Here is a 51,060-nt window from a genome sequence, read left to right on the forward strand (position 1 = left end):
CGCTCCTTCTCGCCGACGAAGCTGTTCGCCGCCGTCATCATGGAATTGAGGCACGGAATGAGCAGAAACAGAGAGCCGAGCATGTAGTTCACCAATACATAAATCATTTGCTTGCTGCCGGACCAGCTCCGCATATCCTGCGCCATGTCGGCCGGCAAGGCCTGCAGCACAGCCTGGATCATATCCTTCATATCCTTTGTGTCTGTCGGCGCCAGCTTGGCCGCCAGAATGATTCCACCTGGCATCAGCACACAGAGGATGAGCGGCAGCACCACCATGCCGCCCCAAATTTGATTGTTGGTCGTAATGGCGCGCATATCCTTTTGGGCGATGGCCCAGATGACCGACTTATTCATGCGACTTCCCCCTAATCCGGAAATAGAGCGACTCCAGATCCCGCTCCTCAATCTCCGCCCCGTGCACCCATGTTTCCTGGGTCAGCTGCTGCAGGAGCGGTGTAATTGCTTCCTTGCCGGGCAGATAGAAGCGGACCGTCGCAGCATCCAGCCGTTCCAGACAATATCCGGCATATGTATCCTGTGCCGCCAGCCCGGTCTCGACCCGCAGCTTCACCGCTGTGGTGTACCGCTCCTCGAGCTCCACCTTCGTGCCGGATTCCAGAATGCGGCCTTGCTCCAAGAACAGATACGAGTCACAGACCGGCTCCAGCTGATGCAGAATGTGCGAGCAAAGCAGGATGGTTGTGCCCTCCGTCTTCAGCTTTCTAATGTAGCTCAGCACAAGCTGAATGCCTTCGGGATCCAAGCCGTTTGTCGGCTCATCCAAGAACAGGAGAGACGGCTGATGCAGCAGCGCCTTAATCATCCCGAGCCGGCGCTTCATCCCGGTGCTGTAGGTGCCGGCCTTTTTATGCTGATGCTCACCCAGCTGAAATTCCTCCAGCAGCTGCTGAATCCGTGTTTCATCATAGGCCCGGTACAGCTTGGCGAAAAAACGGAGATTCTCCAGCCCCGTCATCTCAAAATACAACCCGGCGCCTTCCGTCAGCACGCCGCTGTGCGCCCGAATCTCATCCCCGTGCCGGATCGGATCCCAATCCCCGACGAGCATGCTGCCGCCATCAGGCCGGATCACCCCGTTCAGCAGCCGTACAATCGTTGTTTTGCCTGAACCATTCGGGCCGAGCAGGCCGACTGTGCTGCCGGCAGGCACAGAAAAGCTGACATCCTCCAGCACAGCCTGTGTGCCGAATTGCTTCTTCAATCCCTTCGCTTCAATAAACATATAACACCCCCTTTTTCCAGTATACAAGTTTTTCCATGAAGGCGGCAGGGGGAGAAGAAACAAACTGTAACTAGGATAAACTTGAGAAGCGAACGTATTTTTGCTAAAATAATGCAAAGAGAGAGGAGTGCAGGAGATGCCAAAAGGTCACGGCAAGACAGTTGCCCAGAATAAGAAAGCATATCATGATTATTTCATTGAAGAGACATACGAGGCCGGCATGGTGCTCCAAGGCACGGAGATCAAGTCCATCCGCGCGGGCAAGGTGAACCTGAAGGATGCCTACGCGCGCGTGCAAAACGGCGAGGTGTGGATTTTCGGGATGCACGTCAGTCCCTACGAGCAGGGAAACCGCTTCAACCACGATCCGCTCCGGACACGGAAGCTGCTCTTGCATGCGAAGGAAATTTCCAAGCTCATCGGCTATCTGAAGGAGACAGGCTATACGCTTGTACCGCTGAAGCTATACTTAAAGAACGGCTTTGCAAAAATGGAGCTTGGCGTGGCGAAGGGTAAGAAGAACTACGATAAGCGCGAGGATCTCAAGAAGAAGGAAGCAAAGCGTGAAATCGAGCGTGCGTTCCGCGACCGCCAAAAGCAGTAAAAACTTACAGTTGTATTACTGTATCTCTATGCTATAATAAGAAATGTAATCGCAAGTTGCACTTTGAAAAACAGCTTGATTAAGCTATCACCATATTCCCGTAAAGGGTCTTCTTATAATGGGGACGTTACGGATTCGACAGGGGTAGTTCGAGCTTAAGTTGCGAGTCGAGGGGATCGGCCTCGTTAAAACGTCAACGCCTATAACTGGCAACCAAAAATTAGCTTTAGCTGCTTAATTAAAGTAGCTGCTCCTCCCTCCGTTGTCTGTGCGGTAGGGTAAGGGGCCCACTCTTAGCAGACTACGCCGGCGTCCACCGTCTGAGGACAAAGGAAGAGAACAACCAGACTAGCCGCCCGGGCGCCTGTCGATAGGCAGATGGGTCGGCGAAACGCGAATATGTCGACTACACTCGTAGAAGCTTAAGTGCCGATATTTCTGGACGCGGGTTCGACTCCCGCCGTCTCCACCAAATACATATTTGGTGGTTTTTTATTTTATACGATTAACCATGATGTGGCCTTTCGGCTATGTTATGGTTTTTTTGCTTTCACGGCTAGGGAGCCTGTATGCCAACCTGGCTCCCCTGTCGTATAATAGACATAGGGAGTCAGCCTCTTTTCTGTACGACGACAGAACTCAGGGAGGCACTCTTTTTGTGCGGAAACTGGGTTCAGGTGAACCATGCATGGATAGAATCGGGAGGCGGCTGTATGCTGGATTGGGAAGAAAAGAAGCGGTTGACTGAAATCGCTCATTTGTATTATCTGGAGGATTGTACGCAGGAGCAGATCTCACAGAAGGTTGGGGTGTCCAGAAGCCTCATTTCCAAGCTGCTGCAAAAGGCGAGAGATCTGGGCTTGGTGGAGATTTATATTAAGGATGAAGATTTCCGCATTGTCCAGCTGGAGTATCAGCTGGAGCAAAAGTACGGCCTGCAGGATGTGGTTGTGGTGGCTGCGTCCGGCATGACCTCGGAGGCGAAGAAGAGGGAAATTGGACGGGCCGGCGGCTACTACCTTTCGAAGAATCTGAAGGGGGCAGCCAGCATTGGGATTTCCTGGGGTTCTACGTTACTGGAGCTGGTCAAGGAGTATCCGGTGGAGCAGAGGGGAGAGGTAAAAGTCATCCCTCTCGTAGGTGGGCTTGGCACGCACTACGTGGAAATCCATGCAAACCAGCTGGCGTATGAGCTGGCAAAGAAGATGAACAGCAGCTGCTCTTACCTGTATGCGCCGGCCATTGTGGAATCAAAGGAGCGGCGGGACAGGCTCGTTGCGATGAAGGATATTTACTCCGTGCTCGAAGAGGGAGAAGACGTGGATGTGGCGCTGATCAGTGTGGGGAATCCCTATCATGAGCAGTCGACCCTGAAGGTATTGGAATACATACAAGACAAGGATCTGGAGCAGCTCCGCGAGCAGGGGGCAGTCGCTGACATTGCTTCCCGCTTCGTCGACCGGTCCGGGAATGAAGTGAACCATCCCGTGAATGACAGGGTAATCGGTTTGCCGTTGGAGAAGCTGAAGAGAATTAAAAAAGTCATTGGTGTCGTGGATGGGACGCATAAGCTGGAAGGTGTATTGGCTGCCCTGCAGGGAGGCTACATAGACGCGCTGATCATAGATGACCAAACAGCCCTGACGCTGACAAACGAAGGGTAAACAAATAGTCCGTGCCCCTTGTCGAAGGAGCACGGACTATCTGTTTGGCAGCTTATTTTACACTGCCTGCAAGCTCGAACTGGTTGATGCTTGTATTTTCCCACATCCATTGGTGAAACTGGGGATATGCTTTGCGGTACTGTTCTGCATACAGCTGGTATCTTTCGTGATTTTCCTGATTCGGCTCCACGACCTGCTGCTTAAACCGCACCATGTTGGCGACAGCTGCTTCAATGCTTGGATATGCCCCTGCAGCCACGCTGGCCAAAATGGCGGATCCAAGGCAGGCAACTTGATTGTCTTCTGGAACGTGGATGGTGATGTTGCTTACATCTGCATGGATTTGTAAGAAGAGCGGACTGTTTGTGGCGCCTCCTGCTGCATATACCTCTTGAGCCGCAATGCCGTTGCTTCTGAAGTTTCTGATATTGTAGTCCGTTCCATAGGCAATTCCTTCAATGATGGCACGGTAGATATGCTCCCGGCTGTGCTTGAGGGACAGCCCTGAAATGAGTCCTCTTACATTCGGGTCTACATGAGGAGAGCGGTTTCCTTGCCAGTAATCCAGCACAATGAGCCCTTCGGAGCCCGGTGGAATTTTGGCGGCTTCCTCATTCAATAAATCGTATACGTTTACATTTTTCTGTTGTGCAATATACTCCAGGTCCTTGCAGAAGTTTGTGCGGAACCATTTGATGGTGGACCCGGAAGAGGATTGGCCGGCTTCGACCAGCTGTAAGCCCGGCATGACCGCATTCGGGAATGCGCCCATAATTTCCTTGGCATGAATTCGTTTGTCTGTCAGGCTGTAGATGTTATGGGATGAACCGGTAATGAGAGCCACTTTTCCCTTATGCACAACGCCAAGTCCAATCATGCCATTCAGCGCATCCACACCGCCCCGTCCTACAGGAGTTCCGGCGCACAAGCCGAGCTCATCTGCCGCTGCCTGTGTAAGAGGGCCCACAAGCTTTCCTAAGCTGCAGATATCAGCAGGGAGCTTTTCGAATACATCACCCAATCCGACGTCTTCATAAAATCCTCTTGGAAATCCGCCTTCTTCTTCATTGTAATACCATCTATAGGTGGTTGTGCTGATGCTTCCTGTATGTCTGCCGGTCAGCTTATACGTATACCAGTCAGAGAAATCCAAGATTTTGTCTGCCTCTTCATACAGCGCAGGCTCATTCCGTTTCAGCCACAGTACCTTGCAGGGCATCCATTCCGGGGAAACCTTGCCATAGCCGTTATATTTTAACGCGTCATGCCCAGAGCGGGAAATGAGCTCTGCTTCTTCATGGGCGCGCAAATCCATCCACATCAGAGCGGGGCGTAAAGGTGTTCCGTCCTCTTTGCATAACACCATAGTTGGGCAGGTAGTGTCCAGGCTTAAGCCGATAATTTGCTCTTTTGCAACGCCAGCCTGCTTCATGGCTTGCTGTACACTATTGACCAAAGCCGACCACCATTCAGCCGGGTCCTGCTCTGCCCAGCCTGTGTGAGGATGATAGGTTTTGTAGCCTGTGATCCCCATGCCCGCTTGCTGTCCATATAAATCATATATGCCTACCCTTACACCTTCTGTGCCACCATCAATTCCAATCACGAACTCTTTTGGCATATATACAATCTCCCCTTTCTTTTAAATAAATTATATAGTTTTACAAAATCATATGGCTATAAAAATTTTAAAACTTCTGACTATATAAATGCTGGTATTTATAAAAAAGAGGACATCAGCAGCCCATATGTGCGGGTCTAAAAGGAATAATGTGCTGTGAGTCCTCCTATCAAGAGAGCATTACGTTTTCTATTGTTTATACGTGAACGATGGACTTCACAGCGGCAGGCGCCTCGGCCATGCTTTGCTGCTGCAGGGAGCGCAGCTTCCAAATGGTGGATTCCTGCTCCTGTTCAATGTCATCAAAGGTAATGATTTCGCCTTTTTTCACCGGGCGTTTCATGACAACATTGGAATCGACCAGACCGATTGGCAATGCCTTTGCGCGGGAAGCATCTGCCTGGGACAGGAGTCTGCCGTACACTGTGTAGCCGCCGATGCCATCAAGCCGGAAGCCAGGCTCCAGGTCAACCTTAGCAACGGCGACCGTTTCAGCCTGCAGGCCTTTCCATGGAGCGATTGTGGCCGCGTTATGGAAGTAGGCGCGTGCCACAGAAAGAGGTGTTTCCAGGCTTGTTAAGTGATAAGGGCGGTACAATACGTAATTTGGACCGGAGCCCATTTTCAGATAGTTCATTTCATGGTGGACTTCGGGTTTATCAGAAGAAACAATGGCAAATACGCCTGGCGCTACTCCGTTGACAAAGTCCACAACCTTCTTGTTGTTGAGAATGCCGCCATGCTCCTTCAGTTGGAACAGTTCGGGAAGCTCGTGAACCGTTGCAGAAGGGCCATGCATGCCTGCGACATCCGGAAGAAATCCTGTGGCATTTGCAACCGCATTCATTTCCACCATGGTTTTCGTCCCGTCCTGGAAGGAGGCGATCATTTTCGGGCTGGCACCCTTTGCCTTCGCCTCTTCAGCTGCGGAGGTAGGGTTTGCTGCATAGTTCAATGTGTTGTTCTTTCCTTTTCCAAGGGCCACAATTTCAAAGCCGATGGCATCCGCAAAATCGTACAACTCCATGATGGCGCCTGGCTCATCACCGGCAGAGCCTGTATACACGACTCCGCTTGCGTCTGCCATTCTCTTCAGCAGCGGGCCTACTGTTACATCAGCCTCCACATTCAGCATGACGATATGCTTCTTGTTCAAGATGGTCTTCCAAGCAATTTCCGCACCGATATTCGGGATTCCCGTCGCATCTACAACGACATCCACATTCGGGAGACTGACGACCAAGTCAGTGGAAGTAGTCCCGACTACCTTTCCTTGCTCGATGGCTTTCTCTGCTTGTTCCAGCTCATTCGTCAGCAGAATGGACGATGCGGGAATGCCCGCTCGCAGATAGGCTTGCTGAATGACTTCCGGATACAGGTCGGCAGTTGCAACAACGCGCATCCCTTTCATGCTTTCAATCTGGGAAATCATTCCTCTCCCCATTTGGCCGCAGCCGATTAAGCCAACGCGGATGTTACTGCCCAACTTCTCCAATTCTCTTAGCTTGTAATTAAGTCCAAGCATACAATGAACCTCCCCAAGTTATGTTTTGTAAAGCGTTACCCCTGAAAAAAATGTGTTGTAGAAGCGATTTTAACAAAATTTACTTGTTGTTACTTTTGTCAAGATTATAGATTGTGAGAGTTTGGATTGTCAATATATAATTTTCCAGCTGCTTTGGGCTGGAAGCGGGAGACGTGCCTGGAAACAAAAATAAAAGCCGCATTCAGTGATCATACGATCATTGAATGCGGCTTTTATTTCATCAGCGCGGAAGCGGTTGGCTCGTCTAGAATGAGCACATCAATGTAAGATCCCCGTAAAGCGGCGGCTAAGCTTTCTGCCTTGTGTACTCCTTCTACAACTGCAATGACCTGCTTAATTTGCTTTAAGTACGCAAGCGGCAAGCCGATGGTCCGATCGTTTAAGGGATGGTCGACGGGATTCCCTGACTTGTCAAAGAAACGGGATGCGATGTCGCCAATGATGCCGAGGCTGCGAAACCCATCCAAGTCATGCGCCTGCAAATAGCCCAAGTCTCTCAATGTCGAACCCATATATGGATTCCCTATACTGATCAGGGCCGTGTCCACATGCTTTCCCTCCTCCAGAACCATTTGAATTTCCGGCGCCTCAAGCAGGTAGTCCTTCAGCTCTTCTGTTTCTACGATAGCCGGAGCATATAAGTAGGAGCTTGTTCCATTCATTTTCTTTGCCAGCTCATGGGCCAATTGATTTGCATGCAGTTCAACATGCTGTGTGCCGATCCCTCCAACAAGAGGGACTACATTGATGCCCTTCCTTTGTTCAAATGGATATTCCTTTACAACTTCCCATAAGGTCCGCCCCCACGAAATACCGAGCTGCCGGATGTCCCCAAAGTGCTTGGAGAGATAATAGGCCCCGGCCTGTCCAACAGCCTTTCTGCTCATTTCAGGATTCAGCCCGTGGGTGGATACCACTACCACATCTGTCAGGGAGTATGTATCTTTAATGAACTGCTCCAGTTCTGCAGCATGTCGGCTTTCATCTCTTATATACACATCGACAATTCCGCTGTCTCTCGCCTTCTGCAGCAATCTGCAAATAAAGGGACGTGATACACCAAGCTTCTTTGCTATTTTTCCCTGCGTCCAGCCCTCCAGGTAATACAGGTTGGCGATCCGCACCAGTTGACGCTTTTCCTCTGAGCCTAACATGATTTTCCCCTCTTTATAGCTATGGATAATTATATTGTACCAAGAAATGGATTTTGAAAATAGAAAATCCTTGCTCTTATCGTATTGCAAGGCAGCCGGGAAAGCAATTTTTTTGAGAGGACAATCTCTTACTCTTATGCTTTCTTCAGCCACAGCTCCAGTAATTACAAGAGGATTTTTATATTTTTTTAATTTTTGAAAAAGCGTTGACAATTGATGGACAAAAAAATTATAATTTTATCAAAATTAACCCATTGTAAAAAATGTTAACGCGATAGTGGCCACTAGAAAATATGTACGTTTATGCAGCTGTTTAAGTAGTCCACTATTTTTGGTCATTGCAATTGTAAGCGCTTCATAGGGGGTTCACTAAAGGGGGAATGCGAATTCAATATAAGCAAGCTTTGAAGGGACAGGAGAACGCAGAGAGGCTCCTGCAGCTTTGGTCCATGCAGCAAGAAGGGGAGCAGTACAAAGGGGAAAAATAACAATAAAATACAAGGGGTTGTATTATGAAAACAAATCGTTTGAAGACTTCCGTCATATCTGCTGTAACAATCAGCATGCTCTCAGTATCTTTATATGGGTGCAGCGTGGGCCAATCAGCCAAGACTGAGGCTACTGCCGAAAAAGGCGGAGCAGCTTCCAATATTTCATCCAAGATCAAGCAGCCGTTATGGTATAAAGCTCCTGCTGATAAGACACTGGAGCTCGCCAAGATTGATGACCTGACAAACACGGTGGTAAGTGACGGCGAGCATGGCGAGAAGGGTGTCCTTGCCAAGGATATTGCGGTGACTGATGAGCAGGCTGCGAAGATTAAAGCAGGAAACTTCAAGGTTGCCATTTCCATGGGCTGGCTGGGCGATGACTGGGCATCACAGCAGCTGATCGGCTTGAAGGAGCAATTTGAGAAGCTGGGCATTAAGGTAATCGCGGAAACGAACGCAAACTGGGATGATGCGAAGCAAATTTCCGATCTTGAAGCGATTGCGGGCATGAAGCCGGATCTGCTGGTAAGTATTCCGTTGAACGGAAAGACGACAGCCAATGCTTATAAGAAGATTGCCAGCGCCGGAACAAAGGTTGTATTCATTGACCAGGCAGCTGAAGGTATGCAGGCTGGAAAAGACTATGCGTCCACGATTTCTTCCGATAACCTGGCGCTCGGCATGTACCTGGCGGATGAGCTGGCCCAAGCTGTTGGTGGCAAAGGCGAGGTCGGCGCGCTGTATTATGCGAATGATTTCTATGTAACGAATTTACGTTACGAAGGCTTTGTGGCACGTTTGATGACGAAGTATCCGGATGTGAAGCTGGTTGCAGTGGAAGGCTTCGATAACCCGAACAAAGGCCAAGATGTAGCATCCGCCATGTTTGCCAAGAATCCAAATCTGAAGGGTCTGTACGGCAGCTGGAGTATACCGGCAATGGGAGCTGTAACAGCAGCGAAGGTATCTGGACTGCCTTCCAAAAATTTCAAGATTGTAAACGAGAACTTTGACCAAATCGTTGCCCTAAACATGGCGCAAAACGGCTATATTGCCGGCATCTCTTCACAGCGTCCATATGACCAAGGTACAACAGAAGCGAAGGTCGGCGCGTTGGCTCTCATTGGCGCACAAACTCCTCCGTATGTAGTAGTGCCGCCTTTGAAGGTTGTCCGTGATAATTTGGCAGAATCCTATAAGACAATCTACCGTATTAACCTGCCGGCTGAAATGCAAAAAGAGCTTGATAAGAAGTAAATGGCATGTGGCAGTATCCCATAAGTGAGGTGAATGAAGCAATGGCCGAAGAAAATGTTCTGGAGCTGGAAAACATTGAAAAGTCGTTCAACGGCATTCCTGTACTGAAAAAAGCCCATTTTTCATTAAGGAAAGGCGAGGTTCATGCACTCATGGGGGGAAACGGCGCCGGTAAATCAACTTTGATGAAAATCCTTACAGGTGTATACACCAAGGATGGCGGTACCATCAAAGTTGATGGAAAGCCCGTTGAATTTCAGCGGCCTCAAGATGCGGACCGGCAAAGAATTTCTATTATATTTCAGGAATTCAGCTTGGTGCCTACATTAAGTGTCGCGGAAAATATTTTTCTGAACCGTGAGCCAAAAGCCTTTGGTCCTGTGTTTATTAATAATAAAGAGAGCATCCGCAGAGCGAAAGAGATTCTGGCGGATTTGGAAGTGGATATTGATCCAACGGCAAAGGTGGAAACATTAAGCGTCGGCTATTGGCAAATGATTGAGATTGCCAAAGCTTTATCCAAGGATGCACGCATCCTCGTCATGGATGAGCCCACTGCTTCTCTGTCGGAAAGCGAAACACGTTCCCTGTTCAAGCTTGTGGAGCGGTTAAAGAATAATGGCATCTCCATCATCTATATCTCGCACCGCATGGAAGAAATCTTCGCTATATGCGACCGGGTAACGGTGCTGAAGGATGGAAAGACCGTTTTAACAGAAGCGTGCAAGGACGTATCCATGGAGCAATTGGTGGAATGCATGCTCGGGGCGGATATAGGAAAATCCTTCGCATGGCAGGAACGGCACTATAAGCTGCCGGAGGAACCGTTGCTCAAGGTGCAAAATCTCTCTTTTGGCTCCAGGCTGAAAAATATTAACTTTGAAGTCTATCCAGGGGAAATTGTTGGCTTGGCTGGTCTGATGGGAAGCGGCCGGACAGAGGCTGCGGAAGTCATTTTCGGGATCCGGAAGCATCAGGGCGGCGAAGTGTTTGTGAATGGGAAGAAGATTAAAAATGTAAAAGACGCCATTTCCCAAGGGGTTGCTTTGGTGCCTGAGAACAGAAGAAGACAAGGGCTGGTCCTTGACCATTCTGTCCGCGACAATATGATGATGACCAACCTGGCCGCGTTCACCAAGCGTTTGTTCATTAATGACGCTGCCGGCACAAGCATGGTAAACAAGTTTGTGGCACAGCTGGACATTAAAACGGATGGTCCGGGAAAGATTGTAAAACTTCTTTCAGGAGGAAACCAGCAAAAGATTGTGTTGGCCAAGTGGCTGGCACGCAATCCGAGCCTGCTCATCCTAGATGAGCCTACCATAGGTGTGGATATTGGAGCGAAGTCTGAGATTATTGAAAATATCCGGGCTTTGGCAGATCAGGGAATCGCGGTTCTTGTGATCTCCTCGGAGCTGCCTGAGCTGCTTGCCATCAGTGACCGTTTGCTGGTGCTGCATGACGGAAAAATTACGAAACAGATACAAAGGTGCGATATTGAATCGGAGGAGGTTCTGCATCATGCAATCCAAGGCTATTAAACAGCAACGGCCCCTGGCTTTTCCAAGCAAGATCGGGTGGCAGGATTACGTCGTATACATTTTCTTTGCTATCGTACTTGTATTTTTCAGCGCAGTGATTGGGGACAGCGGTTTTCTGACGCTGACAAACATGTTTAACATCGTGCGTGCTACCGCCATGATTGCCATTATGGCAATAGCCATGACGTTTGTCATTTCATCCGGCGAGCTGGATCTCTCAGTCGGATCCACAACAGCCCTTTCGGCACTGGTTTCAGCGCTTGTCATGAAAGCCGGCTATTCCATGTTCGCCGGCGTGGCCGCAGGCCTAATCAGCGGCTTGGTGGTGGGCAGCATCAATGGCTTCTTTGTTACCGTCATTGGCATTCCTTCCTTCCTAGTGACGCTGGGCATGATGCAGTTCATTCGGGGATTTGACATGTGGATCACATTAACAGATCCTGTCCCTGTTACAAATGAGACCTTTAACAATATTTTTGGCTCAGGCAATCTGGGCACAATTCCTTCCCTGCTCGTATGGGCGGTGCTGGTGACAGCTGTCGGCCATGTTACACTGAAGTACACTCCGTTTGGCAGACAGGTGCTCTCCACCGGCGGAAACCGCATGGCGGCAGAATATTCTGGTATTAATACGAAGAAAGTGAAATTTATCACCTTCCTGCTATCTGGACTTGCTGCCTCGACTGCTGGTATGCTGTACACAGGCATGATGCAGACTGCCCGCTTCAACTTTGGAACAGGCGCTGAGCTGCTCGCCATTGCAGCTGTTATCCTGGGGGGAACCAGCATGTTCGGCGGCAAAGGCACCATTATTGGGACACTGGTCGGAGCCCTGTTAATCGGCATGATCAACAACGGCCTCATCATCATGGGCTTGGATGTAAGCCAGCAGATGATGGTGGCGGGTGCCATTATCATTCTGGCCGTATCCTTTGGAAAGAAACCAACTATCTAAGTACAGGAGATGATTTGTTATGCCAGAAATCTACGATCACAATGGGAACCCTGTCAAGCATGGCCGGGCCCGGGTAAATGGTATCCGCATGCACTACGTTATGGCAGGACAGGGAGAGCCGCTCTTGCTGCTTCACGGTACGCCGAAAACACACTTCTATTGGCATAAGCTGATTCCGCTCTTGACGGAGCATTTCACTGTTGTGGCTCCTGACCTGCGCGGATTTGGCGATACAGACCGTCCTCCTGTTGAGGAAGGCTATGATTCTCTGACGAATGCCACGGATATGGCGGAACTGATGACATTCCTTGGTCATGATCAATTCCACGTCCACGGCGAAGACCGCGGCGCAGAATTTGCGTATGTATTGGCTGCGCAGTATCCAGAACGGGTGAAAACACTTTGCTTTGCGGAAATGCTGCTGTCAGGCCTGGGGCTGGAGGAGTGGAGTTACTTCAAGCCGGAAATTCTGCAATCACGCTTTGAAGAAAAAGGAGTTTGGCTCTGGCACATTCCATTCTTCTGGATGCCTCACGTGCCTGAGATGCTGATCCAAGGGCGCGAAAGAGAGTTCTGGGAGTGGTGGATGAGAGCAGAGACTTGGAATCCGAATGCGCTTACGAAGGAGTGCATTGATGAGTGGACTGCCAGAATGGTGGAGCCAGGCGGCTTGAGAGGAATCCTGGAAACGTATAGAGCAGGCATGAAGAATGCGTCCATTAACCATGAACTGATGAAAAAGAAAATCAATTTGCCAATCGTCACAATCGGCGCACCTGAATTTATCGGCGTTCTGGTAAAAGGACAGATGGAACTGGTGGCAGAATCGGTTGAACGTTCAGAAATTTTTGAAGAGTGCGGCCATAGCATTGCGTTGGAGGCAGAAGACCGCTTGGCGAATCTATTAAAAGAGTTTATGCTAAACAGATAGATTGTAAGGTGTATTTGAATCAGGGGCTGCTTCAAGCGTGAAGGCGTTTTTTGAAGCACCCCTGTTTTTTCAAAAAGTCAAATCCCCAAAAACAAAAGACTTCCGCAAGGCTCCCGGAACCATCAGATAACCATTGCATGGTGCACATGTATATAGACGACAAGCCGTTTTCTCCCGCGCACTTTACGCAAAGAACATGCATGCAAATCATTCCAATACGTAATATAGAAAAAACCATATATTTTTTGTAAGCGGTTTAAAGGAATTTTGAGGTGTGTGTAGAATTAAAAAATTAAGAAAAAGAACCAGTCCGTGCATTGGGTGCATTCTTTCCAAGAAAGGACTGGTTTATGCTGAAAGCAGAATGCGTATATCTCTGCCGGCTGCGGAGAAGATATGTAAGAAACAACCTGCGCAGCTGCTATTTTACAGATGAGTTCAACACACCTATGCAGAAGGAGAGAGTATGATGAAGAGTTCAGAGCTGGAGTCCAGTTTTTACTGTATACACTGCGATACAGAGCAGCCGCATGTCATTGTGTATATTAATGATAAAATCAGAAGCATTGAATGTGAAAACTGCCACCACATTGTGGAGTTCAAGATAGATATTATGAAAGAATTCTACAAAGAGGTGTATAATAAAATCTCTCGAAAGCCAAGCAAGATTACACAGGAATATAAGCAAGACTTGAACCATTTCCTCACCTCCATTCCGTTGCGCGTTGTAAGCAAGCCGTTTCGTTTCATCCGCTATCTGGAGGAAACTCATAAGGTCATTAAGCGGTACAAAAAAGAAGGATAACAACCGTTTTTTGTTATATATGGAATTCTTTCAGGGAGCTCTTCTCCAGTACAGGAGGAGGGCTTTTCGTGTTTTTAAAAAAATAGTCCCCCAAAATGAAGGAGGCTTCTGCCTGCAGTGATCAGGCGGGACGGGCAACAGAATCCGTTTGGGGAAAAATTACCGATTTAATCTTTTAGCTCTTGACTAAATAGTGAAAAAATTCTATGATTTTCACAAAGGTAACCATGAGTTACAACTGTTAAAGGGGGAGCGAGAAATGTTGAGTACTCTTACATTGCCAGCTCAAATTACAGAGGAAAAGCTGAAAGGCCTGTATAAAGAAATGTGGCTGATCCGGTATTTTGATGAGAAGGTGGATCAGTTTTTTGCGAAGGGATTAATTCATGGAACAACACACCTCTGCGTCGGGCAGGAAGCATCGGCGGCCGGATCCATCGCAGTGCTTCAGCGCAAGGATAAAATCGTGAGCACGCACCGCGGCCATGGCCATTGCATCTCCAAAGAAGGCGATGTAAACAAAATGATGGCCGAATTGTTTGGAAGAGTGACGGGCTACTGCAAAGGGAAAGGCGGCTCTATGCACATTGCTGATGTGGAGAAGGGCAACCTCGGCGCCAATGGAATTGTTGGCGGCGGCATCCCGCTTGCTGTGGGGGCTGCACTGACCTCCAAAATGAAAAACCAAGGATACGTGGTGCTCTGTTTCTTTGGAGACGGTGCATCCAACGAAGGAAGCTTCCATGAGTCTTTAAATCTGGCGGCGATTTGGAATCTGCCGGTTGTGTTTATTTGCGAGAACAACCAATACGGCATGTCCGGTTCTGTGAAGGACATGACGCGGGTGGAGCATATCGCAGACCGCGCAAGTGCTTACGGCATGCCTGGAACAGTCATTGATGGCAATGACATGATTGAAATTATGAATACGGTGAACAGTGCGGTGGAGCAGGCGCGCCAAGGAAACGGCCCGTCTCTGATCGAGATGAAGACATATCGCTGGAAGGGCCACTCCAAGAGTGATGCCAAGAAGTACCGTACACGTGAAGAAGAGGAAGCGTGGAAGCAAAGAGACGGCATTAAGCGCTTTAAGGAAACGTTGATTGAAGCCAATATTTTGACGGAAGAAGCTGCCAAGCAATTGCAGCAGGAAGCGAAGGAAGAAATTGAGGCAGCCGTGAAGTTTGCGGAGAACAGCCCGGAACCATCCATCGACACCTTATTGGAAGATATATACGCCTAATATTCAGGAGGGATTCAAATGAGAGTCATTACGTACTTAGAGGCTGTCAGAGAAGCAATGAGTCAGGAGATGCGCCAGAATGAAGATGTGTTTATTCTTGGCGAGGACATTGGGGTATATGGCGGTGCATTCGGTGTCACACGCGGCATGATCGAAGAATTCGGTCCTGAGCGTGTCCGCAACACGCCGATTTCGGAAGCGGCCATTGCCGGCGGCGCTGTCGGGGCGGCGTTGACAGGGATGCGGCCGATTCTGGAGCTGCAATTCTCTGACTTTATCACAATCGCAATGGACCAGCTGGTCAACCAGGCAGCGAAAACACGCTATATGTTCGGCGGCAAAGGAAAGGTGCCGATGGTGGTCAGAACACCGGCCGGCTCCGGAACAGGGGCGGCGGCACAACACTCGCAAAGCTTGGAGGCCTGGATGGCCCATATCCCTGGATTAAAGGTTGTCCAGCCATCGACCGCTTACGATGCGAAGGGCTTGCTGAAGGCTGCGATGGACGATGACAATCCGGTTATCTTCTATGAGCACAAGCTGCTGTACCGGACACAGTGCCATGTGCCTGAAGAGCAGTATTCCATTCCATTGGGGAAAGCGGATGTGAAGCGGGAAGGAAAAGACGTAACGATCGTCGCGACGGCCATCATGGTGCATAAGGCATTGGAAGCGGCGGCAGAGCTAGAGAAGGAAGGTGTTGATGTGGAGATTATTGATCCTCGCACGCTTGTTCCTTTAGATGAGGAAACCATTATTGAGTCTGTAAAGAAAACAGGCCGTCTTATTGTGGTGCATGAGGCTGTCAAACGCGGCGGCTTTGGCGGTGAGATTGCCAGCATGATTGCCGAGAGTGAAGCGTTTGATTACTTAGACGCTCCGATTAAGCGCTTGGGTGGATTGGCAGTGCCGGTTCCTTATAACCCAACGCTTGAGAAGGCGGTTATTCCTCAGGTTCCTGATATTATCGAGGCTGTAAGAGAAACGGTTCGGTTTAAATAAGGGGGAAGAATCATGGCAAAAGAAATATTCATGCCGAAGCTGAGCAGCACAATGGAAATCGGCACACTCCTGCAATGGTATAAGCAAGAAGGCGATTCTGTTGAGATGGGAGAACCGTTATTCGAGATTTTAACAGATAAAATCAATATTGAAGTGGAAGCCTATGATGATGGTATTCTCTTAAAAAAGTATTTTGATGTGGATGATCAAGTTCCTGTGAATCACATTATCGGTTATATCGGCGAGGCGGGGGAACAAGTGCCCCCAGAGCCGCCGGGCGTCGCTGGCGGAAGCGAGGAAGCGGTGCAGGAAGTAGTCGAAGAAAAGGTGGCCGTGCCGCAAGCGGCGGCTGCAATCAGCACAGGTGAGAAGCCGCGTGCCACCCCTGCCGCAAGAAGAGAGGCAAAGGTAAGACAGGTGGAGCTGACATCCGTACCGGGAAGCGGTCCGAACGGCAGAGTTCATTTGAAGGATGTAGCGTCATACACAGCAGCAGCGCGAGTGACCCCTCTTGCCGGCAAGATTGCGCAGCAGGAAATGATTGATGTGTCAGCGCTTACGGGCAGCGGGGTGAACGGCAAGGTGCTGAAGCAGGATGTGCTGGCTGCGGTGCAAGAAAAAGCACAGCCGGCCGCAAGTCCGGCAGCCCCAGCGGTGAAGCGCAAGAAGCTGGCCGGCATGCGGAAGATCATTTCTGAGCGCATGTCCCAAAGCGCCTTCACAGCGCCGCATGTGACACTCACAAGCGACATTGACATGACAAAGGTGAAGGAGCTGCGCACACAGCTGCTGCCGGTCATCGAAAAGCAGACGGGGCTCCGCCTCTCTTATACAGAAGTCATTATGAAGGCAGTGGGAACCGTATTGTCAAGATTCCCGGCCTTGAATGCCTCATTTGTGGGCGATGAAATCATCTACAATGAAAGTGTTCATATCGGTCTGGCGGTAGCCGTGCCGGATGGCCTGGTCGTTCCGGTCATTCAAGATGTAACACAAAAGGGCTTGGCAGAGCTGACGATGGCGGCAAAGGACGTCGGCAAACGCGCAAGAGAACAAAAGCTGCTGCCGAACCAGTTAAAAGGCTCCACATTTACCATCAGCAACCTGGGCATGTACGCTGTTGACGCATTCACTCCAATCATTAACCAGCCGGAAATTGCGATTCTCGGTGTAGGAAGAATGACGGATAAACCGGTTGTAATCAAGGGATCTGTTGAAGTCCGTCCGATGATGGCAGTCAGCCTGTCCTTCGACCATCGTGTGGTGGACGGTGCGCCTGCCGCAGAGTTCCTGACAGAACTTAAGCGTGTGCTGGAACATCCGTATGAGCTGTTAGTATAAGGGGTGACGACATGACAAAATCATATGACATTGTAGTAGTAGGCGGGGGTCCCGGCGGTTACGTGGCGGCATTGCATGCGGCAGAGCTGGGAAGCAAGGTGGCGCTTGTGGAAGCAGACTTTCTTGGCGGCACGTGTCTGAACAGAGGCTGTATTCCTTCCAAGACTTTGCTCAAGCACGCAGAAGTGATTGAGTCCATCCAGGAGGCCAAAGCATGGGGCATTGAGTCCGGGGAGCTTTCCCTGTCCCTCGATAAAATGAAAAAGCGCAAGGATGATGTGATTCAGCGCTTGCGCAGCGGCATTGCGTACCTGCTGAGCCAAGGGAAAATTGATGTGTATCAAGGCTTTGGCTTCATTGAAGAAGGTAAGGTTGTCCGGGTGGAAGCAGAAGCGGTAACGATTCGGCTGCAGGCGGACCGCATCATCGTCGCAACCGGGTCATCGCCTGTTGTACCGCCAATTCCGGGTCTGGCTTCTGTCCCATTTGATACGAGCGACACCATTTTCGATATGACATCCATCCCGAAATCCGTCGTAATTATTGGCGGGGGCGTCATTGGCGTGGAGTTTGCCTGCATCTTCTCCAGCCTGCAAGCCGAGGTGACGGTCATTGAAGCGGCGGACCGTATTATTCCAAACGAAGACGAAGATGCTGCCAAGGTGCTGACCAAGCTGCTGAAGAAGAAGGGCATCCGCTTCTACACAAGCACGAAGGTAACGGAAGTGCAGCAGGCCTGCGAACAGAAGGTTGTCGTATGCACAGATGCGAAGGGCAAAGAGCTGTCCTTCAAGACAGAAACGCTCATCATGAGTGTAGGGCGAAAGCCGAATCTTTCCGCGGTGCAGGATGTTGCCATTGAAAAAGAAGGGCCTTTTATCAAAGTCAATGAGAAGCTGGAAACAAGCATCCCTGACATCTATGCTGTAGGAGATGTCATCGGCGGCTATCAATTGGCGCATGTCGCCAGCGCCGAGGGAGTCGTGGCAGCTGCCAACGCTGCCGGCTTCGAAGAGAAAATGGAATACAAAGTGGTGCCGCGCTGCATCTACACCCTGCCGGAGGTCGCCGGTGTCGGCATGACCGAGGCGGAAGCCAAACAGAAGGGACTGGCTGTGCGCACAGAACGGTTTGACCACACCGGAAACGGCAAGGCACTGGCGCTCGGGGAAACCGGCGGCTTTGTCAAAATCGTCTATGAAGAGCAGTACGGCGAAATCCTCGGCGTGGTCATGGTCGGGCCGCACGTGACGGAAATGATCTCCGAGGCCTCCGCCTTCATGTACCTCGAGGGCACGCTCGAGGAAGTAACGAAGATGATTCACCCGCATCCAACGGTTACGGAAGCGTTCTATGAAAGTGCCATGCACGCGGTGAGCAAGCTGAGAAAGAAGGCTGTTCTCGTGTAACGTCTGCGCAGCAGGATGCTCCTGTTGATATAAAAAGGAAGAGAGCTTGCAGCATTCGGACTATACTCGTGTCTGAGAGCTGCAGGCTTTCTTTTTTGCCGGAAAATAGAGCTTGTTGCTTTAATTCAAAGGAGCTGGCGTGCAAGCTCATATTTTAGGGTTTGTAGGAAGTTGATCTCCTGCTGCTCTCTAACTTACATATTTAATTTTCCAATATAATTTAATGTGTTATATAAATATATTTTAATCGACTTGAAGGTTAGAAACTTACAGTTTTTTTATGCCTGTAATAAGTTGCGGATATAGTGAAAAGTATTGATTTTAAAGGGTTTTTGAACCTGTTGAAGACGGTTTTTATTATGGAGAAGGCTTTTAAATGATTCGGTTCTTGGTAAAAAGTTATATCAATCTATACTTAATTCTAGATAAAAGATATTTACTAATTTAATGTATTTGTGTATGATAAAGCTGTAAGGTTGTTCTGTATAAAGAATTTAATATACTTAAAGAAGAATAAGGTTGATCTATAGTAGGGTGTTCTTCCGGCATATCAGGTGCTTGGTGCTTACATACAAGGTACAGATTGACAGGAGATCAGGTTTCGCAGGCCTTGTGCTGTTCTTTTTAGCATATTAATTAACTATATGTTTATTGTAATTGGTTAACTTTTAAAAGACAAAACCAAATGGGCTTTTCCTCAATAGACAGTACAGAACAATGGCTTACAGCATGATTCAAGCAAGGACAGATTTCTTGCTTAAGGGGGGAGAAGGTAAGGTGAAAAAGCTATCACGTACGCTTTTAAGTCTGCTGCTGTTTGCTCAGTTCGTACCGGCAGCCGGCTCAACAGCTGTGTACGCCGCTGGCGGTGATCTGGTCAACGATGACTTCCAGGACGCCGGTTTGCCGAGTGCGCCGACTGATGCCATAAGCGGGGCGATCGGCAATTACAAGGTGAGCATCACCAGCAATAAAGCGGCATGGGCGTTCAATCCGGCTGAAAACTATGTTCAGGTTACGGAGGACCCGCTGCAGGCAGGCAACAAGGTCCTGAAGCTGTATGACAAGCAGGGGAGCACGACAACAGGCGGGGGAGCCACCCGCGTCTACCATAACAGCTTCCCGAAGCAGGAAAAAAATCATACGGTCATTACAACGTTTGATTTCATGGCAGATGCTCTTGCATCCAGCACCCGATTCCGTTTGACAGACAATGGCATTAATGCGGCGCTTGTTTCGCTGGAGACATCCGGCAGCCAACTGATGTACCGTACTGCCGACAATCAGCTGACACCTGTGCTGAATGGCCTGCGTGCCAATACATGGTACCATGTGGAGATCCAGGCGGACCTGGCCAACTCCAAAGCCAGTGTGACAGTAAGCGGCGGCGGCAGCGGGGAACTGAAGGACGTTCCGTTCTACCAGGCGGCGGCAGCGAATCTTGGCAACTTCGATGTGGGCACTGGAAACAGCGGGGTTTCCACACTGTATCTGGACAATGTGCACATTTATAACGCTCCGGCTGCGCCAACAGCTCCGGCAGCACCAACCGGACTGGCGGCACAGGCAGACAATACGAACGTCAACTTGTCCTGGAACGCGGTAAGTGATGCTGCTTCTTACAATGTAAAAAGAAGCACAACGGCAAGCGGACCGTTCCAAACGGTGAAAGAAAATGTAACAGACGCAACGTTTCAGGATGCTGGCTTGGACAATGACACAACCTACTATTATGTAGTCAGTGCAGTGAATGCAGCTGGGGAAGGTGCAGCAGCTGCTCCTGTCAGTGTGAAAACTGCGGCAGCAGTGAAAGAGCCGGCAGCAAGCCAGGCATACCTGTTGAATGACAGCTTTGAAGGCTCCAATTGGCCTGAAGGTCCGACAAACGCGCTAACAGGCAAAATTGGCGGCTATGATGTCGAGGTAGAAAGCAACAAGGGAGCTGCCTGGGTGTTCAATGCAGCTGAAAACTATGTGCAGGTTGTGCAGGATCCATTGCAGAGCGGCAACAAAGCTCTCAAGCTGTATGACAAACAGGATGGTTCTGCGGCGGCGGGCGGGCTGACACGCATTTCCAACAGCAGCTTCCCGAAGCAGACAACAGACAAAACGATTGTAGCTGAATTTGATTTCATGGCTGAGTCCTTTGGCTCAAACACCCGGTTCCGCCTGACGAACAGCGGTGTGAATACGGCCATGGTTTCCTTGGAAATCGTCGGCGGCAAGCTCGCATACCGGGCGGCAGACGGCACGACGCCTGCCATCACGGATTCTTTGCAGCCGAGCAAATGGTACCATGTGAAGGTACAGGCTGATATGCTGCTTTCCAAGTATGATGTGACAGTGAGCGGCGGCACGAGCGCCGAGGTTCGCGGCCTGTCATTCTATCAGGCTGTGGCTGATTTTGGAAACCTTGATGTGAACACCGGCAATAGCTCTACATCAGCCTTATACTTGGACAACATTCAAGTGTACGTTCCTTCTGTTGTGCCGGCAGCACCGGCAGGGCTGAAGGCAGAAGCAGGAAATACACAAGTCAAGCTTTCCTGGAGCGCGGCAAGCAGCGCTTCCTCTTACAAGGTGAAGCGGAGCACATCGCCAAACGGGCCTTTTGCGACTGTAAAAGAAAACGTGGCGGATGTAACGTGGACTGATACAGGATTGACAAATGAGACAACGTATTATTATGTGGTGAGCGGCGTCAATTCGGTCGGAGAAGGAATCGATTCCGGATCTGCCAGTGTTACTCCTTCAAGCAACATGGCACTGCCGCAGGCGCCTGAGGTAACCGCGACAGCGCGGGATTCTTCTGTCAGCCTGTCCTGGAACAGTGTGGAAGGCGCTGATTCCTATACAGTAAAGCGCAGTACAGAAGCGGCGGGTCCATTCACCGTGGTGGCCTCCGGACTGACAGCGGTTTCCTATAAGGACACGAAGCTGACAAACGGCACAACCTATTACTATGTTGTGCAGGCGACAGGAATCGGTGGGGAAGGGCCCCAGTCCAATGCGGCCATTGCAAAAGTAAGCGCGCCTTTGGCACAGCCATTGAACCTGAAGGCAACGGGAGATAACAATCGTGTTGATTTGGCCTGGAGCAAGGTGGAAGGCGCTGCGTCTTATAAGGTGAAGCGGAGCACAGCGAACGGCGGTCCTTACACGACGATTGCGGACGGCCTGACTGATGCAGCTTACAGTGATACGAAAGCGCAGAATGGAACCATCTACTACTATGTTGTGACAGCAGTCAAGGACACAGTGGAAAGCATGATTTCCAACCAGGTGCAGGCAAGACCATACGTGGCAGCTTCCGGTGCTCCGGCAATTCCGGCAGAGTTTAGTGTGAAGGCTGGCGACAAAAAGGTTGAGCTGTCCTGGAAAGAGGCTTCCGGCGCTTCCTCCTACACAGTGAAGCGAAGCACAACGAGCGGCGGTCCTTATACAGTTGCGGCCAGCGGTCTCACCTCTCCTGTCTATACGGACACGGACGTGACAAACGGAACACAGTACTATTATGTGGTTACTGCCTCCAACGCCAAAGGCGAAAGCGGGCTCTCCGGGGAACTGGCAGCAGTTCCGGCGAAGATGCTTGTGGTGGCCCAGGATGGAAGCGGCGACTTCGATACGGTGCAAAAAGCAGTGGATTCTATTCCGGCTGCCAACACTTCTAGAGTTGTGATCTTTATTAAGAATGGAGTGTATCATGAGAAGGTTGCTGTCGCGAAGCCATACGTCAGCTTTGTCGGGGAAAGCCGCGACGGTGTGGTCATTGACTGGGATGATTATGGCGGCACAGACGGCCAGTCCGGCAATGTGGGCAGCACGTTTGCGAGCCAGACCGTCGGTGTGACCGGAAATGCCTTTACTGCCTCCAACCTTACGATTCAAAACAGCAGAGCCCCTCGTTCTCAATACGGAACTGCAGTTGCCCTGTCTGTCAAGAGCGACCAGGCTGTATTCACCAACGTGAAGATCTTGGGCCATCAGGATACCTTGTATACGGGAAGCGGCAGACAGTATTACCGCGATTCGTATATCGAGGGAGATGTGGACTTCATCTTCGGAGAAGCAGCCGCAGTTGTGTTTGACAACAGTGAAATTCACAGTGTCGGCACAAGCGGCTACGTAACAGCAGCGGCGCAGACGAAAGAAACAGATGCTGGATTTGTATTCTTAAATTCACGTTTGACCAAGGATGCTTCCGTGACAAAGGTCTATCTCGGCCGTCCTTGGAAGAATTATGCGAAAACAACGTTCATCAATACATGGATGGATTCTCACATCGTGGCTGACGGCTGGTCCATCTGGTCCGGCAAGGACAATCATGAACGGGCAAGCTACGCGGAATATAACAGCACCGGCCCTGGCGCCAATGCGCAAGCACGGGTGGCCTGGTCCAAGCAGTTGACAGCCGAAGAAGCCAGCAAGTTCACCATTCCGGCTATTTTCAACGGCTGGGATCCATCACAAGAAGTGGCTCTGCCGACAGCGCCTCCTGCGGCAGCACCGGCGGCACCGGTTCTTTTGGAGGACATGACGGACCATACAGCCATTGCAGCCGGCTGGGCGGAGAAAGGCGCCACTGTACAGGTGAAGAAAGCTGACGGAACCGTGTTGGGCTCCGCGATTGCGGCAGATGGCACGTTCCAGGTTATTATCCCGGTACAAAAGGGAGGAACAGTGCTGACGATTTCCTCCACAAACAGTGCAGGAAAGTCTGCGGAAATCCAGAGTACAGTCCGCGGAACGGACAGCCAGCCAGCGGTGCCAGTATTGCTTGGCACAATCGTTGACACAACAACCATTGTAGCCGGCTGGGCAGAAAAAGGCGCAACGGTGCAGGTGAAGAAGGCGGATGGAACCGTACTGGGCTCCGCAGTTGCGGTGGATGGAACCTTCCAGGTCATCATTCCGGCGCAAAAGGGCGGAACGGCGCTTATCATCGTTTCTACCAATAGTGCAGAAAAGACAGCACAAGTACAGAGCACAGTGCAGGAAACAGCAGCCAAACCATTGGCGCCGGTATTGCTTGGCGCAATTGTTGATACGACAACTGTTGTTGGCGGCTGGGCAGAGAAAGGCTCGACCGTACAAGTGAAGAAGGCAGATGGAACTGTGCTGGGCTCCGCAGTTGCGGCGGATGGGACCTTCCAGGTCATCATTCCGGCGCAAGAGGGCGGAACCATCCTGACAGTTTCCTCCACAAATGGTGCAGGAAAGTCTGCAGAGATGCAAAGCACAGTGCAGGAAACAGATCATCCGATGGCACCGCCGGTTCTGCTGGAAGCTATTACGGACCAAACAACCATTGTAGCGGGCTGGGCAGAAAAGGGCTCAACGGTACAGGTGAAAGCTGCTGACGGAACGGTCCTTGGCTCCGCAATTGCGGCAGATGGGACCTTCCAGGTCATCATTCCGGCGCAAAAGAGCGGGACGGTATTAACCATCTCCTCCAGAAACAGTGCAACCAAGTCGGTGGAGATGCAAAGCACGGTACAGGGCGGAAGCCGGTAAAACTGTATCACGATTTACAAACAAGAAGGAGTGCATCCTCTATGAGGCGCACTCCTTCCTCTTATGAATGACAGCAGGATGAACGGAGGAAGAGAAAATGGACTGGTTTATAGCAGGCATACAACTATATCTTTTGTTTTTATTCCTTTATACAGCAGTAATCGGTTTTTTAGGTCTGCGCCCAGTCAAGCAGCAGCCGCAGGCAAAGCCGAAGCATCGTTTTGCCGTGCTGGTGGCGGCACATAATGAAGAACAGGTAATCGGCGGGATTGTGAAAAACCTGCGGGAGCAAAGCTATCCGGCACAGCTGTATGATGTATACGTCATTTGCGACAATTGTTCAGACCGGACAGCCGCGGTGGTGCGGGAAAACGGCGGCATTGCGATGGAGCGGTTCAACCAGACGCTGCGCGGCAAAGGACACGCGTTGGAGTGGATGTTCGAGCGTCTGTGGGATTTGGAAGCGCAAGGGACACATTACGATGCGGTTGTCGTATTTGATGCGGATAATCTCGTCTCACGCAACTTTTTAAGTGTGATGAATACGAAAATATCGGAGGGGCATGAGGTTATTCAGGGATACCTGGATACCAAGAATCCCCATGATACATGGATTACGAAGGCTTCTGCCTATGCATATTGGACAACGAATCGGGTGTACCAGCTGAGCCGTGACCAGTTGGGGTTGTCAGCCCAACTCGGCGGAACGGGCCTTGTTGTCAGTACGCAGGTTCTCAAGCAGATCGGATGGCGAACCACCAGCTTAACAGAGGATTTGGAGTTTACCCAACGCTATATTCTGGAGACAGGAAGGCGGGTAGCCTGGGCCCATGAGGCGAAAATCTATGATGAAAAACCGCTGGGCCTGCGGGCGAGCATGAAGCAGCGTGTCAGATGGATGGCCGGCCACACAGATTGTGCCCTGCGGTATGCTGTTCCGTTGTTCAGGAAGGCAATCAGCGGGTCCATCATCTCGTTCGACAGTCTGGTGTACTTGCTTTCACCAAGCCGCAACATACTCTATCTGCTCTATTTGCTGATCATCGGCGCATCACTGGCAGACCGTTATCTCTTCAATATGCCTCTTATACATAGTCCGAATGAAGTCCTCCTTCTTCATCCGGCAGTGCATGTTCTCGTTTTCTCTCTAAATGTGATCCTGTCCTTTACGGGTTTAATGCTGGAGCAAAGGGGGAGAAAGTGGTTTTGGTTCTTCTACGTCATTCTTTTTGGTCTTTCTTGGGTGCCTGTGACCATCCAGGGGATTTTGAGCAGAAGACAACGCAATTGGTCACACACGCAGCACACGAGAAATGTCAGCCTGGAGGATATAGAAGCAGTGGCCGGCAAAACGGCATAGCACGCCATGTTCTCTTATGGTAACAGCAAGCGCAGAAATAAGCTGTTCTTTGGTTATGAACAGCTTGTTTCTGCGCTTGCTTTCACCTGCAATCAGCTTCGCGGCAGCAGCATTACCACAACCCCGATGATACAAATCAATCCGCCGATCCAGTCATATGTATCAGGCAACTTCTTATCCACCCACCGGCCCCACAATAAGCTCATCACAATAAAAATGCCGCCGTACGCTGCATATACGCGCCCGAAACTGGAAAACACCTGCCATGTGGCGATGATGCCGTACAGCACAAGGATGAGGCCGCCGAGCACACCGAGCCAGCCCGATGCGCCCTCGCGCAGCCATTTCCACATGAGATAGCCGCCCCCAATTTCCGCAAGGCCCGCCAGTACGAATATCGCAATTGCTTTCATGCTACTTCCTCCGTATGTCTGATGCATCCATTATAACAGAAACCCCCATGCCGTCATGGCATGGGGGTGGAAAAGCTACGCCGCCGCCGGCTTTTTATCAGAAGACCGCGCGCCAATCATGAACAGGATCGGCAGGATGTTCGCGACAGCGACAGCCGTCAGCATGGCGCCGTGGAAGTCTGTTCCCATCATGACGGTGTGAAGCGTCACGCCGATATAGAGAATCGGGTTCAGCGCGTGCAGCTTCTGCCATGTTTTGTAGCCAATCTTCTTGCGCAGCTTGGAAGTCACGATTGTGATGATTAAGAAGTACGTGGACACAATGCCGAATGCCATCGGGATCGTTTCGTAGCTGGTGTCGAATGGGATGAACAGCTCCGCCCATTTGAATGGCATATAGGAATCAATCATCAGAATGCCCAAGTGGCCGGCTGTGAGAATCAAGGCCCAATCGGACAGCACCTCGTGAACATGATGAAGGTTATTCACCTTCTTCTTGCGCCGTTTTTGGATGACGGAATACAGCCCTGTTAGTACTGAGAGATATAGTAAGAGATAAGCGACAGTTCCGGTTGCCCGGATTGCATACCATTCGAATGCTTCCATGTGAATCCTCCTGTTCTGATGTGGGTATTTATCTGTTATCTCAGCTTCCGCCTGTTGTGGTGTGGAAGCCGTGCTGCTGTAAGCCTGAAGAGCTCTGCGTTGCTGTTTGCTGTACTGTGCTTGTATCGCTTGCCTGGTCGCTTTGCTGATCAGATGAAGCTTGAGACTGAACAGCCTGTGTGCCGGATTGGTTTGTTGTTTGGTCCGTGATGCCGAAGTAGGCCATGGCGCCTGCCACAAGTGCAAGGCTCGCAAAGCTGATGCCCCAGGATGTGAATTTTTTCTTTTCCATTGTAAAAACCTCCTTGAATGTGTTCATCTATCTTTAATCGCTGTGATTGACTAGCTGATGTTTTGAGTATAGGGGAGAAATCTTAAGATTTCCTAAAAACTGTAACGTGTTTCGAAATTATATTTTTGCCATAAATCAAAACAGCTTCCTGCGGCTGCAGGAAGCTGAGCGGTTCTGTTTAATAAAACATCTTTGTCTGGAGCATCCCCAGCGCACGGCTGATTTCCTCTACATCCTCTTCTGAAGTCTGCCGGAGCCGCTCCTGAAAGCCGGCCTGCATATGCATCAGCACTTCATTCATCAGCGCTTGTCCCTCATTTGAGAGACGGATGTGCTGCCTTCGTTTATCCTCTTCATCGCTTACTTTTTCAATCAGGCTCTTCTCACTCAGCTTGCGCAGCTCGCGGCTCGTGTTCGGCAGCGACATGTGCTGGCAATCGCTGAGCTCACTGACAGTGACAGGCTGATTGACAGCAATATGCATCAGCATGTCATACTGCACCTGGGTGATGGATGCCGGCTTGGCGGGCTGCGTCAGTTCGTGGGTCACCCGGTGGACACTGCTTGTGAAAGATAAGCATTGAAAGAAAAGGGCTGTTTTGTCCATATCCTTCACCTCTTATAAAGAAAGATAACAAATTTATTATCAATTGACAACAAAAGGAAGAGGGAGTATGATTTAGTTATCAAATGATAACTAAAGGGGGGATGGCGATGAAGGTGCTGGTGATTTACACACATCCGAATCATGACAGTCTCTGTTATTCCTTTTTACAAAAGATCCTGCAAGGGGCCGGCGAGAATCCGAAGGTGAAAGAGGTGCAGGTGCTGGATTTGTATGAGGAGGGCTTTAACCCGCTTTTGGTGTTCAATCAGGAAAAAAGAAGACGGGACATGCACCGCGACCCTGACTTGGCAAAATACCGGGAGCAGCTTCTTTGGGCTGACAAAATTGTGCTGGTGTATCCGATTTGGTGGGGGCGTCCGCCGGCGATGCTGCTTGGCTATATGGACCAAATGTTTGCGGCCAACTTTGCCTACCGGGACGGGAAGGGCCACTTTGCGGAGGGGCTGTTAAAGGGGAAATCCGCCGTATGCGTGTCCACGATGAAGGGGCCGGCGAACTATCCGCTGCTTTGGCTGCACAACGCCCATAAGATTTTGATGAAGCGGGCTCTCTTTGGGTTCGTCGGCATCAAGAAGGTGAAGTTTTTTGAGTTCGGCAATATGGAAAGTCCAAAGGGCAAGCAGGCAGAAAAGCTGGAGAAGGTGTACCGGTATTTTCGGGCCGTTGGATGAAGGGGCGGACTGAAACAAAAACGGAACAGGTGAAACAAAACGAAGCTGCCTCTTGGACGGGATTATGGGCAGTGAAACAATCTTTTTCAAAAATGAAACAATTCCTGTTGCTCCTCCATCATTTTTCTCCCAAAACCCCTTCTACAGACCATTACTGGAGCCCGCAACTGTACCCGGTTTTCAGTAATGGTCTATTTTAGCCAGCCTGAGTTCCTTTTCTCACGCGCAAGTAGATGATTGCCGCCGCAATCACGCACAGCAGTGCAGCGTAGAGACCGTAGCGGTGCACATATTCATGGACCAGATACCACCGTTCGCCCAATTGGTAGCCCAGTGTAAGGAAGGTGACACACCAGAGGACTGCGCCGGAGTACGCATAGACCATGAACGTGCGAAGTCTGACACCGCCCATGCCGACAAGATAGGCCACGACATGCCGCACACCCGGTATGAAATAGCCGACGAGCAAAAAGCGGTTCCCGTATTTGGTGAACAGCCGCTGCGTCCGCTCCACCCGCTTCTCGGTCATATGCACCTTCGGCCCGAATTTGTGGAGAAAGGCAATCCCGAGCCAATGTCCGATGCCATAGCTGAGGGTGATGCCGATGCTTGTCCCCAGAACAGCAAACAGCAGGGCCGGGACATAGTGCATATTGCCTTTAAAAATGTTATAGCCGACATAGGTCAGCAGCACCTCGTCGGGCAGGGGCAGTCCGACGATTCCCAGAACGAGGGCGCCAAAAATTCCAAAGTAGCCATAGTGTACAAGTAAATGTGTGAGCATATGTTCCATTGCTTTTCCCCGATCCACAGTTTTGTTATTCTGTATTATGGACAAGACATGCCAAAGAATACCACAGCCGTTTCATATGAAAAGCCCCTTTTTCCCAAGCTTTCATGGGAGAAAAGAGGCCTTTTTTCAATCTATTCTCTTCCAGCGGGAGCTGTTCCGCTCAATCAGCATCGGCTCAAGCTGAATGGTAACAGGCGTGGAGGATACTTCGTGTTCAATCCGGTTCTGTAAAATCTCAATGGTCATTTTGACCATTTCTTCAATCGGCTGATGAATACTGGAGATCCCCATAATTTTTGCCAGGTATGTATCGTCAAAACCGACGAGGCTGATATCTTCCGGGATGCGGATATTCCGTTCTTGGGCAGCCTTCATAAATTCCAGCGCCATAATGTCATTGGCGGCAAAGGCGCAGGTGAAATCCGGTCTCCCCACTTCGGTAAAGTATTTTTCAATGTCCCGGCGCATCAGGAAGTTGTCGATGGAGGTGACCTCCAAACGTACATAATTCCTTTTATCAAATGTAAAGCCGTTCTCCCGCAGCGAGCCGTCAAAGCCCAAAAACTTTTCATCAATCTCTGTTCCGATAAAGCCGAATTTCTTATGGCCGGCGCGAATGAAGCTTTCTACCACAATCTTTCCGGCCTGCAGGTGGTTCAGACCAATGCTGTCAAGCTGCGGCTTGTTTTGGGTGATGATGACGGAAGGTGTGCTCAATTCGCTGATCCGCTGCATATTGTAGTCGCTCGCAGGGACAAGAATCAGGCCGTCCACCTGCCGGGCCAGGAAGTTTTGGATGCTTTCCCATTCCGTGATGGGGTTGTGCTTGGAGTTGTGAAGCAGAATATTGTAGCCAATCTTCCGGCATTCCGCCTCCAGTGTTTCAATCAGTTCCACGAAATAAGGGTTATACACTTCTGTGACGCAGACGCCGATAATATGGGAAGAGCTCTTTTTGAGTGTTTGAGCTGCTTTATTGGGGATATAGCCAACTTCCTCAATCACCTTCATTACCTTCTTCGCGATGTCTTCATTTACAGCTTTGTTGCCGTTAATGACACGCGAAACGGTAGGCTGGGAAACGTTTGCAAGTCTTGCAATGTCTTTCATTGTGAGCTTTGTCATGGCAGACTCCTTTCCATCCACTATCATACCAAATTTTTATCCAAAGGTAACCGCATTCAAGAATAAAAAAGGATAAATTTGAATACGTATTCTTAAATCATATGAAATACATGCTTGCTGTAAGGGTGATATATGTAGAGTAATGTACAAGAAATTTGTAAAATAACGCCTACACAAGTTATTGACAGTCTTTTTTGAATATTGTAACATGAAATCAGAAGTTGTGAATACGATTTCTTGAATGATTCTTAAAGAGGGGTAGGGGGAAAGATGAAGAAGCTCATTTCTTTAGTTTCAGGGGTAGTGCTGGCGGCTTCGTTGACAGCCTGCAGTTCATCACAGTCTTCTTCCGGTAAGGCGGACGACAAAATTACAGTATGGACACAGGCGGCAGCGGACCACCCAGAAGGGAAAATGTTTGCGGATCGGGTGAAGAGCTATAACGAGAAGCATCCGGATGGACCAAAGGTTGAAATTAAGAACATTACACGTGCGGGAGCAGGCTCAGGCTATATTGATAAGCTGAATGCCGCGATTACAGCGAACGATGTGCCTGACATCTTCACGCTCGATGGTCCTGATGTGGCCGCATACGTGGAATCAGGTGTAATTGCTCCGCTTGATGATTACATGAGCCAAGGCTTTAAGGACGGATTTACGAAGGCGATTGTTGAACAGGGAACAGTAGGCGGCAAGTTCTATGCAATGGGTTATTCTGATTCCGGTGTGGCCATTATGTATAACGAAGATATGATTAAGGCATTGCCGGCAGATGTGCAAGCCATGGTGCCCGGACCAGACAAGGATTGGACTTGGGACCAGTTCGTAGCATTGGCCCGCAAGGTCGACGACTTTGCCCAAACAACAAAGGATCCTGCTTTCAAAAATTATGAAATTTCCACAAGCTTGCTTTTAACTGATATCTCCGCAGGGGCGTATGAGCTTGGTACATACTACTTCACGCCGCTGTTATGGGGCAACGGCACGAATATCGTAGATAAAGACGGTGTTACAGTGGACGGCGTCCTGAATGGCAAGAAGAGCGTGGAAGCTCTGACGAAATTCGGCCAGCTGTTCGCCGGCAAACCGTTGGCAAACGCTGCAGAATCTGAAAAGACCTTCTATACCGGCAAATCCGCTTTGGCAGTCGCAGGCTTCTGGTACGTGAACGAAATCAAGAGCAATTATCCAAACCTGAAGTTCCGCACCCTGCGCTATCCGAAGATGGATGCCAGCCAAACAGGTCTGTACACGCCATCCGGCAGCTGGACATTCGTCCGCAGCGCCAAAAACAAGGATGAAAAGCGCGTGAAGAAGGTTGTGGAGGTTATGGAATGGCTGAACAATGATGAAGCCTCCAAGGAGTATTACGAAAAGAACGGCTCCATCCCGACACGGATCAATTCTGTAAGCGCCATCAATACAAATACCGACAATCCTTACTACAATGAGGCTTGGAAGGTGCTGAAGTACCAGGTTGAAAACACGAACAAAGCGCGTCCGGTTTCTCCTGGCTATCCATACTTGTCCGAAACCTTTGCGAAGGATGTCATTCTGAAGATCGCCCAGAATAAAGCATCCGACTCCGCAACCATTCAGAAGTATGCAGACGAGGCAGCCAAGAAAATCGATGCAGAGTTTAAGAAGTATAAAAAGTAATAGGTTATAAGATCGAGAGGCGGAGGGAGACCCCGCCTCTTTGTACAAAGGATGTGGAAGAATGAGCAATCTCAATGTGGAAACGCCGAAACCGAAGCAGTGGATCAAAAAGAGAAGCCTGCACCATCGCTACAAGCGCAGTGAAGTTGCAACGGCAGCCGGCTTTTTGACTCCGGCAGTTGTGCTGTCCCTCCTATTTATTGTGCTTCCAATTGTGCTGGCCTTCACGTATGCCTTTACAGATTACTACCTGCTGAAGCCGGATGCGAAGAAGTTCATCGGCATTGATAATTTTACGAGAATGCTGACGGATGAAGTTCTGCGAAAAAGCTTTCTCAATACACTGGAGTTCGTGGTGCTTGTCGTGCCGCTGCAGCTGTCCATGGCCCTCGGCCTGGCGTTGATCGTAAACCAGAAAATTAAGGGGAACAGCTTTTTCCGGACAGCTTACTTTTCACCGGCCGTGCTGTCCCTGGTTGTTATCTCCATTCTGTGGACCGTTATGCTGAATCCGACTTCCGGCCTTATGAATCAGATTCTGATGAGTTTGGGCATTCCGAAGCAGCCGTTTCTTACCAGCGCCACCCAGGCGATGCCGACTATTGTCTTTATCTCGGCTTGGTCCGGCTGCGGCTATCAAATGATGATTTTCCTGGCAGGATTAAAGAATATCGACTCCAGTCTGTATGAGGCGGCTGACATCGACGGGGCCAACACACTGCAGAAGTTTTGGTATATTACCCTTCCCGGCTTAAAGCCGATTACGATGTTCCTTGTCATCACAACAACGATCCAAGCCTTTAAGCTGATTGTGCAGCCGATGGTCATGACAGGCGGCGGTCCGGACTATTCCACCATGACACTGCTGCAATACATTTATGAATACGGCTTCCGGCACCGGAATATTGGCTACGCCAGTGCGATTACGCTGGCATTCACAGTCTTTCTTGTTGTCATATCTGTCGGTATTAAAAGATTGTTTAAGGAGGAAGCGGCATGAAGATAGTAAAAAAGACAATCCTATACGTGCTGGCCATTGCAGTGGCACTGCAATTTCTGGTGCCGCTTGTCTGGATGACTTTGTCCTCCTTTAAGATTGATGAGGTTATCTTCAGGGATGCCAGAACGATTTATGCAATTATTCCAAAGTTCTCTGATTTGTCCCTGAAGTCATATAAGGAATTGCTGGGCTTCTATAATATTTTTGGAAATGTACGCAACAGCCTTGTGTATGCCTCCATTACAGTGATTTTCGGCTTGACCATCAATTCACTGGCGGGCTACGCACTGGCGCGGTTTGAGTTTCCTTTTAAAGATGCGATACTCGTGATTATTATTGCCTTAATGATTGTGCCAATTGAGGCTACGATTCTTCCGCTCTTTTTGGTAGTAAACGAGATGAGCCTCATCAATACAGTATTCGGCTACCTGCTTCCGTTTCTGGTGAACGTGATGAACATTTTCCTGTTCCGGCAGCATTTCCTATCGTTCCCGGGCGAGCTCATTGAATCTGCCAAGATAGATGGGCTGGGGGAGCTCGGCTGCTTCTTCCGGATTGTGGTGCCGTCCAGCTTGAATATGTACGTAACAGTTGGAATTCTAACCTTCCTGGCTTCCTGGAATGACTTCCTCTGGCCGGTCATGGCATTGTCCAATGCGGACCTGATGCCGATTCAGGTGGCGCTGAATGCCATTTTCAGCGACAAGTACAATATCTTTACGAGTCATACAATGGCGGCTCTGACCATTGTCACTATTCCAATTATCGTACTCTACGCCGTCTTCCAAAAATACATTGTGGAAGGTTCCATGCGGAGCGGCATTAAATAATGAGGTGCTTAGATGAACAAGCTACAAGCTGCAGATATGTATATCCAGCAACATAAAGAAAAGGTGCAAAGCCGGCCGCTGCTTCACTTTACAGCGGAAACCGGCTGGATCAATGACCCGAACGGCTTCTCCTTCTACAAGGGAGAATATCATCTGTTTTATCAGTACAACCCGTATGATGTCGTCTGGAGCGATATGCATTGGGGGCACGTGACAACAAGGAATTTCATCGATTGGACCTATCAGCCGGTTGCGCTGGCAAATGATAAGGTGTACGACGCCAACGGCTGCTTTTCCGGCAGTGCCATCGAGAAGGACGGCAAGCTGTACCTGATGTACACGGGCCACATTGATCCGAACATGGGGTTTGATAAGGATGAATCCCAGATTATCCAGCAGCAGTGCGTGGCTGTTTCGGAGGATGGCATTCACTTTGAAAAGTATGCGGGCAACCCGGTCATCGGCATCCACAATCTGCCGGAAGGCTATTTGATTTGTGACTTCCGGGACCCGAAGGTTGTGGAACATGACGGCGTATATTATGTGGTTCTGGCGGTTCGAAACGCAGCGCGGCGCGGGGAGATTCTTATGTTCAAGTCAGATGACATGCTGAACTGGAATTTTCATGCTTCCATCTATCAAACAGCAGCTGCTGACAATATCATGCTGGAGTGCCCGGACTTATTCCGGCTGGATGGCAGAGATGTACTGCTGTTTTCCATCATGCCATGTGATCCGGAGTTTGCGGGCGAGGTGACCCACAAGACAGCATACGTCATCGGGGAGATGGATTATGAGGCTGGGCGCTTCCATCCGGCAAGCGAAGGCCTGCTGGATTCCGGCAACAGCTTTTACGCGCCGCAGTCCGCTGCCGGGAAGAATGGCGAGCGCCTTCTCATTGGCTGGATGCAGAGCTGGAAGCAGGCGCATCCGCCGCGTGAGTACGGCTTTAACGGCATGATGTCGCTGCCGAGGGAGCTGCGCATCCAAGGGCAGACACTGCTGCAGCAGCCGGCAAAGGAAGTACGGGAGCATTTTGGCAGCCCTGTTGTGCATGAGAAGGTTGCTTTACAGACCGGTGAAGCACTGGAGCTTGCGGGCGGGAAGGCAGGCTATCTGCGCCTTGAGGTGTCAGGCCGGCAAAGCTTCCAGGTCGAACTGCATAAGGGCAAAGGCAAATCCACGCGCCTTGAGGTGGATGCAGCGAATGGAAGCCTGCGGTTTATCTCCGATTATGGGGAGTCTGAGGCAATTACGCTTTCCACGGATCTTACAGCTCTTGAGATTTTTACAGATGTGCACTCTGTCGAGGTGTTTGTCAACGCCGGCGAACAGGTGCTCAGCTTCACCGCCTATGACCCGGACAAGGGGCAGAACGTATGCATCCGCGGGCTGGGGGAAGCTATGCTTGAAAAGGTTGTATACGCAGTGAAATAATGGAGCCGCCCTTCTCATGCAGAGGGGCGTTTTTTCTGGCTGGAGGGAAAGCGGATGGTATGTCAGAATAGATAATAGAAGGGAGGAGTTCATGTGCGCCATATCGGCTTTCAGTATGAGAAGAAGGAAAGAAAAAACGGAACCCGTTATATATCTATAAGGGACGTAAATGAAAATAAACTGCTGGAGATTGAGCAAAGAGGAGAGGACGTTGTCATCTACACCAACTCCAGAAATGAAAGTGCAACCACATTTGTTTTGCCAAAAGAGATGCTGGACAGGGTGTTTGGGGATTTGAGCTCACAATAGCGGGCTGTACAGCCTTTACGAAACAGGCAGGAGGAGGTCGAGCATGGAAATAAAACAACAGTCTCTCCCTTATGAAAATGAGCGGGAAATGGTACATACCAAGTGGAATTACTATATGCTGCTTGCCGTTGTATTCGGCGGCTTTCTCGTCTTTGGTTTATCAGAAAATGTGAAAGGGCCGGCCATCACGATTATGCAGAGTGATTTCCAGTTGAGCCAGTCGCAGCTTGGGATTCTGCTGGCGCTGAATTCTCTTGGTTATCTGCTTGCCTGCACATTTACCTCGGCGCTGTCCAATCGGATCGGGGTCAAATGGACAACAATCCTTGCTTTCGCCTGCATGGCGCTGTCCGGGTTCTTCATCTATTTATCTGCCAGCTACGGATCTCTGTCGGCAGCCTATTTCTTTTTATATGTCAGCAACGGCATTTTGGAAATTGGCCTTGGTATTATGGCGGCACAGATTTTTACAAGAAATACAGGAATGATGATGAACCTCTCGCATTTCTTTTACGGACTCAGCTCCACGGTGGCGCCGTCCATCGCCGCTTCTGTTATGGGCTGGCAGGTGAGAGGAGGGGAGCTTGGCTGGCGGGGCATGTATTTGCTTGTGCTCTTGCTTTCCATCATTCCTATTCTTCCTGCACTTGCCGGAAGGGTGCCGAAGGAAAGTGCGGATGCCGGGGACAGTACCTCCTATCGTTCCCTGCTGCGCGACCCGGTGGCCTGGCTCATTGTCGCTGTGCTCTCCTTCGGCGTTGTGTCTGAAATTGCGGTTGGCAGCTGGCTAGTAAACTTTCTGGTGAAGGCATATGGCTGGAGCATTGGAGACGCGTCCCACATGCTGTCGCTCTTCTTCCTGTTTTTCATGCTGGCCAGGCTGTTTCTCGGGCCTGTGACAGACCGCATTGGCTTTACCGTATCCATTATGATTTTTTCAGCGTTTTCCGGCATTTGCAGTATGGCGGCGATTCTCATCGGCGAGGCGGGCGCCATCCTGTTTGCCGTTGCCGGAGTGGGCATCGCACTCATTTATCCCACCGTTATGGCGCTGCTGGCGAAGCGCTATCCGAAGGGCACGGGGACGGCGATTACCTTTACGGTCACCCTGATGGGAGTGGCAAGTGTCATCGGGAATTTGCTGATCGGCTTTATCATTGATTTCGTGAATGGCCTGTTCGGCAAGGGGGGAGAAGTGATTGGGCTGCAGGCGGGGTATGGATTTATCGCTTTCCTTGCGATTCTTTGCTCACTGTGCTGCTTCATCCTGTATACGCTGCTGCGCAGAAGGGGGGAGCTTGTGTAGTGAAGAGCTCCCTTCCATTGATAGCATGCTCTCATAAAATTCTCTCATTACTTTTATGCGTAATTTCATCTACTCTTAAAGGTAATAATTTTTTGGTGAATATTGGGTAATCTATGGGTATATGGAATCTTTGGATGAAGGAAGTGGCGGGAATGAAGAGCACGCAGGTATTAGATGAGCAAGCCGTATTGTCGGCAATAGAGTCTGCCTTGGCCATGATTGAGTTTAACCTGCAGGGTGATGTGCTTTGGGTGAATGAGCATTTTGCCCGGGCCATGGGCTATCAGGTGAGTGAAATGAAGCATATGAGCCATAAGCAGTTTTGTACGAAGGAGTTTGTCCAAAGCAGGGAGTACGTGAAGCTGTGGGAGAATCTGCGCAAGGGGCTGAAGTTTCAGGAGAAGATTCAGCGTGTCGGCAAGGGCGGCCGGCTGCTTTGGCTGGAGGCAACTTATATTCCGGTGCTCGATGAGGAAGGACGGGCGGCAGGGGTCTTGAAGATCGCGACGGATATTACCGCGCGGGAAAATCGGACTGTCGGGGTCATCGGCGAGATGAGGAATATGTCTGAGGAGCTTGGAAATCAGGTCGTGGCCAATTCCAAGGAAAACCTGGAGGCGCTGCAATCCTTGGGGGAACAAATCAACCGGATCAGTGATATCTCCAAAATGATCCGCAACATTTCCTCACAGACCAATATGCTGGCGCTGAATGCGGCGATTGAAGCAGCCCGGGCCGGCGAGCACGGGCGCGGGTTCAATGTTGTGGCAGAGGAAGTCCGTAAGCTTGCCAATAATGTTGAGGCTGCAATCCGGGAAGTGAATACGAATGTGGAGAACATTACCCGTGAGGCGAAGAAGGTGAGCGATATCACCGAGAGCTCGCAGAAGGCGGTTATGGAGACGCAGGGCAAGATTCAGTCAGTGATGCGGGAGTTTGAAGGGATTAATGCGGAAGGTTAAGGGGCAGGCCTCCCCTTTTTAGGGGGAGGCACAATTTGGTGATTTGTGGAACAATTATGGGGGAGGCGGAACAATTGCTTTGGTTGATCGGCTGCGGATTTTGCGGGGGGAAACAAAAAGCTTAAATTTTGAAACAATACTTTGAAAAAATGAAACAATCTTCTTCGAAAATGAAACAATCGATAAGAGCAGCAGGAAATGTCTGTGAAAAAGCAGCGGGGCCTTTGGGTTTGCGGGAATTGCGGCTTTCCTGCTGCAGATGCGTACCTGCATGCCATCCGGGATTATGCTCTTCTCATTCACAACACAGCAGCCGGCAGCGACCTGCAAGCCTTCCTCGAAATTCCGTCCCGTACTACGGCATACCGGGTCTTCTCCGGCTTACAGCTTCCCCGCAGCGGCTCGACAAAAGGAGCCCGGTATCAGCTGCCCTTAAAATAGGAAATATTTTCTTGTAGATTCCCATTCTAACCCATATGCTTGTAGCAGGGGGGAGAAAGATGACAAATCCATTTACAGAAGAACAAGGAAAAGCCTGGGGGCCCGGCTCCTTTGAGATGGTGCATCATCTCGTCAAAGCGTGCGGCATTCGGCCGGGCATGCGGGTGCTGGAGGTTGGCGGCGGATCGGGCCATATTGCCTCTGTGCTGGAAAAGCATTGGCAGGTACAGGTTATGACGCTGGAGCCGTGGACAGACGGGAGTGAAATTCAAGAAACAGCGCGCCGTCACGGCGTGGAGCAGCAGGTGCTGCCGCTTAAATTGTATGCCCAGCAGCTGCCCTTTGCCGACAACACATTTGATGCCATCATCAGCATCGGCTCGTTTGAAATGATTGGCGAAGAACGGCCGCAAGCCTTGCGGGAGCTGACTCGGGTTGCCAAGCCTGGAAGCAGAATCGGCATTGCGGAACCCATGCGGCAGGAAGCGCCGATGCCGGCAGAGCTGGCACAGCTGGATGAGGAGCACAAGCTTGGCTTTCAGCAATGCTTTTCCACCTTGGCTTGGAATATGGAGCTCTTTCAAGCACAGGGATTGCAGCCTGCAGAAGCCTCATATTTTTCGGAAGCAGCCGTTTGGTGGAAGGAGTACGCGGAGCAGGCTGACATTTCAGAAGCAGAAAAAACACTGATTCGTTCAGACAGAGGGCGCTGGCTGTCATTGGGCATGGTCGTCGGGGAGAAGGTGTAGGATGCGGGCTGTTGTTGGTTTTGTTGTATTGGACTTGTATTTGAATCTGGTGATTAAGGCAGCCGGTCTCAGTACATTCGTCTGGGTGGGATGTGCGCTGCTGTTTTTTGTGCTGGCCCATTTCGTCAGCCGTCTGACTGGACTGCAGGGGCTGCCAGCTTTGGGCTACCGCTTGCATCTGCGTTGGTCCCGCCGCTTAGGGGCAGGCTTCCTGACCGGCTTCATCGCCTGGGGTATTCTGTATGCTGCAGAAGGCCTGCTTGGAAAATTTACTTTCGCAGGTTGGATGAGCCCGGCGCATAACGCCATGTTGATGCTGGAAGCGGGCGTGGGTCTGTTTCTCGGCTCCACCATTACAGATGCGATTGTGACAGGCTACGTATTCGCCCATTTGCGCGGCCGGATACCCGATGGGCTGGTGCTGCTGGCGGCAAACCTCATGTATGTCTTGGACGATTCCTGGCATGAGGGCTTCGGGCTGCATAATCTCATCTTTTCCGTGCTGCTCGGCTTGAGCCTGGGCTATGCGTTTCTCAAGACAAATTCCATCTGGATGACAAGCGGCATCCATTGGGGGCTGAATTTCATGTATGCCTTGGTATACGGCATTCCGGGACGGGAGGCGGCAGGCGGCTTGTTTATAAAGGAAGCTGGAAAAAATGGCTTCATTTTTGAGGTGCTGCCGCTCGTGGTGCCGACCATAATGTTTGCAGCAGTCTGCTTGCTGTTAAAGCAAAGCAGCCGCCGACGGATTGAAGAATTGTCGGAACCAGTTGTATAATGGAAAAAAACGAAAACGGTGGATTTTATGAAAATGCTGAAAGCAATCGGCATTGTGACCATCGTGGCCGTCATCAGTAAGCTGCTTGGATTCGCCCGCGATGCCATCATCGCAGCTTACTTTGGCACGTCCACGGTGTCGGATGCCTACTTCACCGCGCTCTCCATTCCAACGCTGCTGTTCACCGCCATGGCGACAGCCATCTCAGCCGGCATTGTGCCGCTGTATGTGGAACGGAAGGCGCAATCAGAAAAAAAGGCCACGGAGCTGGTCAGTGTATTGGGGACTGTGTTCCTGCTCATTTCGCTTGTCATTACGATGATTGCCTTTGTGTTTGCCAAAGAGATTTTGAGTGTTGTCGCGCCGAAAATCCTGAAGGAGAACGGCGACATGGTCATTCTGCTGGCACGGATTACAATTCCCAGCTTCATTTTTTATGTGCTGTCCGCCTTTGCGACAGGGATCCTGCACGCGAACAAGGAGTTTACGATTCCGTCCTTGGTTACGCTGCCGAATAACCTCATTGTGATTCTGTCAACTGTACTCTTTGCCAGTACGACAGGCATTGTCGGTGCCGCTTGGGGGGCACTGATCGGGGTGGCCAGTCAGTTTGTCATTCAGTATCCATCCATCCGCAAGGTGCAGGTCGGCTTTCATTTCCGCTTACGGGAGAACAGTGCGGATATTAAGCACGCGATGAAGCTGTTCTTCCCGATTATTGTCGCGTCTGTCCTGGTGCAGCTGAACAATCTGACGGATGTGATGGTGGCGAACCGTCTTGGCGAGGGAAGCGTGTCGGCGATCAACTATTCCAGCCGTCTGCTGTATCTGCCGCTCAGCATCATCGTGCTGTCGCTGATTACGGTGTACTATCCGCGTCTGGTGGATGCGGCCAAGCTGACAAAGACAGAATTTCTGCCGATGTGCATGAAGGGCATGAACCTCATTATCATGTGCTGCATTCCCATCGCAATTGTTATGCTGGTCATGGGCAAGGAGATTGTGGCCATCATCTATCAGCGCGGCGAGTTTGATGCAGCGGCGACAAGCATGACGGCCTACTCGCTCTTCTTCTATACGCCGGCCCTGTTCTCGCTCGGTCTGCGCGATTATCTTATCCGCTGCTTCATGGCGGTGGATGATAACCGCATTACGATGACCTCGAGCTTAATTGCGGTGCCGTTCAACATCGCGCTCTGTATCTTTCTGTCTCGCTTTCTCGCACACGGCGGCATTGCGCTGGCGACATCAATTGCCATCTCGCTGCAGTGCATCTATTTGCTGGGTGTGCTCATCAAACGGAATAAGGAGGGGGGCTTCAGCGGCAGAGCGGTGGTGGTGTCATTTGCGAAAATGGGCGCCCTGTTTACGGTGCTGCTGGCAGCGGTCTATGGTGTGGCGAGCCTGCATGTATTCGCCGGAAACATCACCTCTCTGATTTTCATCACCATTGTCACGTTCGTTCTGTTCGTCATCCTCGGCATGATGCTGAAGGTGGAAGGACTGAAGGAGCTGCGTAATCTGATCAACAGAAAAAGACTGGCGCGAGCATAAGCGCCAGTCTTTTTCTTATAAAACAGATTTGTAGATTTCCTCGTACTTGCGGGCCGCGGACACGTGAGAATACTCATTCTCGATTTTCGCGCGCGCCTTGCCGGCAAACTCTTCACCCTTCGCCGGATTCGCCAGCAGGTCCGTAATGGCTGCCGCCAGCTCGTCCACATTCTTCTCCTCCACAAGCACACCGTCCACACCAGGGTTGACGATTTCCTTTAAGCCGCCGACTGCGCAGGCAATCAGCGGGGAGCCGGAGCCCATGGCTTCCAAGGCGGAGATGGAGGTTGCTTCCTCCACGCCGGCATCATGCACACTTGGCACCAATACGATATCGGACAGTGCATAGTAGTGTTTCATCTGCTCATGCGGCACTGCACCCAGCAGCTGGACGTTGCGGGACAGCCTGAGTTCGCTGATCTTGGAGCGGAGTGTGCTCTCCTCTTCGCCTGTGCCGGCATACAGCAGCAGTGCATCCGGGAATTGGCGGACGACCTGTTCCATCGCCAGTGTCGGATAGATGACCCCGTTTTTCCGCGTCAGGCGGCGCGGCACGAACAGCACCTGGCGGCTTGCATCGATGCCGTATTGCTGGCGGAATTCATTCTTGCGGTTTTTCTCCGGTGCAAAGTCTGTTACATTGATGAAGTTTTTGATCGCAACCGCATCTATGCCCGCCGCGTCACGCAGATAATCCTTGATGCGCTGGTCCACCGTAATGTTTTTGCGTGTGCGTGTATATGCCTCAACCTCGATTTCACGGATGAAACGCTCCTCCGCGCTGTCCTGAACAAGGGAGCCTTTGCTGATGGCCTCAAAGGACATATAGCCATGCACGGTGGATACAGTCGGGATGCCGCTGTCCACGGAGGCGAGAGTCGCGAATACATCCTGGGCATTCACAATGTCATAGCCTCTGTTGTTTTCGCGGATATATTGAGCCAGGAGCTTCTGGCGCGTCAGGTGGCTGTGGACAAAGCCTTTGCCAAGCTTCATCTTATTCAGCAGAAAGCTTGGACCCTTGACAAGCCCGACCTGCTTCCATTCCGGCAGGTCGCTGAAGGAAATGACATCTACCGTGTGGCCGAAGCCTTCCAGGCCGTTCTTCAGGGTCTGCACGTGTGTTGACAACCCGCCGGTATGCGGATATTCAAAGACAGTCGTAATCAAAATTTTCATCTGAAATGTCTTCCTTTCCGGGCGTAAACATCGTTCTTAGTATATGATAAGTATTTATCTGGTTCCCATTGAGTCATTCTAACTATATTACGGGCATTCTTTCACAAGCAAGCAATTTTTCCAGAGAACGGAATGCGTTATAATGAGGGAGACGAAAGGAAGGAATGCCATGTATTTAACAATAAAAGAAACGGCTGAGTATTTGAAAATGCCGGAGTCTGAGATTGCCAGTCTCATTCGGCAGCGGAAAATCCGGGCTGTACATGACGGAGAGCAGTATTTGATCAATCGTGACCAGTTCACCACCCATCTGGAGCAGACAGAGAAATACCGCCGGCTCATTGAAGAGCTGCTGCAGGAGCCTGTTCCAGAGGATATTGATATTAAAGATGAAGATTAACATCCGGCGGGCAGCGGAGGAATTGCCGCTCGGGCTGCTGTTGGAGGCAGACCCATCGGAGCGGCTTGTCCGCACCTACACGCGGCGGGGGCAGTGCTTTGTGGCGGAAGCGGAAGGGGACATAGCCGGCGTCTATGTGCTGCTGCCGACCCGGCCTGATACAGTAGAGCTGGTGAATGTGGCGGTCGCGGCGCATCTGCGGGGCAAGGGAATCGGCAGGCAGCTCGTGCTGCATGCCGTGCAGCAGGCTGCCCGGCAGGGATACAGAACCATCGAGGTCGGCACCGGCAACTCCAGCATCGGTCAGCTCGCCCTCTACCAAAAGTGCGGCTTCCGCATTGTCGGAGTGGACCGGGATTTTTTTATCAAACACTATGAGGAAGCAATCTTTGAAAATGGCATCCCGTGCCGGGATATGCTTCGCCTGTCACAGGATCTAGGAGGGGTGAGATGAGCTTTTTCGGACAAAAGGTGCTGCCCGCGATCAGGAAGCTGGAGGATTTGGAGAAGATGCTGGCAAGCTCCTATGAATACGGTGTGCTGCTGGAAATGCATATCTCGCGGCTGCGGGGCATTTACGCGCTGGCGCAAAAGCATGATAAGAAGCTGTTTTTACATATGGATCTCGTGCAGGGCCTGAAAAATGATGAATATGCCACGGAGTATGTTTGCCAGGAAATCAAGCCGTACGGCGTCATCTCCACAAAGGGAAACGTCATCATCAAGGCGAAGCAAAAAGGGGTCAAGACGGTGCAGCGGGTGTTTCTGCTGGATTCAAGCTCCCTTGAAAAAAGCTACAGCCTCATTGAACGCACACAGCCGGACCACATTGAGGTGCTGCCGGGGCTGATGCCGCGGGTGATCCGGGAGGTGCGGGAGCAGACCAAGCGGGAGATTTTTGCCGGCGGGCTGATCGAAACGGTGGAAGAGGTGGAGCAGGCGATCGCAGCCGGCGCTTCTGCCATTACAACCTCGAAAAAGGAGCTATGGAAATATTTCCAGCCAGAGAGATGATAGCGCTGTCAAAATGATTGCGGTATACTGACTGCAGACAGGGGGAGAAGAGAATGGAAACATACATGTTGTCATTAGACCAAGGTACAACAAGCTCACGGGCGATTCTGTTCAATAAACAGGGGGAAATCGTTCATAGCGCACAGCAGGAATTCACACAGCATTTCCCGCAGCCGGGCTGGGTGGAGCATAATGCGAACGAAATTTGGGGCTCGGTTTTGGCAGTTATTGCAACCTGCCTGGCGGAAGCAGGCGTGAAGCCGGAGCAGATTGCCGGCATCGGGATTACAAACCAGCGTGAAACGGCTGTTGTATGGGAAAAGGAAAGCGGCCGCCCGATCTACAATGCGATTGTCTGGCAGTCCCGCCAGACAGCGGGCATTTGTGAAGAACTGAAGGCAGCGGGATATGATTCTTTATTCCGGGAAAAAACAGGTCTCCTCATTGATGCCTATTTTTCCGGCACAAAGGTGAAATGGATGCTGGATCATGTGGAAGGGGCAAGAGAACGGGCGGAACAGGGTGAACTGCTGTTTGGCACGATTGATACATGGCTCATTTGGAAGCTGTCCGGCGGCAAGGCGCACGTAACAGACTACTCCAACGCTTCCCGTACGCTGATGTATAATATCCACACATTGGAGTGGGATGACGAATTGCTGGCCATTCTCGATGTGCCAAAAGCAATGCTGCCGCAGGTGCGCCCTTCCTCTGAGGTATACGGACATACGGTGGACTATCATTTCTTCGGGCAGAATGTGCCGATTGCCGGCGCGGCGGGCGACCAGCAGGCTGCCTTGTTTGGGCAGGCCTGCTTTGGGGAAGGCATGGTGAAAAATACGTACGGCACCGGCTGCTTCATGCTGATGAATACAGGCGACAAGGCCGTAAAGTCCGAGCATGGCCTGCTGACGACCATTGCATGGGGGCTGCACGGCAAGGTGGAGTATGCGCTTGAGGGCAGCATTTTCGTGGCAGGCTCCGCCATCCAGTGGCTGCGCGACGGTCTCCGCATGGTGAAATCAGCGGCGGAAAGCGAACGCTATGCGGCGGCAGTCGCTTCTACTGACGGGGTGTATGTGGTGCCTGCCTTTGTCGGCCTTGGCACACCGTACTGGGACAGCGATGTGCGCGGCGCCGTATTTGGCCTGACGCGCGGCACATCCAAGGAGCATTTGATCCGGGCAACGCTGGAGGCATTGGCGTATCAGACAAAGGATGTGCTGACCGCGATGGAGGCGGATTCCGGCATTTCCCTGCACACCCTGCGCGTGGACGGCGGCGCGGTGAAAAATAATTTCCTGATGCAGTTCCAGAGCGACATGCTGGGCGTGCCGGTGGAGCGCCCGGTTGTCAATGAAACAACCGCTCTCGGCGCGGCGTATTTGGCCGGCCTTGCGGTTGGCTACTGGAGCAGCCAGGAGGAAATCGCCGAACAGTGGAACATGGACCGGCAGTTTGAGCCGGCTATGGCAAAGGAGCAGCAGGAGGAGCTGTATGCCGGCTGGAAAAAAGCGGTGCATGCAACAATGGCTTTCAAGTAAGCGCTGCATATGATATACTAACAACAAGTTGATACATTAGGTCGGAGAAACCGGAGAGACCGCAGCAAGCAATAGCCCCAGAGCTGTTGTGTTTGTTGCGGTCTCTTTTTGTTTGTTCCGGGGATGGGGGAGAATGGAAATGACATTTGCGGGGACAGAAAGAAAGCAGATTTTACAAGAGATGAGCAGTGCGGAACTGGATGTATTGGTGATTGGCGGGGGCATTACCGGCTGCGGGATTGCGCTCGATGCGGTGACAAGGGGCATGAAAACAGGCTTGGTGGAGATGCAGGACTTTGCGGCGGGCACCTCCAGTCGTTCTACGAAGCTGGTGCATGGCGGCTTGCGCTATCTGAAGCAATTCGAAGTGGGAATGGTGGCGGAAGTCGGCAAAGAGCGTGCCGTTGTATACGAAAACGGCCCGCATGTGACAACGCCGGAGTGGATGCTGCTGCCGATGCACGAGGGCGGCACGTTCGGCAAATTCAGCACCTCCATCGGTCTGCGTGTCTATGATTATCTGGCAGGGGTGAAGCGCGGTGAACGCCGGACGATGCTGTCGGTGCGGGAGACGCTGCAGAAGGAGCCGCTGGTGAAGCAGGACGGCCTGAAGGGCGGCGGCTACTATGTCGAGTACCGCACAGACGATGCGCGTTTGACCATTGAGGTGCTGAAGGAAGCGGTGGCGCACGGGGCGCAGGCGGTAAACTACGCCAAGGTGGTTGAGCTTCTGTATACAAATGGAAAAGTGGCAGGCGCAGTGGTGCAGGACCAGCTGAGCGGCGAAACGTACAGCATTCGCGCGAAGAAGGTGGTCAATGCCACAGGTCCATGGGTGGATACGCTGCGGGAGAAGGATCGCTCCAAAAAGGGAAAGCAGCTGCGTTTGACAAAGGGTGTCCATCTTGTGGTGGACCAGTCCCGCTTCCCGCTGAAGCAGGCAGTGTATTTTGATACGCCGGACGGCCGTATGGTTTTCGCGATTCCGCGCGACGGCAAGGCATACGTCGGCACAACAGACACCTTTTTCAAGGAAGATGCGGTCAGCCCGAAAATGACGGCGGAAGACCGTGCGTACATTATTGCTGCCGTCAACTACATGTTCCCGAGCGTACAGCTGCAGGAACGGGATATCGAGTCCAGCTGGGCCGGGGTGCGTCCGCTTATTTATGAAGAGGGCAAGGATCCATCGGAAATCTCCCGCAAGGATGAAATTTGGCAGTCCGAATCCGGCTTGATCACAATTGCGGGCGGCAAGCTGACGGGATACCGGAAAATGGCGGAAACCGTGGTGGATTTGGTGGCTTCCCTGTTTGCGGCGGACGGCCGTACATTTGGCGGCAGTCACACGAAGCGTATGCCGATTTCCGGTGGCCATGTCGGCGGCTCTGCCGGCTTTGAGGCGTTCATTGCTTCCAAGGCGGCGCAGGCGGCAGCGGCTGGCTTCTCCCCGGAGCAGTACGATCGCCTGGTGAGAATGTACGGTTCCAACATGGACCTGGTGTTCGAGCTTGCCCGCGGCTACGACGCTTCCTGCGGCATGCCGCGCGAGGTGTATGCGCAGCTGGCGTACGCCTTGGGGGAGGAAATGGCGGCAAAGCCTGTGGATTTCTTCATCCGCCGTACAGGGGCTCTGTTCTTCCGGATTCAATGGGTGCATCAGTGGAAGCAGGCGGTGGTCGAGTATATGGGCAAGGCGCTTGGCTGGACTGCGGAGCAGAAGCGGCAGTACCTGCAGGAGCTGGAGCGGGAGCTGCGCGATGCGGTGGAGCCGCAGGAGACGGTAAAGCAGGGCAGCGGCAAGAGTGCTTAAACAGAAAAAAGACGAATCCGCATAGGAGTTCGTCTTTTTTTATAGAATGAAAAATAGATGATCGTTTCACAGGGGGAGAACTATGAAGCAATTGGGGACGCTATACTTTTTCTGCGGGAAAATGGGCGCAGGAAAATCAACTGCATCAAAGCAATTGGCGATGGAGAAACAGGCGGTGCTGCTGTCTGAGGATGAATGGATTTCATCTCTGTATCCCGATCAGGTCGCATCCTTTGAGGACTATCTGAAATTCTCAGCGCAGCTTAAGCCGTTGGTGAAAAAGCATGTCCAAAGCATATTGCGTGCCGGTACAGATGTCGTGATGGATTTTCCGGCGAACACGCAAAAGCTGCGAAAGTGGTTTTTGGATATAGCGTCAGAGGTACATGCAAGCCATCAACTCATTTTCCTGAATCTAAGTAACGAGCAATGCTTGCGTCAAATTGCAAAAAGGCGTAAGGAACAACCTGAAAGAGCAGCTTTTGACACGGAAGCGGTGTTTATTCATGTTACTGGTTTTTTTGAAGCGCCGGAAGCATCTGAAGGTTTCAATATGTTAGAGCTTAATGGGAAAGAATGAACAATTAGATCATAAAACAACGCAGAGGATGCTGAAGCCTTTGCGTTGTTCTGTTGTTTAAGAAAAAGTTAAGTGCGGGGCGGCACAATGGGACTTACAAACCAAACAAATAAGGAGACTGAGTCCCATGTATACATTGAAACGAGTCAAGATGTCAGCCATTTTCGCATCAAAGGAGCTGTACCCGCTGAAGCAGGAACTGGAGCAGCTGATTGAGCAAAAGAAAGCAGACCTTGCCCGCGCGGCGCATCTGGAGGCAAAACAGAAGCAGCTCTTCTTCAAGCTGGAGGGGCAGGCGCATCAGAAGGAGGAGGAGCAGCTTCAGGTCATGGAGCAGCAGACGGCCCTGCTGCACCACCAACTGGAGCAACTCGAGGAGAAGCGGTCCGAGCTGTCCTGCAAGCAGCTGCTGCTTACGTTGCAGGAGCATGCGGCAAAAGCGTGCAAGCAGCAGGCTGTTACATTTGTCCCCCGTGAAAAATACGCAGAATAAACTCCCGGTCCGGCACCTCCAGCGTTTCGTAGGAAGCAAGGAAAGTCGTGTTATCATAAATGGCTTCCCGCAAATCGACTGTCGGACCGGATTCTGTCATTTCCACGATGGCGTACCGCGCCGCCGGCTTGTTATGGCAGCCGAGCGAGCCCGGATTCAAGTACGTCTGTCCATTCCCCTGGAAAAAATGCTGTGGATGGTGGTGGCCAAAGCAAACCAAGCGCTGCCGGCAGCCGTGAAACAGCTGCTGCAACTGCGTGAGCCCCGGCTCTGCAATCGGGCTGAACGGATCGGCACTGATGGGCGCATTATATTTCTCCGGTGCAATATGATAGTGCGTGAACAGCACGGCATGTCCGGCCATGTTCTGCTCAATCCTTCGCGGCAATGCCGCCAGCCCCGGCACAAACTCCGGCTGCAGCCGCTCGGCAATCCATTGATGATGCGCCTTCACATGTGCGTGGCTTGGCGGGTGCTCCTGCCCCTGAATGAGAGCCAGCACCGACTCATCATGGTTGCCGGTAATCATGGAGACGTCACTGCGTGCAAACAGCAGCTCCAGCACTTCGTTTGTATCAGGGCCAATGCCGATCATATCTCCCAAGCAAAAAATATGCGCCACTGCCAATGCGTCAATTTCCCTCAGGGCTGCCCGCAAGGCTGGGGCATTGCCGTGAACATCAGTCATGACGGCGAATCTCATGTGTATCCCCTCCTGCTTCTATAATATAGAAATTTGCTATAATATAACAAATATGAAGGTTGTATTCACATCCGCTTGTAAGGGAGGGGATCGGATGAAGATCACTGTGACGAAGGATTATGAGGTAATTGCGAAATTAAATGAGCCGGTGCAAAATCTGCATGCGGACTTGTACCCGGACCGCTTCAAACGCTTCGCGTATGAACCTGTGCGCGACTTTGTGATGGGCATGATGCACGACCCAAATTCTGTATTCCTGCTGCTCGAGGATGAGGGGCCGCTCGGCTATGCTTGGATTGAGTTCCGCACCTATCAGGAAAGCCTGTTCCGCAAGGCATATCAATCCGTATATGTGCACCAAATCAGTGTTTCCGTGCAGCATAAGGGCTATGGCTCCGCGCTGATGAACCATATTTACGAGATGGCCCGCAGCCGGGGGATTGGGCGGGTGGAGCTGGATTACTGGTGCGACAACAGTGTGGCGAAGGAGTTTTATCGGAAGCAGGGCTTTGTGAAATACAGGGAGCTTGTTTATAAGGAAGTATAATTCATGCAGCCTGAGTCTGTGCATGGCAGGCAAGCTGCATGAATCAGCCCGAATTGTAGGGAAGTGGAGTTGATTTGCAGGAAAAATGCTGCGAATTGTGGGAAAGCTGTTTTGATTTGCAGGAAAAGCCGTGCGACTGTCGGGAAACGAGCGAGGGGGGATGACTCGATAGGAGTCATCCCTTCTGCTAGGCGGCTTCCTTTGTCCGCTGATAGCGGCGGAAGCCCCATCTTAATAGAGGAGGCACTGCAAAATAAATGAAGAACAAACGGAACAGCTGATAGCTGGTGACCGTAGACAGGTCTGCATGGATTTCATGTGCGATCAGCCCCATCTGGTCCATGCCGCCCGGCGCTGTACTGAGAAAGCTTGTGCCGGCTGATACATGGTACAAATGAAACACAAGCAGGCTGAGCCCCAGTGAAAATAAAATGAGAGTGAGGCTGCTGATGGTGGCAAGCAGCAGCATTTTTGCTTTGTGCTGCAGCTGTTCAGGCTTCAGCAGCAGGCCGACATAGGTGCCGATCAAGAGCTGCGATACGTTCAGGAGCGGTGCCGGCAAAAACGGGCCTTGCAGTCCGGCAATTGATAGGATGGCAGCTGCAAACAACGGTCCAGTCAAAAAGGCGGTCGGCAGCTTCACCCTGACAGCGAGCATGGCACCGATCAGACATGCTGTGGCAAATAGAATTCCTATTCCAAGAGTTGCCCCATTGTGCAGCGGTAGCGGGGCTGTCGATTGGGAAGCATGACCGGCAAACAGCGGACTGAAAATGAGCAACGGCACGGAGAATAAAATGATGACCACCCGTGTGATCTGTAAAAAAGCGACAACGGTCACATCAATTCCCTTGATTTCCTCAGCCAGTGCCACCATTTGGGAAAGCCCGCCGGGAATGCTGCCGGTGAGGATGGTCGGATAGCTGATTCCCGTCCACTTTGAAATCCCCAGCGCAAGCAGGGCGCTGAAGCAAAGCAGCGTGACGGTTGTCAGCAGGATGGAAGGCAGCTGATAGACAATGTGAACGGCAGCTTCACGGGTAAAGGACAAGCCGATGGAATAGCCGACGAGCAGCATTCCTGCATCGCGAAGCTGTCCTGGCCAGCGCAGGACGATTCTCTTTTGCCGGGAAGCCAGCAGTACAGCCGTCATGGGACCAAGCAGCCAGGGGATGGGGGCGTGCAAAACGGAGAAACAGCTGCCGCCCAGCACAGCCGCCGCCATTGTCACTAGTAAGCCAGTTGTAGTCTGTTTCATAAAAACCCTTCTTTTCCAGTGAATTTCCTAATGTTTATTATCATATGTGCAATTTGAAAAGTACATATATCTGTCTGCGGTCCTGCCTTATTCCTGTTTTTTCCTTGTGTAAAAAGGGTTGCAAAGGGAGTATGTCCATGATATATTGTTATTCCGCCGCTGATTCAACAGTGTGCGAAACGAAATTTTAAAAAAGATGTTTACAAATGCAGCGGGATGCTGTAAGATAATATCTTGTCAGCAAGAAAACAGCTCTTTGAAAACTGAACAAAACACAAAACGTCAACATT

General features: G+C 51.0%; 47 protein-coding genes and 1 other RNA gene (1 of these 48 cut by a window edge). 34 read left to right on the forward strand and 14 right to left on the reverse strand.

The annotated features are described in order from the left end of the window. Window positions 1-356, reverse strand: the start of a protein-coding gene (locus NK662_RS19210; RefSeq protein ID WP_254760574.1) for an ABC transporter permease subunit. It extends 469 nt beyond the left edge of the window; the window shows 356 of its 825 coding nt (coding positions 1-356); the start codon lies at window positions 354-356; its stop codon lies beyond the left edge, outside the window. Then, window positions 349-1,245, reverse strand: a complete 897-nt coding sequence (locus NK662_RS19215; protein ID WP_254760575.1) for an ABC transporter ATP-binding protein — start codon at window positions 1,243-1,245, stop codon at window positions 349-351. Before NK662_RS19215 ends, NK662_RS19210 begins: the two co-directional genes overlap by 8 nt. Window positions 1,246-1,381: 136 nt before the next feature. On the opposite strand from NK662_RS19215, the gene smpB reads away from it, so the two are divergent. The 3 genes from smpB (at window position 1,382) to NK662_RS19230 (ending at window position 3,513) form a co-directional block, all read left to right on the forward strand. After that, entirely contained in the window at window positions 1,382-1,849 is a 468-nt protein-coding gene (gene smpB, locus NK662_RS19220; protein ID WP_254760576.1) for an SsrA-binding protein SmpB, read from the forward strand. A 120-nt stretch (window positions 1,850-1,969) separates the two neighbouring features. After that, window positions 1,970-2,321, forward strand: a transfer-messenger RNA (tmRNA) gene (ssrA, locus tag NK662_RS19225). 241 nt (window positions 2,322-2,562) lie between these two features. Beyond that, window positions 2,563-3,513, forward strand: coding sequence for a sugar-binding transcriptional regulator (locus tag NK662_RS19230; RefSeq protein WP_254760577.1), 951 nt, complete (start codon window positions 2,563-2,565; stop codon window positions 3,511-3,513). 52 nt (window positions 3,514-3,565) lie between these two features. On the opposite strand, the gene NK662_RS19235 is transcribed toward NK662_RS19230, so the two are convergent. The 3 genes from NK662_RS19235 to NK662_RS19245 all read right to left on the reverse strand — a co-directional run bounded on the left by NK662_RS19235 (window position 3,566) and on the right by NK662_RS19245 (window position 7,834). Further along, window positions 3,566-5,134, reverse strand: coding sequence for an FGGY-family carbohydrate kinase (locus tag NK662_RS19235; protein ID WP_254760578.1), 1,569 nt, complete (start codon window positions 5,132-5,134; stop codon window positions 3,566-3,568). A 196-nt stretch (window positions 5,135-5,330) separates the two neighbouring features. Beyond that, window positions 5,331-6,659 (reverse strand): NAD(P)H-dependent oxidoreductase, encoded by a 1,329-nt coding sequence (locus tag NK662_RS19240; RefSeq protein ID WP_254760579.1) that lies wholly within the window; start codon window positions 6,657-6,659, stop codon window positions 5,331-5,333. Window positions 6,660-6,892: 233 nt separating this feature from the next. Continuing rightward, a complete protein-coding gene (locus NK662_RS19245) occupies window positions 6,893-7,834 on the reverse strand; it encodes a sugar-binding transcriptional regulator (RefSeq protein ID WP_254760580.1) in 942 nt (313 codons plus the stop codon). A gap of 512 nt (window positions 7,835-8,346) precedes the next feature. Here NK662_RS19245 and NK662_RS19250 point away from each other — a divergent pair. The 11 genes from NK662_RS19250 to NK662_RS19300 all read left to right on the forward strand — a co-directional run bounded on the left by NK662_RS19250 (window position 8,347) and on the right by NK662_RS19300 (window position 25,683). Continuing rightward, on the forward strand, window positions 8,347-9,582 hold the full coding sequence (locus tag NK662_RS19250) for a substrate-binding domain-containing protein (protein ID WP_254760581.1): 1,236 nt from the start codon (window positions 8,347-8,349) through the stop codon (window positions 9,580-9,582). 41 nt (window positions 9,583-9,623) lie between these two features. Continuing rightward, window positions 9,624-11,123, forward strand: coding sequence for a sugar ABC transporter ATP-binding protein (locus NK662_RS19255; RefSeq protein WP_254760582.1), 1,500 nt, complete (start codon window positions 9,624-9,626; stop codon window positions 11,121-11,123). Continuing rightward, window positions 11,104-12,078 (forward strand): ABC transporter permease, encoded by a 975-nt coding sequence (locus NK662_RS19260; RefSeq protein WP_254760583.1) that lies wholly within the window; start codon window positions 11,104-11,106, stop codon window positions 12,076-12,078. The genes NK662_RS19255 and NK662_RS19260 overlap by 20 nt, the downstream gene beginning before the upstream one ends. Before the next feature lie 19 nt (window positions 12,079-12,097). Then, window positions 12,098-13,009 (forward strand): alpha/beta hydrolase, encoded by a 912-nt coding sequence (locus NK662_RS19265; RefSeq protein WP_254760584.1) that lies wholly within the window; start codon window positions 12,098-12,100, stop codon window positions 13,007-13,009. 466 nt (window positions 13,010-13,475) lie between these two features. After that, window positions 13,476-13,814 (forward strand): bh protein, encoded by a 339-nt coding sequence (locus NK662_RS19270; RefSeq protein WP_254760585.1) that lies wholly within the window; start codon window positions 13,476-13,478, stop codon window positions 13,812-13,814. Between the two features lie 259 nt (window positions 13,815-14,073). Then, a complete protein-coding gene (gene pdhA, locus NK662_RS19275; protein WP_254760586.1) occupies window positions 14,074-15,057 on the forward strand; it encodes a pyruvate dehydrogenase (acetyl-transferring) E1 component subunit alpha in 984 nt (327 codons plus the stop codon). An 18-nt stretch (window positions 15,058-15,075) separates the two neighbouring features. Next, window positions 15,076-16,059, forward strand: coding sequence for an alpha-ketoacid dehydrogenase subunit beta (locus tag NK662_RS19280; protein WP_254760587.1), 984 nt, complete (start codon window positions 15,076-15,078; stop codon window positions 16,057-16,059). Between the two features lie 12 nt (window positions 16,060-16,071). Continuing rightward, window positions 16,072-17,400 (forward strand): dihydrolipoamide acetyltransferase family protein, encoded by a 1,329-nt coding sequence (locus tag NK662_RS19285; protein WP_254760588.1) that lies wholly within the window; start codon window positions 16,072-16,074, stop codon window positions 17,398-17,400. Between the two features lie 11 nt (window positions 17,401-17,411). Continuing rightward, window positions 17,412-18,809 (forward strand): dihydrolipoyl dehydrogenase, encoded by a 1,398-nt coding sequence (lpdA, locus tag NK662_RS19290; RefSeq protein WP_254760590.1) that lies wholly within the window; start codon window positions 17,412-17,414, stop codon window positions 18,807-18,809. Window positions 18,810-19,586: 777 nt separating this feature from the next. Next, window positions 19,587-24,323: a pectinesterase family protein gene (locus NK662_RS23795; RefSeq protein WP_254760591.1), complete on the forward strand. Its 4,737-nt coding sequence runs from the start codon at window positions 19,587-19,589 to the stop codon at window positions 24,321-24,323. Window positions 24,324-24,420: 97 nt separating this feature from the next. Beyond that, a complete protein-coding gene (locus NK662_RS19300) occupies window positions 24,421-25,683 on the forward strand; it encodes a glycosyltransferase family 2 protein (RefSeq protein ID WP_254760592.1) in 1,263 nt (420 codons plus the stop codon). A gap of 92 nt (window positions 25,684-25,775) precedes the next feature. On the opposite strand, the gene NK662_RS19305 is transcribed toward NK662_RS19300, so the two are convergent. The 4 genes from NK662_RS19305 to NK662_RS19320 form a co-directional block, all read right to left on the reverse strand. Beyond that, window positions 25,776-26,096, reverse strand: a complete 321-nt coding sequence (locus NK662_RS19305; protein ID WP_254760593.1) for a YnfA family protein — start codon at window positions 26,094-26,096, stop codon at window positions 25,776-25,778. Between the two features lie 75 nt (window positions 26,097-26,171). Further along, the gene (locus tag NK662_RS19310; protein ID WP_254760594.1) at window positions 26,172-26,702 is read right to left on the reverse strand and encodes a ferric reductase-like transmembrane domain-containing protein; all 531 of its coding nucleotides are present in this window, start codon (window positions 26,700-26,702) and stop codon (window positions 26,172-26,174) included. 40 nt (window positions 26,703-26,742) lie between these two features. Next, window positions 26,743-26,994: a hypothetical protein gene (locus NK662_RS19315; protein WP_254760595.1), complete on the reverse strand. Its 252-nt coding sequence runs from the start codon at window positions 26,992-26,994 to the stop codon at window positions 26,743-26,745. Between the two features lie 178 nt (window positions 26,995-27,172). Then, window positions 27,173-27,601, reverse strand: coding sequence for a MarR family winged helix-turn-helix transcriptional regulator (locus tag NK662_RS19320; protein WP_254760596.1), 429 nt, complete (start codon window positions 27,599-27,601; stop codon window positions 27,173-27,175). A 107-nt stretch (window positions 27,602-27,708) separates the two neighbouring features. On the opposite strand from NK662_RS19320, the gene NK662_RS19325 reads away from it, so the two are divergent. After that, the gene (locus NK662_RS19325; protein ID WP_254760597.1) at window positions 27,709-28,293 is read left to right on the forward strand and encodes an NAD(P)H-dependent oxidoreductase; all 585 of its coding nucleotides are present in this window, start codon (window positions 27,709-27,711) and stop codon (window positions 28,291-28,293) included. A gap of 196 nt (window positions 28,294-28,489) precedes the next feature. Here the strand turns inward: NK662_RS19325 and NK662_RS19330 are convergent, their stop codons facing one another. Beyond that, on the reverse strand, window positions 28,490-29,086 hold the full coding sequence (locus tag NK662_RS19330; protein ID WP_254760598.1) for a DedA family protein: 597 nt from the start codon (window positions 29,084-29,086) through the stop codon (window positions 28,490-28,492). 126 nt (window positions 29,087-29,212) lie between these two features. Continuing rightward, window positions 29,213-30,211: a LacI family DNA-binding transcriptional regulator gene (locus NK662_RS19335; RefSeq protein WP_254760599.1), complete on the reverse strand. Its 999-nt coding sequence runs from the start codon at window positions 30,209-30,211 to the stop codon at window positions 29,213-29,215. 270 nt (window positions 30,212-30,481) lie between these two features. Between NK662_RS19335 and NK662_RS19340 the strand changes: the two genes are divergently transcribed. From NK662_RS19340 to murJ, 11 genes are all read left to right on the forward strand, one after another. Beyond that, complete coding sequence (locus tag NK662_RS19340; RefSeq protein WP_254760600.1) at window positions 30,482-31,870, forward strand: ABC transporter substrate-binding protein; 1,389 nt, start codon at window positions 30,482-30,484, stop codon at window positions 31,868-31,870. Window positions 31,871-31,931: 61 nt separating this feature from the next. After that, window positions 31,932-32,870, forward strand: a complete 939-nt coding sequence (locus NK662_RS19345; protein ID WP_254760601.1) for a carbohydrate ABC transporter permease — start codon at window positions 31,932-31,934, stop codon at window positions 32,868-32,870. Then, window positions 32,867-33,700 (forward strand): carbohydrate ABC transporter permease, encoded by an 834-nt coding sequence (locus NK662_RS19350; protein WP_254760602.1) that lies wholly within the window; start codon window positions 32,867-32,869, stop codon window positions 33,698-33,700. Before NK662_RS19345 ends, NK662_RS19350 begins: the two co-directional genes overlap by 4 nt. Before the next feature lie 12 nt (window positions 33,701-33,712). Beyond that, the gene (locus NK662_RS19355; RefSeq protein WP_254760603.1) at window positions 33,713-35,137 is read left to right on the forward strand and encodes a glycoside hydrolase family 32 protein; all 1,425 of its coding nucleotides are present in this window, start codon (window positions 33,713-33,715) and stop codon (window positions 35,135-35,137) included. A gap of 93 nt (window positions 35,138-35,230) precedes the next feature. Next, window positions 35,231-35,446 carry a hypothetical protein gene (locus tag NK662_RS19360; protein ID WP_254760604.1) on the forward strand — a complete coding sequence of 72 codons (216 nt, stop codon included), beginning with the start codon at window positions 35,231-35,233 and terminating at the stop codon, window positions 35,444-35,446. A gap of 43 nt (window positions 35,447-35,489) precedes the next feature. Next, window positions 35,490-36,752, forward strand: a complete 1,263-nt coding sequence (locus NK662_RS19365; protein ID WP_254760605.1) for an MFS transporter — start codon at window positions 35,490-35,492, stop codon at window positions 36,750-36,752. 152 nt (window positions 36,753-36,904) lie between these two features. Then, the gene (locus NK662_RS23645; RefSeq protein WP_279665269.1) at window positions 36,905-37,714 is read left to right on the forward strand and encodes a methyl-accepting chemotaxis protein; all 810 of its coding nucleotides are present in this window, start codon (window positions 36,905-36,907) and stop codon (window positions 37,712-37,714) included. A gap of 204 nt (window positions 37,715-37,918) precedes the next feature. Next, window positions 37,919-38,155, forward strand: a complete 237-nt coding sequence (locus NK662_RS19380) for a hypothetical protein (RefSeq protein WP_254760606.1) — start codon at window positions 37,919-37,921, stop codon at window positions 38,153-38,155. Window positions 38,156-38,214: 59 nt separating this feature from the next. Next, window positions 38,215-38,904 (forward strand): class I SAM-dependent methyltransferase, encoded by a 690-nt coding sequence (locus tag NK662_RS19385; RefSeq protein ID WP_254760607.1) that lies wholly within the window; start codon window positions 38,215-38,217, stop codon window positions 38,902-38,904. 1 nt (window position 38,905) lies between these two features. After that, window positions 38,906-39,685 carry a CPBP family intramembrane glutamic endopeptidase gene (locus NK662_RS19390; protein WP_254760608.1) on the forward strand — a complete coding sequence of 260 codons (780 nt, stop codon included), beginning with the start codon at window positions 38,906-38,908 and terminating at the stop codon, window positions 39,683-39,685. 27 nt (window positions 39,686-39,712) lie between these two features. Next, the gene (gene murJ, locus NK662_RS19395; protein WP_254760609.1) at window positions 39,713-41,239 is read left to right on the forward strand and encodes a murein biosynthesis integral membrane protein MurJ; all 1,527 of its coding nucleotides are present in this window, start codon (window positions 39,713-39,715) and stop codon (window positions 41,237-41,239) included. A gap of 15 nt (window positions 41,240-41,254) precedes the next feature. Here murJ and NK662_RS19400 read toward each other — a convergent pair whose 3' ends face one another. Beyond that, the gene (locus NK662_RS19400) at window positions 41,255-42,418 is read right to left on the reverse strand and encodes a glycosyltransferase family 4 protein (protein WP_254760610.1); all 1,164 of its coding nucleotides are present in this window, start codon (window positions 42,416-42,418) and stop codon (window positions 41,255-41,257) included. Between the two features lie 169 nt (window positions 42,419-42,587). On the opposite strand from NK662_RS19400, the gene NK662_RS19405 reads away from it, so the two are divergent. The 7 genes from NK662_RS19405 (at window position 42,588) to NK662_RS19435 (ending at window position 48,262) form a co-directional block, all read left to right on the forward strand. Beyond that, window positions 42,588-42,818, forward strand: a complete 231-nt coding sequence (locus tag NK662_RS19405) for an excisionase family DNA-binding protein (protein WP_254760611.1) — start codon at window positions 42,588-42,590, stop codon at window positions 42,816-42,818. After that, window positions 42,808-43,272, forward strand: a complete 465-nt coding sequence (locus NK662_RS19410) for a GNAT family N-acetyltransferase (protein ID WP_254760612.1) — start codon at window positions 42,808-42,810, stop codon at window positions 43,270-43,272. Before NK662_RS19405 ends, NK662_RS19410 begins: the two co-directional genes overlap by 11 nt. Then, the gene (locus NK662_RS19415; protein WP_254760613.1) at window positions 43,269-43,832 is read left to right on the forward strand and encodes a glycerol-3-phosphate responsive antiterminator; all 564 of its coding nucleotides are present in this window, start codon (window positions 43,269-43,271) and stop codon (window positions 43,830-43,832) included. The genes NK662_RS19410 and NK662_RS19415 overlap by 4 nt, the downstream gene beginning before the upstream one ends. Window positions 43,833-43,885: 53 nt before the next feature. Continuing rightward, the gene (gene glpK / locus NK662_RS19420) at window positions 43,886-45,376 is read left to right on the forward strand and encodes a glycerol kinase GlpK (protein ID WP_254760614.1); all 1,491 of its coding nucleotides are present in this window, start codon (window positions 43,886-43,888) and stop codon (window positions 45,374-45,376) included. A 139-nt stretch (window positions 45,377-45,515) separates the two neighbouring features. After that, window positions 45,516-47,189: a glycerol-3-phosphate dehydrogenase/oxidase gene (locus NK662_RS19425; protein WP_254760623.1), complete on the forward strand. Its 1,674-nt coding sequence runs from the start codon at window positions 45,516-45,518 to the stop codon at window positions 47,187-47,189. A gap of 82 nt (window positions 47,190-47,271) precedes the next feature. Beyond that, a complete protein-coding gene (locus NK662_RS19430) occupies window positions 47,272-47,769 on the forward strand; it encodes a P-loop nucleotide/nucleoside kinase family protein (protein ID WP_254760615.1) in 498 nt (165 codons plus the stop codon). A gap of 127 nt (window positions 47,770-47,896) precedes the next feature. Next, entirely contained in the window at window positions 47,897-48,262 is a 366-nt protein-coding gene (locus NK662_RS19435; RefSeq protein WP_254760616.1) for a hypothetical protein, read from the forward strand. On the opposite strand, the gene NK662_RS19440 is transcribed toward NK662_RS19435, so the two are convergent. Beyond that, window positions 48,228-48,965, reverse strand: a complete 738-nt coding sequence (locus NK662_RS19440; RefSeq protein ID WP_254760617.1) for a metallophosphoesterase family protein — start codon at window positions 48,963-48,965, stop codon at window positions 48,228-48,230. The two genes, NK662_RS19435 and NK662_RS19440, sit on opposite strands and share 35 nt — an antisense overlap. 94 nt (window positions 48,966-49,059) lie before the next feature. Between NK662_RS19440 and NK662_RS19445 the strand changes: the two genes are divergently transcribed. Next, on the forward strand, window positions 49,060-49,512 hold the full coding sequence (locus NK662_RS19445; protein ID WP_254760618.1) for a GNAT family N-acetyltransferase: 453 nt from the start codon (window positions 49,060-49,062) through the stop codon (window positions 49,510-49,512). 187 nt (window positions 49,513-49,699) lie between these two features. On the opposite strand, the gene NK662_RS19450 is transcribed toward NK662_RS19445, so the two are convergent. Beyond that, complete coding sequence (locus tag NK662_RS19450; protein WP_254760619.1) at window positions 49,700-50,770, reverse strand: AbrB family transcriptional regulator; 1,071 nt, start codon at window positions 50,768-50,770, stop codon at window positions 49,700-49,702. Window positions 50,771-51,060 lie beyond the last annotated feature (290 nt).

This window comes from Ectobacillus ponti (assembly GCF_024294785.1).
In the GTDB taxonomy this organism is placed as follows: Bacteria; Bacillota; Bacilli; order Bacillales; family Bacillaceae_G; genus Ectobacillus; species Ectobacillus ponti.

Excerpts from the sequence above, each read along its gene's own strand:
- smpB (WP_254760576.1), top strand. The coding sequence starts at position 1,382 with ATGCCAAAAGGTCACGGCAAGACAGTTGCCCAGAATAAGAAAGCATAT.
- NK662_RS19390 (WP_254760608.1), top strand. The coding sequence starts at position 38,906 with ATGCGGGCTGTTGTTGGTTTTGTTGTATTGGACTTGTATTTGAATCTG.
- NK662_RS19285 (WP_254760588.1), top strand. The coding sequence starts at position 16,072 with ATGGCAAAAGAAATATTCATGCCGAAGCTGAGCAGCACAATGGAAATC.
- pdhA (WP_254760586.1), top strand. The coding sequence starts at position 14,074 with ATGTTGAGTACTCTTACATTGCCAGCTCAAATTACAGAGGAAAAGCTG.
- NK662_RS19305 (WP_254760593.1), bottom strand. The coding sequence starts at position 26,096 with ATGAAAGCAATTGCGATATTCGTACTGGCGGGCCTTGCGGAAATTGGG.
- NK662_RS19300 (WP_254760592.1), top strand. The coding sequence starts at position 24,421 with ATGGACTGGTTTATAGCAGGCATACAACTATATCTTTTGTTTTTATTC.
- NK662_RS19265 (WP_254760584.1), top strand. The coding sequence starts at position 12,098 with ATGCCAGAAATCTACGATCACAATGGGAACCCTGTCAAGCATGGCCGG.
- NK662_RS19365 (WP_254760605.1), top strand. The coding sequence starts at position 35,490 with ATGGAAATAAAACAACAGTCTCTCCCTTATGAAAATGAGCGGGAAATG.
- NK662_RS19235 (WP_254760578.1), bottom strand. The coding sequence starts at position 5,134 with ATGCCAAAAGAGTTCGTGATTGGAATTGATGGTGGCACAGAAGGTGTA.
- NK662_RS19255 (WP_254760582.1), top strand. The coding sequence starts at position 9,624 with ATGGCCGAAGAAAATGTTCTGGAGCTGGAAAACATTGAAAAGTCGTTC.
- NK662_RS19280 (WP_254760587.1), top strand. The coding sequence starts at position 15,076 with ATGAGAGTCATTACGTACTTAGAGGCTGTCAGAGAAGCAATGAGTCAG.
- NK662_RS19440 (WP_254760617.1), bottom strand. The coding sequence starts at position 48,965 with ATGAGATTCGCCGTCATGACTGATGTTCACGGCAATGCCCCAGCCTTG.
- NK662_RS19320 (WP_254760596.1), bottom strand. The coding sequence starts at position 27,601 with ATGGACAAAACAGCCCTTTTCTTTCAATGCTTATCTTTCACAAGCAGT.
- lpdA (WP_254760590.1), top strand. The coding sequence starts at position 17,412 with ATGACAAAATCATATGACATTGTAGTAGTAGGCGGGGGTCCCGGCGGT.
- NK662_RS19245 (WP_254760580.1), bottom strand. The coding sequence starts at position 7,834 with ATGTTAGGCTCAGAGGAAAAGCGTCAACTGGTGCGGATCGCCAACCTG.
- NK662_RS19430 (WP_254760615.1), top strand. The coding sequence starts at position 47,272 with ATGAAGCAATTGGGGACGCTATACTTTTTCTGCGGGAAAATGGGCGCA.
- NK662_RS19325 (WP_254760597.1), top strand. The coding sequence starts at position 27,709 with ATGAAGGTGCTGGTGATTTACACACATCCGAATCATGACAGTCTCTGT.
- NK662_RS19270 (WP_254760585.1), top strand. The coding sequence starts at position 13,476 with ATGATGAAGAGTTCAGAGCTGGAGTCCAGTTTTTACTGTATACACTGC.
- NK662_RS19315 (WP_254760595.1), bottom strand. The coding sequence starts at position 26,994 with ATGGAAAAGAAAAAATTCACATCCTGGGGCATCAGCTTTGCGAGCCTT.
- NK662_RS19335 (WP_254760599.1), bottom strand. The coding sequence starts at position 30,211 with ATGACAAAGCTCACAATGAAAGACATTGCAAGACTTGCAAACGTTTCC.
- NK662_RS19435 (WP_254760616.1), top strand. The coding sequence starts at position 47,897 with ATGTATACATTGAAACGAGTCAAGATGTCAGCCATTTTCGCATCAAAG.
- glpK (WP_254760614.1), top strand. The coding sequence starts at position 43,886 with ATGGAAACATACATGTTGTCATTAGACCAAGGTACAACAAGCTCACGG.
- NK662_RS19340 (WP_254760600.1), top strand. The coding sequence starts at position 30,482 with ATGAAGAAGCTCATTTCTTTAGTTTCAGGGGTAGTGCTGGCGGCTTCG.
- NK662_RS19410 (WP_254760612.1), top strand. The coding sequence starts at position 42,808 with ATGAAGATTAACATCCGGCGGGCAGCGGAGGAATTGCCGCTCGGGCTG.
- NK662_RS19250 (WP_254760581.1), top strand. The coding sequence starts at position 8,347 with ATGAAAACAAATCGTTTGAAGACTTCCGTCATATCTGCTGTAACAATC.
- NK662_RS19415 (WP_254760613.1), top strand. The coding sequence starts at position 43,269 with ATGAGCTTTTTCGGACAAAAGGTGCTGCCCGCGATCAGGAAGCTGGAG.
- NK662_RS19445 (WP_254760618.1), top strand. The coding sequence starts at position 49,060 with ATGAAGATCACTGTGACGAAGGATTATGAGGTAATTGCGAAATTAAAT.
- NK662_RS23645 (WP_279665269.1), top strand. The coding sequence starts at position 36,905 with ATGAAGAGCACGCAGGTATTAGATGAGCAAGCCGTATTGTCGGCAATA.
- NK662_RS19450 (WP_254760619.1), bottom strand. The coding sequence starts at position 50,770 with ATGAAACAGACTACAACTGGCTTACTAGTGACAATGGCGGCGGCTGTG.
- NK662_RS19400 (WP_254760610.1), bottom strand. The coding sequence starts at position 42,418 with ATGAAAATTTTGATTACGACTGTCTTTGAATATCCGCATACCGGCGGG.
- NK662_RS19425 (WP_254760623.1), top strand. The coding sequence starts at position 45,516 with ATGACATTTGCGGGGACAGAAAGAAAGCAGATTTTACAAGAGATGAGC.
- murJ (WP_254760609.1), top strand. The coding sequence starts at position 39,713 with ATGAAAATGCTGAAAGCAATCGGCATTGTGACCATCGTGGCCGTCATC.
- NK662_RS19215 (WP_254760575.1), bottom strand. The coding sequence starts at position 1,245 with ATGTTTATTGAAGCGAAGGGATTGAAGAAGCAATTCGGCACACAGGCT.
- NK662_RS19350 (WP_254760602.1), top strand. The coding sequence starts at position 32,867 with ATGAAGATAGTAAAAAAGACAATCCTATACGTGCTGGCCATTGCAGTG.
- NK662_RS19330 (WP_254760598.1), bottom strand. The coding sequence starts at position 29,086 with ATGGAACATATGCTCACACATTTACTTGTACACTATGGCTACTTTGGA.
- NK662_RS19230 (WP_254760577.1), top strand. The coding sequence starts at position 2,563 with ATGCTGGATTGGGAAGAAAAGAAGCGGTTGACTGAAATCGCTCATTTG.
- NK662_RS19385 (WP_254760607.1), top strand. The coding sequence starts at position 38,215 with ATGACAAATCCATTTACAGAAGAACAAGGAAAAGCCTGGGGGCCCGGC.
- NK662_RS19345 (WP_254760601.1), top strand. The coding sequence starts at position 31,932 with ATGAGCAATCTCAATGTGGAAACGCCGAAACCGAAGCAGTGGATCAAA.
- NK662_RS19240 (WP_254760579.1), bottom strand. The coding sequence starts at position 6,659 with ATGCTTGGACTTAATTACAAGCTAAGAGAATTGGAGAAGTTGGGCAGT.
- NK662_RS19405 (WP_254760611.1), top strand. The coding sequence starts at position 42,588 with ATGTATTTAACAATAAAAGAAACGGCTGAGTATTTGAAAATGCCGGAG.
- NK662_RS19310 (WP_254760594.1), bottom strand. The coding sequence starts at position 26,702 with ATGGAAGCATTCGAATGGTATGCAATCCGGGCAACCGGAACTGTCGCT.
- NK662_RS19260 (WP_254760583.1), top strand. The coding sequence starts at position 11,104 with ATGCAATCCAAGGCTATTAAACAGCAACGGCCCCTGGCTTTTCCAAGC.
- NK662_RS19355 (WP_254760603.1), top strand. The coding sequence starts at position 33,713 with ATGAACAAGCTACAAGCTGCAGATATGTATATCCAGCAACATAAAGAA.